41 protein-coding genes (2 of these 41 running past the window's edge) are annotated in these 57671 nt (G+C 53.6%); 23 read left to right on the top strand and 18 right to left on the bottom strand.

Annotated features, from left to right (window positions below; translation table 11 throughout):
* From Abin_RS02035 to Abin_RS02025, 3 genes are all read right to left on the bottom strand, one after another.
* A protein-coding gene (locus Abin_RS02035) for a TonB-dependent receptor (protein ID WP_048844675.1) crosses the window boundary here: on the bottom strand, positions 1-347 show its start. The gene continues 2089 nt to the left of window position 1, outside the view; only the first 347 of its 2436 coding nucleotides appear in the window; its start codon is at positions 345-347; its stop codon lies off the left edge, out of view.
* Positions 348-634: 287 nt separating this feature from the next.
* A complete protein-coding gene (locus Abin_RS02030; RefSeq protein WP_048844674.1) occupies positions 635-5131 on the bottom strand; it encodes a Hint domain-containing protein in 4497 nt (1498 codons plus the stop codon).
* 250 nt (positions 5132-5381) lie between these two features.
* On the bottom strand, positions 5382-6200 hold the full coding sequence (locus Abin_RS02025; RefSeq protein WP_048844673.1) for a universal stress protein: 819 nt from the start codon (positions 6198-6200) through the stop codon (positions 5382-5384).
* A 283-nt stretch (positions 6201-6483) separates the two neighbouring features.
* On the opposite strand from Abin_RS02025, the gene Abin_RS02020 reads away from it, so the two are divergent.
* Complete coding sequence (locus tag Abin_RS02020; RefSeq protein WP_048844672.1) at positions 6484-7269, top strand: alpha/beta fold hydrolase; 786 nt, start codon at positions 6484-6486, stop codon at positions 7267-7269.
* A 12-nt stretch (positions 7270-7281) separates the two neighbouring features.
* Here Abin_RS02020 and Abin_RS02015 read toward each other — a convergent pair whose 3' ends face one another.
* Positions 7282-8946 (bottom strand): NAD(P)/FAD-dependent oxidoreductase, encoded by a 1665-nt coding sequence (locus Abin_RS02015; RefSeq protein ID WP_048844671.1) that lies wholly within the window; start codon positions 8944-8946, stop codon positions 7282-7284.
* 123 nt (positions 8947-9069) lie between these two features.
* Here Abin_RS02015 and Abin_RS02010 point away from each other — a divergent pair, with 123 nt between their 5' ends.
* The 3 genes from Abin_RS02010 to Abin_RS02000 all read left to right on the top strand — a co-directional run bounded on the left by Abin_RS02010 (position 9070) and on the right by Abin_RS02000 (position 12855).
* Positions 9070-10281 (top strand): cation diffusion facilitator family transporter, encoded by a 1212-nt coding sequence (locus Abin_RS02010; RefSeq protein WP_084593399.1) that lies wholly within the window; start codon positions 9070-9072, stop codon positions 10279-10281.
* 59 nt (positions 10282-10340) lie between these two features.
* Entirely contained in the window at positions 10341-11276 is a 936-nt protein-coding gene (locus tag Abin_RS02005; RefSeq protein WP_084593398.1) for a cation diffusion facilitator family transporter, read from the top strand.
* A 205-nt stretch (positions 11277-11481) separates the two neighbouring features.
* On the top strand, positions 11482-12855 hold the full coding sequence (locus tag Abin_RS02000) for a chloride channel protein (protein WP_048844670.1): 1374 nt from the start codon (positions 11482-11484) through the stop codon (positions 12853-12855).
* Positions 12856-12938: 83 nt separating this feature from the next.
* On the opposite strand, the gene Abin_RS01995 is transcribed toward Abin_RS02000, so the two are convergent.
* Positions 12939-14633 carry a Hint domain-containing protein gene (locus Abin_RS01995; protein ID WP_048844825.1) on the bottom strand — a complete coding sequence of 565 codons (1695 nt, stop codon included), beginning with the start codon at positions 14631-14633 and terminating at the stop codon, positions 12939-12941.
* Between the two features lie 313 nt (positions 14634-14946).
* On the opposite strand from Abin_RS01995, the gene Abin_RS01990 reads away from it, so the two are divergent.
* The 3 genes from Abin_RS01990 (at position 14947) to Abin_RS01980 (ending at position 18395) form a co-directional block, all read left to right on the top strand.
* The gene (locus Abin_RS01990) at positions 14947-15939 is read left to right on the top strand and encodes a CobW family GTP-binding protein (RefSeq protein ID WP_048844669.1); all 993 of its coding nucleotides are present in this window, start codon (positions 14947-14949) and stop codon (positions 15937-15939) included.
* Complete coding sequence (locus tag Abin_RS01985) at positions 15936-16988, top strand: WD40 repeat domain-containing protein (RefSeq protein WP_048844668.1); 1053 nt, start codon at positions 15936-15938, stop codon at positions 16986-16988. Before Abin_RS01990 ends, Abin_RS01985 begins: the two co-directional genes overlap by 4 nt.
* Before the next feature lie 120 nt (positions 16989-17108).
* On the top strand, positions 17109-18395 hold the full coding sequence (locus Abin_RS01980; protein ID WP_048844667.1) for an NAD(P)/FAD-dependent oxidoreductase: 1287 nt from the start codon (positions 17109-17111) through the stop codon (positions 18393-18395).
* Positions 18396-18477: 82 nt separating this feature from the next.
* Here Abin_RS01980 and Abin_RS01975 read toward each other — a convergent pair whose 3' ends face one another.
* The 4 genes from Abin_RS01975 to Abin_RS01960 all read right to left on the bottom strand — a co-directional run bounded on the left by Abin_RS01975 (position 18478) and on the right by Abin_RS01960 (position 22198).
* Positions 18478-18651, bottom strand: coding sequence for a hypothetical protein (locus Abin_RS01975; protein WP_170237841.1), 174 nt, complete (start codon positions 18649-18651; stop codon positions 18478-18480).
* A gap of 312 nt (positions 18652-18963) precedes the next feature.
* The gene (locus tag Abin_RS01970) at positions 18964-20097 is read right to left on the bottom strand and encodes an acetoin dehydrogenase dihydrolipoyllysine-residue acetyltransferase subunit (protein ID WP_048844666.1); all 1134 of its coding nucleotides are present in this window, start codon (positions 20095-20097) and stop codon (positions 18964-18966) included.
* A 3-nt stretch (positions 20098-20100) separates the two neighbouring features.
* Positions 20101-21129 (bottom strand): alpha-ketoacid dehydrogenase subunit beta, encoded by a 1029-nt coding sequence (locus Abin_RS01965; RefSeq protein WP_048844665.1) that lies wholly within the window; start codon positions 21127-21129, stop codon positions 20101-20103.
* A gap of 103 nt (positions 21130-21232) precedes the next feature.
* The gene (locus tag Abin_RS01960; RefSeq protein WP_048844664.1) at positions 21233-22198 is read right to left on the bottom strand and encodes a thiamine pyrophosphate-dependent dehydrogenase E1 component subunit alpha; all 966 of its coding nucleotides are present in this window, start codon (positions 22196-22198) and stop codon (positions 21233-21235) included.
* A gap of 280 nt (positions 22199-22478) precedes the next feature.
* Between Abin_RS01960 and Abin_RS01955 the strand changes: the two genes are divergently transcribed.
* A complete protein-coding gene (locus Abin_RS01955) occupies positions 22479-22859 on the top strand; it encodes a group III truncated hemoglobin (RefSeq protein ID WP_048844824.1) in 381 nt (126 codons plus the stop codon).
* Between the two features lie 182 nt (positions 22860-23041).
* Positions 23042-24232 carry an acyltransferase family protein gene (locus tag Abin_RS01950; protein ID WP_048844663.1) on the top strand — a complete coding sequence of 397 codons (1191 nt, stop codon included), beginning with the start codon at positions 23042-23044 and terminating at the stop codon, positions 24230-24232.
* A 71-nt stretch (positions 24233-24303) separates the two neighbouring features.
* Here the strand turns inward: Abin_RS01950 and Abin_RS01945 are convergent, their stop codons facing one another.
* From Abin_RS01945 to Abin_RS01935, 3 genes are all read right to left on the bottom strand, one after another.
* A complete protein-coding gene (locus Abin_RS01945; RefSeq protein WP_048844662.1) occupies positions 24304-25908 on the bottom strand; it encodes a hypothetical protein in 1605 nt (534 codons plus the stop codon).
* The gene (locus tag Abin_RS01940; protein ID WP_048844661.1) at positions 25905-26753 is read right to left on the bottom strand and encodes an ABC transporter ATP-binding protein; all 849 of its coding nucleotides are present in this window, start codon (positions 26751-26753) and stop codon (positions 25905-25907) included. Before Abin_RS01940 ends, Abin_RS01945 begins: the two co-directional genes overlap by 4 nt.
* A gap of 95 nt (positions 26754-26848) precedes the next feature.
* Positions 26849-28021, bottom strand: coding sequence for an MFS transporter (locus Abin_RS01935; RefSeq protein ID WP_048844660.1), 1173 nt, complete (start codon positions 28019-28021; stop codon positions 26849-26851).
* Positions 28022-28260: 239 nt separating this feature from the next.
* Between Abin_RS01935 and Abin_RS01930 the strand changes: the two genes are divergently transcribed.
* The gene (locus Abin_RS01930; protein ID WP_048844659.1) at positions 28261-30072 is read left to right on the top strand and encodes an amidohydrolase; all 1812 of its coding nucleotides are present in this window, start codon (positions 28261-28263) and stop codon (positions 30070-30072) included.
* A gap of 301 nt (positions 30073-30373) precedes the next feature.
* Positions 30374-31645, top strand: coding sequence for an MFS transporter (locus Abin_RS01925; protein WP_048844658.1), 1272 nt, complete (start codon positions 30374-30376; stop codon positions 31643-31645).
* Positions 31646-31713: 68 nt separating this feature from the next.
* Here the strand turns inward: Abin_RS01925 and Abin_RS01920 are convergent, their stop codons facing one another.
* Entirely contained in the window at positions 31714-33990 is a 2277-nt protein-coding gene (locus Abin_RS01920) for a TonB-dependent receptor (RefSeq protein WP_255319248.1), read from the bottom strand.
* A 339-nt stretch (positions 33991-34329) separates the two neighbouring features.
* A complete protein-coding gene (locus Abin_RS01915) occupies positions 34330-35277 on the bottom strand; it encodes a 2-hydroxyacid dehydrogenase (RefSeq protein ID WP_048844656.1) in 948 nt (315 codons plus the stop codon).
* A 342-nt stretch (positions 35278-35619) separates the two neighbouring features.
* On the opposite strand from Abin_RS01915, the gene Abin_RS01910 reads away from it, so the two are divergent.
* The 5 genes from Abin_RS01910 (at position 35620) to Abin_RS01890 (ending at position 43604) form a co-directional block, all read left to right on the top strand.
* Positions 35620-37716, top strand: coding sequence for a M13 family metallopeptidase (locus Abin_RS01910; protein WP_048844655.1), 2097 nt, complete (start codon positions 35620-35622; stop codon positions 37714-37716).
* 234 nt (positions 37717-37950) lie between these two features.
* Positions 37951-38796, top strand: coding sequence for a gluconate 2-dehydrogenase subunit 3 family protein (locus tag Abin_RS01905; RefSeq protein WP_255319236.1), 846 nt, complete (start codon positions 37951-37953; stop codon positions 38794-38796).
* A 3-nt stretch (positions 38797-38799) separates the two neighbouring features.
* The gene (locus tag Abin_RS01900) at positions 38800-40581 is read left to right on the top strand and encodes a GMC family oxidoreductase (RefSeq protein ID WP_048844654.1); all 1782 of its coding nucleotides are present in this window, start codon (positions 38800-38802) and stop codon (positions 40579-40581) included.
* Positions 40578-42350, top strand: a complete 1773-nt coding sequence (locus Abin_RS01895) for a c-type cytochrome (protein ID WP_084593395.1) — start codon at positions 40578-40580, stop codon at positions 42348-42350. The genes Abin_RS01900 and Abin_RS01895 overlap by 4 nt, the downstream gene beginning before the upstream one ends.
* A gap of 99 nt (positions 42351-42449) precedes the next feature.
* On the top strand, positions 42450-43604 hold the full coding sequence (locus Abin_RS01890) for an energy transducer TonB (RefSeq protein ID WP_048844653.1): 1155 nt from the start codon (positions 42450-42452) through the stop codon (positions 43602-43604).
* A 128-nt stretch (positions 43605-43732) separates the two neighbouring features.
* On the opposite strand, the gene Abin_RS01885 is transcribed toward Abin_RS01890, so the two are convergent.
* Together Abin_RS01885 and Abin_RS01880 are read right to left on the bottom strand one after the other, a co-directional pair.
* Entirely contained in the window at positions 43733-45244 is a 1512-nt protein-coding gene (locus Abin_RS01885) for a DUF2252 domain-containing protein (protein WP_084593394.1), read from the bottom strand.
* Positions 45245-45326: 82 nt separating this feature from the next.
* Positions 45327-46028, bottom strand: a complete 702-nt coding sequence (locus tag Abin_RS01880) for a GntR family transcriptional regulator (protein WP_048844652.1) — start codon at positions 46026-46028, stop codon at positions 45327-45329.
* Between the two features lie 345 nt (positions 46029-46373).
* Here Abin_RS01880 and Abin_RS01875 point away from each other — a divergent pair, with 345 nt between their 5' ends.
* Both Abin_RS01875 and Abin_RS01870 read left to right on the top strand, forming a co-directional pair.
* Entirely contained in the window at positions 46374-47714 is a 1341-nt protein-coding gene (locus Abin_RS01875; protein WP_048844651.1) for a cation:dicarboxylate symporter family transporter, read from the top strand.
* A 64-nt stretch (positions 47715-47778) separates the two neighbouring features.
* Positions 47779-50151, top strand: coding sequence for a TonB-dependent receptor (locus Abin_RS01870; RefSeq protein WP_048844650.1), 2373 nt, complete (start codon positions 47779-47781; stop codon positions 50149-50151).
* Positions 50152-50281: 130 nt separating this feature from the next.
* Here Abin_RS01870 and Abin_RS01865 read toward each other — a convergent pair whose 3' ends face one another.
* Positions 50282-51802 (bottom strand): UvrD-helicase domain-containing protein, encoded by a 1521-nt coding sequence (locus tag Abin_RS01865; RefSeq protein WP_048844649.1) that lies wholly within the window; start codon positions 51800-51802, stop codon positions 50282-50284.
* Positions 51803-51965: 163 nt separating this feature from the next.
* Here Abin_RS01865 and Abin_RS01860 point away from each other — a divergent pair, with 163 nt between their 5' ends.
* From Abin_RS01860 to Abin_RS01845, 4 genes are all read left to right on the top strand, one after another.
* Complete coding sequence (locus Abin_RS01860; protein WP_084593393.1) at positions 51966-53429, top strand: AMP nucleosidase; 1464 nt, start codon at positions 51966-51968, stop codon at positions 53427-53429.
* A 50-nt stretch (positions 53430-53479) separates the two neighbouring features.
* Positions 53480-53908 carry an acyl-CoA thioesterase gene (locus Abin_RS01855; protein ID WP_048844648.1) on the top strand — a complete coding sequence of 143 codons (429 nt, stop codon included), beginning with the start codon at positions 53480-53482 and terminating at the stop codon, positions 53906-53908.
* A 534-nt stretch (positions 53909-54442) separates the two neighbouring features.
* Entirely contained in the window at positions 54443-55267 is an 825-nt protein-coding gene (locus Abin_RS01850) for an acyl-ACP desaturase (protein ID WP_048844647.1), read from the top strand.
* A 160-nt stretch (positions 55268-55427) separates the two neighbouring features.
* Positions 55428-56453 carry an asparaginase gene (locus Abin_RS01845; protein ID WP_048844646.1) on the top strand — a complete coding sequence of 342 codons (1026 nt, stop codon included), beginning with the start codon at positions 55428-55430 and terminating at the stop codon, positions 56451-56453.
* Between the two features lie 167 nt (positions 56454-56620).
* Here Abin_RS01845 and Abin_RS01840 read toward each other — a convergent pair whose 3' ends face one another.
* Positions 56621-57274 (bottom strand): hypothetical protein, encoded by a 654-nt coding sequence (locus tag Abin_RS01840; RefSeq protein WP_048844645.1) that lies wholly within the window; start codon positions 57272-57274, stop codon positions 56621-56623.
* Positions 57275-57556: 282 nt separating this feature from the next.
* Here Abin_RS01840 and mtnA point away from each other — a divergent pair, with 282 nt between their 5' ends.
* Positions 57557-57671, top strand: partial view of an S-methyl-5-thioribose-1-phosphate isomerase gene (gene mtnA / locus Abin_RS01835; protein ID WP_048844644.1) — the 5' portion only. The gene runs 980 nt beyond the window's last position; the window shows 115 of its 1095 coding nt (coding positions 1-115); the start codon lies at positions 57557-57559; its stop codon lies beyond the right edge, outside the window.

Raw genomic sequence — 57671 nt, 5'->3', positions numbered from 1 at the left:
CTGATGCCAATAGGTGTCCGCAGCGTGTTCATGGGCGACGCCACAACGGTCCATTCTTCAGCTTGCGTACCATCTTTGGTACCAACCAGCGCAGGGCCGTGCCCTTTCGCATTGGCTAAGGTTGCATGGCCCGTTTCAGGCGGCACAGCAGGAGAAGAAACAGTGGGGGATGTTGGTTGAGCCGCTTTATGAGCTTTGCCGCCATGCTTCTTATGCGCATGCGCCCCGGTGGCAGTGGCCGCTGTCGCCTGTTCATCAAGCAGACCCGACGCGGCGGAACACCCTAACGCCAGACCAACAGCTAATGGCGCCGGACGCAAACGCCGACGAACACTTGAATTACGCATAAAGCACACCTGCACAACGGAGAGACACTATCCGTGCCTCTTATCCAGTAATGATAATTACTCGCAACCCTTATTGCAGATTAGTGCAAACGATTCTCCCTCTCATTAAACTATAAAATTTTTTTAAATATTATGGAAAAGTGCCTTATTTCCAGGACTTCTTGTCTTTTTTGACATTCCATGGCCCCCGGAAAAGACTAACAGACAAACATATTTTGCATGGCTATTTATAAAAAAAGAGGCACCTTTCGGTGCCTCTTTAACGATTACTGCGATTAAGGACGAACTTATCCAGCCCGCTTCTGCACCTGATACACCTTCATTTTCTGCTCAAGTGCTGACTGCAATGCGCTCTCGACAACTTTGGATGCATTGTGCTCACGCACGTAAGTCCATGCCGCCCGAGCCAAATGTTTCTGGTTTTCCGCATTGTTATGGATACGCACGATGCTGTCAGCCAGTTCCTGCGCATTTCGACCTACGAGCTGGGATAGATCATTGTTCAGCCCAAGGCCCTCTGCTGCAACCTCGGTCATGACACATGGTAAAGCCGCAGCGAACGAGTCAAGAACCTTGCCTTTTATCCCTGCACCAAACCGAAGCGGCGCAACACTTAACCGTGCGGTATCAAACACACTTGTCAGATCAGCTACGTGGCCACGGACAGTCACACCTTTGCGTGCCAGAGACGCTACCTCCTCCGTCATCCCGGCACCCACAAGCGTGCAGCCAATGCTGCTATCCTGCGCCCACACTAATGGCATGATTTCTTCTACCAACCAGCGGGCTGCATCCACATTGGGCGTGTGCGTATAATTACCTACAAACACAACCCCATGCCGCTTGGCAAAGCCCGGAACGCGTTTACGGGGCTCAACCGCCCATGGCACAACATGCACCTTCACACCCGCAGCATCCCGCCGCAGAAGTGCCGCTTCATCAATTGAATGGGTAATAACCGCATCTGCCTGTCGTGCTGCTGCACATTCGGCCTGCTGCACTGACTGAGCTTTAGCCAGTAACGCCGGTTCACTTAAAACCTGAGCCTGGCGCGCCAGTCGGACAAAATGCAGATCTGCAACACTATACACCACACGGGCCCGCCGCTGGTAGCGGCGTACCAGCGCGATATAACGCGACGCAATATCCTGCCTGTGCAGGTACACCACATCAAAGCTATCTGCCTGCTTCCGCAACAGATCTTCCAACGACACGTAGAATGGTGCGGCCATAACGGTAACGCCAGAAAGGACCGGTCCCCGGCCAGTATCCGCCATCTGGTCCGCAGCAACAAAGCTGACATCATATCCCAGCTTCTGAAATGCCTTCATATGAGAAACAATAGCACAGGACCCAGCATCATGGTCTGTCCGAGGACGCAACGCATCCACCACCAGCACCCGTTTTGTTACTTTAGAAGGTTCCACTTTCAGGCCACGCCGACGACGTGACGCTGCCAGTTCACGGTCAGCTTTACCGCTTTCCTTTTGTGCATGCGCCTGAGAGAGTTTTTCAACCTGCCCCATCAAGAAAGACAAGATATGTTCTTGCCCTTTCTGATCTGTTGCCGCGGCAACAGCACGACTTACCGCCTGTTCAAACGTATCATCAAAAACCGTAACAGGCTCAATCACAGTCGGAGCTGCCAGCAATGTGCCATCTGATTCACCACGCACTTCAATAACGTGGCGCGTGAACGGAGAAAGGCCTCCGGGAAGCAGAATATCAAATCCACACCGTACATTCCGTCCGGTTGCTTTCACATCCGGGCGCAAGCCGTTGGCAAGGACAGATGCAATAAGCTGACCATTATCCAGAATTTGCAACGCCACGGGTTCATCTGGTGTTTTAGGATTCCAAGCCCAGCCAGCCACACGGTCCCGTGTCACTTCATCCAGACAACCGTCTAGTGGCTTGCCCGCACCTGATACGACAACGGCTTGCACAGGTGCCTGTGGCAACTGGTCAAGCATCCACGGCACGTTACCTACAGAAGTGTGGTCTTCTACGCGCCGAACTTCCAGAACATGACGTTCCAAGGGCGAAAGACCAGCAGGCACATCGAACACGAACCCACATTCCGTACCAACATCTGGCCGGGGTTTATTGGCCACAACCTCACCAATTACGCGGCCACAATCCAGAATTTGCAAACGCACCGGCGCACTGTCTTTGGGGTTTCTGGCCCAACCAGACAAACGACTACGCGTAACAGTATCCAAAAAGCCTTCCAAAGGCGCATCTTTTATGGGCGCAGCAGCATACAAACCAGCAAGCGTTTTGCGGATATTCTCAAGTTGTGCACCTTCTTCTACACGAGGTGCACAATAAACAGCAGGTTGTTTCACTGCATTTGGATAAAGTGCTGCATATTCATCCGCATTATGGAACATACCGCGAGAATCATCATCAACAAATGTTTCTGAATACGCACCATTGGCAAAAACGATGTCATGACTTTCCAACTCGATATGGAAATAAGACACCTCGTCCATTTTTTCCGCCTGCACAATGCTGGTTCCGTTTACCAGCAAGACAGCGGGTATCAACACACCATCCAGATACATGGCATGTAACGGGGAAACCGAAAGGTCCTGTCTCGGCAAACCGTTTCCGAGTGATCCCCTACGGAAAACAACTGGCAGAACATCCCGGTTTCCGTTTGCAAACTGCCCGGAATAACTGCGCCGACCAATCCAGCGAACGGGCCGATAACCGTTGGTAGCGGTTGCAACCTGATCCCCAATACGTAGTGCTTCTACCGGGATGTCACCACGCGCTGTCGCAATCAGCGTACCACGACAATAACAGGGCGTCCCTTCTTCAAGGGTAAAGATACCATCCTCACCTGCTACAGGTTGCAGGAAAAATTCGTCTCCATTTCCGTTGATTGTGAGTGTCTGGGAACCGTTACTGCCCTGAATAATGAGCTTATTTCCGGCAAACATTGTGGTAACACCAACGTCCACCCCGACACCAACCTTTGCCCCGATATCAATCGTATCGTTGAGGAAGCTTGCTGGCGATTGAATGATTAGTTCTGTACCTGATGCAATTTCCGTATTTTTAAGAACTGCATTCTGTCCCACAATAATTAGGGAATCACCGCTCAGATGGGCAGTATCAACAGTGCCACCGCTAACAAGGTTAATCTCTGCACCATTGATCTGAATATCAGACGCGCTTCCCCCAACGTCAACACGTAGCGCTGCACTGCTTAGAAAAGTCTCGTGACTGACAGTGCCACCACTTTGCACCCATTCACCCTGCTGGCTGCTAGAGTAATCGACATCACTGCCAACAAAAATATTGTTACTCGCTAATCCACCTGGCCCAATCTCCAACTGGCCACCGGATAAAGAATTACCATCTGCAACACCGCCGTTTTTCGCAGCAAGAATGCCACCTTTCGAAACCGTGGCTCCTTCTATACGACTTCCTGAGTCCAGCGCCTTAACATTGGCACCATCCAAAACAGTTTCACCACGCGCAATCGAGGAAACAGTTAAATTTTCATAAGAGCCACTATTCAGTGTATTCCCGTAAGAAAATGATCCTGACTCAATCTGTAAACTTGCTCCAGAATACAAAATATTCCCTGAAAGAACACCCCCACTCCCTGCCCAGAGAATACCGCCAGATGCTATTGTGCCACTTACAAAAGCACCACTTCCACGCGCATCAATCTCTGCGCCAGCGTAAATAGTCTCGCCGACGGCAACACCGCCGCTCGAAACAATTTCAGATGTCCCAGAATCACGTAAAATATCCCCTGAAGCCTTTGCATTGGCAAAGACTTGCAACTGTGCGCCCGAAAGCAATGTTTCGTGGGCGACAGTTCCACCGCTATAGGCAAATTCCAGCGTATTTGAGCCAATAATTGTATCGTTTTCAGCATACCCACCGGCAGAAACCTGAAGCTGCCCGGTTGAAACAACCGTAGCCCCCACAGCAGATCCGCCAGAGAAAACCACTTCTATTGCCAAGCTGCCGCTTATAAAATTATCCGATGCAAAGCCGCCTGAAACAACCTGTAATTGACCACCCGGTCCGGCAGTATTGCCAGAAAGAGTGCCCCCGCTATTTGCAGTAATAATAGCGCTATCGGTCGCTGTGTTTGAAATAAGCAAGCCATTGGCTGAGGCGTGCATCTGGCCGCCCTGACTAACAGTCGTTGCCGACACGACACTTCCATCAGCGACAAAAACTCTACCTTCGCCAAGCACAGTATTTGAAATCGCATGCGCTTCATTTTGAAGGTAAACAAGGCCCCCGCTCACAAGAATCTGGCTTAAAACTGCCCCTGAGCCGCGAGCATCAAGCTCCCCTCCGCCACCAACTGTTTCGCCCCTGGCAGAACCACCAGCTGAAACAACTTCGCCTCCACCAAATGTGATATTATTTCCAGAAGCCAAAGACCCCGACAGAACAAGGCCACGGCCGCTGCCATTTATCGTATTACTAAGAGTGGTGCCTCCACTAACTGCTACAATAACCCCTCCAACAACAGTATTGTTGGTTGCAATCCCTGAACTGCCCGTCGCATCTATCTCGTTGGTGGGAGTAAGAATTGCATTTAATTGAGTACCAGAAGCAACCACACCACCAGAAACACCAAAGAGTTCTGATGACGCACTTCCTCCTGCAAGTATATTCTCAATGCTACCCGAACCAAAAATTGTGCCTTCGGCTGAAGCACCATTTTCAATAATCAGATGATCTCCGTCCGAAAGTCTAACATTGCTAACATGCTGGCCGGACGAAACAGTGTAATTTAAAGGCATGAAACAGCACCACTCTTCTCAGACTCAAAAAGAGAGTCTTTCCTTTGAATGGGTTATCATTAACGCCACTACACAATTCTGTTAAATTTTTTCTTTTTTGACACATTATTCGTGGCGTGAAAGCGACCAACCTCACAATGTAATCAATGCTTATTTTTATTATTTCATGACTAAATTCACGGAACACCAAATAAATACTTCATATTCATGCATAAATCTTTTATGTTTGTATTTTAAGAACTTTTTCGGCTTAATGTTGCAAAAGCACAGGCACCAACGGGTGCTGGAGGATATAGTCCGTCGCACTTCCCATAATGCGATTATACAGCATGCCGTGCTGATAGCCGCCCATAACAATCAGATCGGCCTCCTGTATCATGGCCGTATCCAGAATGGCTTGGCCGACTTCCGCAGGCGAGTGTTGCGCGGGTAGCGCTATTTTATGCAGAGTTACTTCGGGTAGAATATCCTGCGGCCAGTGCTCGCCTTTCTGCATAAGCACCTGCACCGTCTGGGCGGCGGGCAAAATATGTCGGGCAGACGCGAAAGCTCGCCGCGCGCACCCTGCATCTTTCCATGCCAGCAAGACAGACTCGCCTGTTCCTCTATCCCAATAACGGGGCACAAGCAGCACTGGACGATCTGTTTCAAAAATGGCCGCTTTCAGACCACGCTGTTTCTGTTGGCTATCCTGTTTGTCAGGAAACAAAGTGATAATCAGATCTGCATTACGTCCCATCATAGGGATAACACTGGCGGCATCACCTTCTGGGTCAAGCCAGTTAATTTCTGTGGTTTCCAGCATATCATGGGGCTGGATATATTCATTTTGTAACCAGTGACAGAATGCCTTGTGCAAAGACAGAGCCCATTCTTTCTGATCTTCTTCCAGAAGAAACACACCTTCAGCCGTCAGGCCAAATGGCTGGCCTGTGCCACTTGGTTCGCGCAAAGCCAGCACGTCTATGCGGCGCAGGTTGATCTTGCTGACAAGATGGGCTGCCATATCCAACAGCACCTTCACTTGATCTTCTCGGTTCAGAATAACCAGGCACCGTTGCATGCTCATTCCTTTTTCCTGCTAAGTCAGGCCTCACACAGCCATATGCTGTTGTTTTTTGACAGACGGCTTTTGAAATCTGCTGATAAAAACTCGCAAACAGCACAAGAGTTGCCTCGCAGGCAACAAGCTCGGTAATCCTGATTGAAAGCGGGCTTAAAACGTCTGCGTCTCTCCACAAGGTGAAGAAAAACAAGCGCTTGCCCCCTCGCCTTTCTGGGCCGGATAGGCAAAAGTCCCGCTTGCAGGTGCGTGGCTATTGCACCCACACCATGAAAGGATCGACAGAACCGTGCTGCTGAACGTGATTGAACGAGGACCGGATACACAGGATGCCAACCCGGACCTGCCGCCAGTCGTGCTGCTGCACGGAATGTTTGGCCGCGCCCGTAATCTTGGTTTCGTGCAAAGACGTCTGGCAACCACACGTCGCACGTTGGCTCTAGACCTTCGCAACCATGGTGAAAGCCCGCATGGCCCCGCCAGCTATCCGACCATGGCAGATGATGTGCGGGAAACGCTTGCTTATTATAATGCCTCCCCCGCCATGCTGCTTGGGCATTCAATGGGGGGCAAAACCGCCATGATGCTGGCTTTAACCCACCCCGAACTGGTGCATAGCCTGCTGGTCGCCGATATTGCCCCGGCTGAGGGCGGCTTCACCCGCATGGATATTCCAACCGGACTAGAAAATCTGGAATTTCCGGCAACGCTTGATCGCGCCGGGGCGGATGCCCTGCTTCACCCGCTTATTCCCAACGAAGCTGTGCGGCAGCTTATGATTCAGAATATGCGTCTGGGTGACAATCCGGGCTGGGAAATCGGGCTAAAGGAAATCATGGACGGACTGCCCGCCATTATGGGGTGGCCTGACTTCCCGGAAGGGACAGTCTATAACGGCCCCACCCTGTTTATTCGGGGCGAGATTTCACCGTATATCCAACCCAAGAACTACCCAGCCATGCGGGCACTCTTCCCACATTATACACTTGAGACCATTAGTGGTGCAGGGCATTGGGTGCATGTTGATGCCCCCAAACGCTTTGCCGAACTGGTTGAGGACTTTGCAAAACTGTAAGGCTTCGAAGCCTTACAGCCCCAACCCTTCAGCGGGACGCCCCGCCATATTCAATGCAACGGCTTCGGCAATGCGGATACCATCTATCCCGGCGGACAGAATCCCCCCAGCATATCCGGCCCCTTCCCCCGCAGGATAAAGACCCGGCGTGCCGATAGAATGCCCGTCTGCCGCGCGGGGCAGGCGCAAGGGAGAGGATGTGCGTGTTTCAACACCCGTCATCACCGCGTCTTCCATGGCAAAACCACGCAGTTTCCGGTCAAACCGTGGTAATGCTTCACGTAAGGCCTCGACAGCAAATGCGGGCAGGCATTTTGACAGGTCCGTGGGCGTTACACCCGGCTTGTAAGACGGAACAACCGCCCCAAGAGTGGTCGATGGACGACCAGCCAGAAAATCTCCGACCCTTTGGGCTGGTGCATTGTAATTGCTGCCACCAGCCAGAAAGGCCTGTCGCTCCCAATGCCGCTGGAACTCAATACCAGCCAGTGGCTCATCGGGGTAATCCTCACCGGGACGCAGATCAACCACCATACCTGAATTGGCGTTACGCTCGGCGCGCGAATACTGGCTCATGCCATTGGTCACGACCTGCCCAACTTCGGATGTTGCCGCGACCACAGTGCCCCCGGGGCACATGCAGAAGGAGTAAACACCCCGTCCGTTGCTGGCATGATGCACTAGACGATATTCAGCAGCACCCAGCAGGTCATTGCCCGCACTGGGGCCAAACTGCGCCGTATCAATAACGGATTGAGGATGTTCAATACGCACGCCTATTGAAAACGGCTTGGTCTGCATCTGCACACCGGCTGCATGCAGCATGGCAAACGTATCACGCGCGCTATGGCCAACAGCCATCACAACATGGTCTGCGGCAATGACCTCACCACTCGCCGTACGGACCCCCGTAATACGCCGCGTACCGGCTTCCATCTCCAGCCCGTCAACACGGGTGCCGAAGCGATACTCACCACCGGCCGCCTCAATTTCCGCCCGGATATGCTCAACCATGGAGACAAGGCGGAAGGTACCAATATGAGGGTGCGCCAGATACAGAATTTCCTCCGGCGCGCCTGCTTTCACAAACTCCTCCAGCACACGCCGCCCCAGAAAACGGGGGTCACGTACCTGACTATAAAGCTTGCCGTCAGAAAATGTGCCTGCTCCACCTTCACCAAATTGCACGTTACTTTCAGGCGTCAGCTCTGCCCGACGCCAGAGGGCAAACGTATCCACCGTCCGCTCGCGCACAACTTTACCGCGCTCAAGCAGCAATGGACGCAGCCCCATGCGCGCCAGCATTAACGCCGCCATGAAGCCACACGGCCCTGCCCCGATAACAACAGGCCGCCGATACTCTGGCTGGCTGGCCAGCCGTGCCCCTTCCGCTTGCGTTACTGGCGGCTGCCAGGACATATCGGGGGCTATTGTCACATGCGGGTTGTTTGGATGTTCTGCCCGGAAGCGTGCCAGAACCGCTGCTTCCTCTTTCACCACACAGTCAACCGTATAGACCAGCTTGATAGCGCTGCGTCGCCGCGCATCATGACCGCGGCGGAACACACTGAAACTTTCCAACGCATCCGGGGCCAGAGACAGGCGTTCGCGTACAGTCTCCTCAAGTGCCTGAGGGGGATGATCGAGAGGAAGCCGCAGTTCGGTCAGTCGGAGCATGGCGTGACCTTTGTCAGATGTGATAGACAGAAAATCAGTAAAGGGAGCTCGGGCTTCCTATGCCGGACAGCGCCGAAGCGCAACGGCATGGTGGCACTCCAGCCCGTAAGGATGCAGCGTTTTATGGCCGACACCACCCCACCGCACCCGCATGATCCCACAACGCAGGCAAATACCCAGCCTTCAACAAACGACCATGATCTCCATGACCATCATGCAGACCATGCCTCCCCGACGGCCATATCGTCGCAGCCCTCTGCCCATGACCATACGGGGTGTTCAGGGCATGATCATGCTGATACCGCCTATGCCCATCCGACCAGTGAAGCCCACCCCAGCCAATGCGACCATGATCATGACCATCACCATGACGCGCATGATCACAGCCATGATGGGCATGACCACCATCATCATGGATTCGGCCATCACCATGTCCATACCCCGGCATCATTCGGGTCAGCCTTCGCTATCGGGATTGCACTGAACACAGTTTATCTTGGCGCTGAAGCACTCTGGGGCGTTCTGTCACACTCCCTCGCTCTTCTGGCTGACGCCGGGCACAATCTGTCAGATGTGCTGGCACTGGCAGCTGCATGGCTTGCGGAAAAACTATCCAAACGTTCGCCCTCCGCCCGCTTCACCTATGGGTTGCGTCGGTCTTCAATTCTTGCGGCCCTTTCCAACGCTGTCATTCTTCTGGTTGTCACAGGTGGGGTTGCATGGGAGTCGATAACCCGGCTGTTTGAACCCGGCCCGGTCGCAGGCAAGACCGTCATGATTGTGGCGGCTATTGGTATCCTGGTGAATGGTGGCACCGCCATGCTGTTTGCCTCTGGCCAAAAGCACGATCTCAATATCCGTGGGGCTTTCATGCATATGATGGCTGATGCCGTTACCTCTCTAGCTGTTGTGATTGCAGGCGGGCTGGTACTGCTAACTGGCCTGACATGGATTGACCCTGCCATCAGTCTGGTAATCTCGGCGCTGGTCGTGCTGACCACATGGGGGCTGCTACGTGATTCGCTGGATATGGCACTTGATGCCGTGCCCCGCACCATTGACCACAGCGCGGTGGATGCTTTTCTACGCACCATCCCCGGTGTAGCCGACCTGCATGACCTGCACATCTGGCCAATCAGCACAACGGAAACCGCTTTGACCGTGCATCTGGTGCGGTCTTCAACCACGCCACTCCCCACACCAGAACAGACTCTTCTGCTTCAGAGCATTGTTGACGGGCTACGCACACGCTTCAACATTGCCCATCCGACGGTGCAGATAGAAGAAGCCTGTTACGCTCCGTCCTGCCATCTGATAGACCCACACACGGTCTAGGCCGCGATGCAGCCTTCAGACTGTATGATTCTTTCCTTCTACAAAGGGCACAGCCAGTTTTGACCGTGCGTCTTCCCCTTCCCGAAAGCAACAAAGGCATTGCCGCGTGCAGCCTTGTTATCAGTCTGGTGGCCCTGGGGCTGAAATATGCAGCATGGGCCGTAACCGGAAGTGTGGCCCTGTATTCTGATGCAGTCGAAACCATTATCAATGTGGTCGCAGCCCTTGGCGGCCTGTGGGCATTAACCATTGCCGAACGCCCTGCTGACCACAACCACACATATGGCCATTACAAAGCCGAATACCTCTCCGCCGTAGCGGAGGGCACGCTGGTTTTGGTGACGGCCTTCGTCATTGGGCAGGAAGCTGTTGAAGGGTGGTTACACCCGCACCCCTCCCTTGCGCCGTACCCCGGCATTGCGTTGAACGGGGTTGCAACGCTGATCAATCTGGTATGGGGGCTGACCATGCTTCAGGCGGGCCGTGCCCGTCGATCTCCCGCGCTGGTGGCGGGTGGTCAGCATGTGCTTTCGGATGTCTGGACGGGTGTCGGGCTGGTGATCGGTATGCTCCTGATCCCTCTGACCGGCTGGGTCAGGCTGGATTCCGTTCTGGCCGGCCTTATAGCCCTGAATGTGCTGCGGGTCGGATGGGGCGTCATGAAAGACTCCATCGCTGGATTGATGGATCAGGCGCCCTCACCTGAAACGCTTGACCAGATCCGTGATGTTATTGCCGATAATGGGCGGGGCGCGATTGAAGCGCATGATATCCGCACACGCATTGTCGGAGCGATGACGTTCCTTGATTTCCATCTGGTTGTACCCGGCAGCATGAGCGTGCATGACGCCCATGAAATCTGTGACCGGATTGAAGCTGGGCTGCGGGCGCAGATGGGCAACACGCTGGTCCATATTCATGTTGAACCGGATGATAAGGCGAAACATGAAGGCATTGTGTTCTGGCCTCGCCCCGACATGCCGACTGCTTCCTGACGCATTTCTGCACCTATTGTAGGAACATCGTCCTTCCTTAATTTTTTCGGGAGAGGCGCGGTTTTGCATCCCTCTGCAAGCATGGCACAGGGCTTGCTATGCATTTTCTTTATGAAAAGCCATTATAAGCAAAGAGTTTGCTTTCTTCATAAGAAGAGCGTGTTACAAGGCCGTAGCATTTTCTCAGAATATTCAGGATTTTCTCATGCCTGCCAGCGTGACCGCAGCTTCTGCTCAGCTTCGCCATATCCGGGAGCAAGCCAAAGCGGGAACCGTCAACTGGCGCCGTAAGATCATATACTGGTCGGGCGCCATTATGGTGGGCATTGTTGCGGTCTCCTTCGCTGCACTGGCGGATAAAGCCGCAGCCCTGCGGACACATATTCTGACCATCAGTCCGTGGCTGATGCTGGTTGTCACCCCCGGGGGGCTGGCCCTTTCCACCTGGCTGACACGCAAATGGTTCAAAGGCGCACAGGGTAGCGGTATTCCCCAGGCAATCGCCTGCATGCATTTGCATGATTTCCGGGTAGTTGATCGCGTTCTTTCGTTAAAAATTGCTATTGCGAAAATTTTTCTGACCTCGCTTGGCCTGCTGTCCGGTGCATCCATTGGCCGTGAAGGCCCTACTGTGCAGGTTGGGGCGTCCATCATGCACACGGTTGGCCGCTTTATGGGAATTAATGACCCCACGCGGCAGCATGCGCTGATCAAAGCCGGTGGGGCCGCTGGGGTGGCTGCGGCTTTCAATACGCCTTTGGCCGGAATTGTCTTTGGCATTGAAGAACTGGCCCATTCCTACGAGCAACGCACCAGCGGGACCATGTTGACCTGTGTTGTGCTGGCGGGGGTCACAGCCATCGCGCTGGTCGGAAACTATACCTATTTTGGCCATACCGATTCCGTCGTCCCCGTAGGCGTTAGCTGGTTGGCGGTTCTGGCCTGCGGTATTCTGGGCGGCCTGAGTGGCGGTATGTTTTCGGCTCTCCTCATCCGTATTTCACGCGGCATTCCGGGGAAGATGGGCGCTTTTATTGCCAATCATCCTATTTCATTTGCCGCATTGTGTGGGCTGGTCCTGGCTATTATCGGTCTGATTTCAGGCGGCATGACCTATGGCACCGGCTATGTGCAGGCCCGTGACATCATCATGGGGTCAGAGCACTATCCGGTATCTTATTTTGTGCTGAAATGTCTTGCGACCATTGTGTCCTACTGTTCAGGGATCCCCGGCGGCCTGTTTGCCCCCTCCCTTTCTGTTGGCGCGGGAATGGGGGGCTGGGTGGCACAGTTTCTGCCGCACACAACCCCCGGCGCTGTCGTGCTTCTGGGCACTGTCGCCTATTTTGCCGCTGTAACGCAGGCGCCGCTAACGGCTACCGTCATTGTTATGGAAATGTGCGACAACCAGCAGGTTACGCTCGCCCTGCTGGCCAGCGCGTTTCTGGCTTTTGGTGTTTCCCGCGCTTTGTGTAGCCACGCCCTGTATGGCGCATTGGCCGTCAAGTTCCTGCGGTCGGCCAATCCTCGACCCGGGATGTCTACACGGCCGTCAACAGCGACAGACACAGCCCGGTAATCGGGGTTGTTCTCATAAAAAAAGCTGGTGCCAAAACACCAGCTTTTTCATGGTTATGCTTTGAAATAGTACGATGCCTTAAATCAGGCGCTCACCGCCATGTCCTGTTGGGTCACAGGCTTGATCAGATATGGTCCGCCCGCAAGTACTTCCACGCAAAGCAAAGCCATTTTACCTGCCAGACGGTCACCTAGCGGTATTTCAGCGTGCCCGGTGGTCCAGCGCATTGTCGCGCCTGCTTCGACATTATGCCAGCCAGATAATCCCGTAGCTTCGTGTGTGGCTGGATGAATTTTCTGCACAGACCCACTTCCCTGTTGCAGGGTAATGTCTCCTACCAGCACACCTAATGTGCGCCGGTCATCAACAAAGGGGCCGATGCTATCAAAAAGACGTCCGGCACGCGAGGTCAGCCACACGCGGTCAATACCACTCGGCAGCATGAAAAAGAGTTTGTTTTTATGTTGACGCGCTTTACGTATAATCGTGCCGTTTGCGGTAACAAGATGAATGTCAGCATCATCTGTCACAAGCGGTTTGGTTGCATCCGAGCATGTCTTGTCTGCGCGTGCATCTAACGCACAATACAAAGGTTCTACATCCTCACGCGCTACAGAAAGCGGTGCGGCAGCATCTTCGGCCCATGTGCGCACAGATATTGAGGGCGGGCTGACTCTTACCACTGTGCCCTCCTGTTGAAAGGAGGCCCTGTTACCAGTGTCAAGATAGCTTTCAGTCATCATACCGTCGGCCATAATGATGGAATGCTGCTCTGTCTCAACATGATAATAATCGTATGTTGTAATCGTACGATCATAAATAATTGTCCGCCCATTTACCAGCATACGGGCAGGAATAAACTTCCCATCAAAGAACAGGCAATGCTCGGGCGTAATCAGCATATCCTTAAAGGGTACGCCGTCTGCAATTGCATCCTTGAGAATACGGACAGGATAGCCTGCCTCATCATCCGGCAGAGCGGGATTAACCGTTGCCGTGGCCTTACCTGCCCATGTGACAGAACGGCTGATTTCTTTCCCGTTTTCGTAAGCAATAATTGTATCGCCAATGCGCAAATCCTGAACAGGCACGTCCCCGTTTTCCGTACGGATCATGGAGTTTTTCAGGAAGCAGATCAGGATGCCTCCTGTACCATCAGGATTAGAGGTGCTGGTCCATTCTTTTACTCCCAACCCCAGACCAAAGGGGTTTCCACTAATGACTATGCTTGGGCCAAGACCAACATTAATGAGCCCTAAAATATTCAGATCTAACCCAATGGTTGTCTGATTGGTAAGTAAGTCATAATACCCATAAATTGTCGTTGACTGTGGGAAGTCGACCGCAAAATTTTTCGGAACAGTTGTGGTTGACTTACCACTAGAATCAATAAAAGACACAGGAAAAGACAAGACACCAGCACTAATCCCTGTGGCATTCACCTTAATCATACCGCCATCGGGGCCAACTGTTATGCTATTCAAAGCATTGATATTGGCAATTGATGTACTCAACTGCAAAATACCGCCGTTGAGCGTGACCCCTGAAAGCGCCTTGATGGAGGCCAGGCCACCGCTCATGATAGCAGTGGCACCATTTTCGACCACAATCGTGCTTAAGGCCTGCACATCCGCCAACTGACTTAGGTTGACCACAACCGGATCACCTGTTGGCGTATTCGCATCCCGCGTTATGAGGATATTGCCGCCAACATTCAGATTGAGGGGCTGATCGACAGAATAATCAATTACCTGATTATAGAGGAGATTAAGGGCCATGATGCTGGTCAACCTTCATCAAGATATTAAAAGTGTCTCGAATCCTCCTTGTTATGTAATTTCAAAATCTTAATTTAAGGTTATCGAAATCCTAAGAATATCTTGATGAATTAACGGTTTTTTAGATCTTAAATACCAAGGCTCTCTTTGCTGAAACATTTGGGTTTTTATTAGGCAGGAAATTCTGGCATCTCCTTCAGCTGCCGAGCATCAGTCTGTCCCGTATAAAGTCCCTGAACCTGTCTCTGGCATGATACGCGCCCGCCCCCTATATGAAAGGCACCTGTCTTTCTTTAACGGAGGCTTTTGCTTCATGTCTGATGCGCCCCTTCCTGCTGACCAGCAGAATGCGCTGGTTCCTGTCACCGTGCTCACCGGTTTTCTGGGTGCTGGCAAAACCACGCTGCTGAACCATATTCTAACAGCAGAACACGGCCGCAAATACGCGGTTGTGATTAATGAATATGGCGAACTCGGCGTCGATAATGATCTTGTCGTCGATGCAGATGAAGAAGTGTTCGAAATGAACAACGGCTGCATCTGCTGTACGGTACGGGGCGACCTGATCCGTATTCTGGGTGGGTTAATGAAACGCCGTGGCAAGTTTGACGGCATTATTATTGAAACCACAGGTCTGGCCGACCCGGCCCCTGTTGCCCAGACTTTCTTCGCCGATGAAGATGTGCGCGCCAAAACACGGCTTGATGCCGTTGTTACGGTGGTAGATGCGCTGAACATTCAGCAGACCCTGAAGGAAAGCCCGGAAGCACATCAGCAGATTGCCTTTGCTGACGTCATGATCCTGAACAAGACGGATCTGGTTGATGAGGCAAAGCTGAAAGAGGTTGAAGACACACTTCGCACCATTAACGCCTTTGCCCCGATTCATCGCGCCCGCAAAAGCGATGTAAAACTAACGGATGTGCTCGACCGCGGCGGTTTCGACCTTCAGCGCGTTCTGGAGCATATGCCAGATTTCCTTGAAAATCCGGCCCACCACCATGAAGAAGACCTCAGCAGCGTATCCCTGACGGTCAAGACCCCGCTGGATGCGGGCAAATTCCAGATGTGGATCAGCGCCCTGCTGCAGGAAAAAGGGGCCGATATTCTGCGCACAAAAGGCATTCTGAATTTTGAAGGCCAGCCTGACCGCTTCGCATTTCAGGCCGTGCACATGATGGCAGATGGCAACAACATCGGTCCATGGAAAGACGATGAGCCCCGTGAGTCTCGCTTGGTGTTTATTGGCCGTAACCTCAATCGTCCGCAGCTTCGCCGTGGGCTTGAAAGCTGTGCTGTAGCATGAGCCAGACCCTGAATCTGCGTGGCCTGATCGAAAAGCGTGGTGCGTCGCGTGTGATTGACGGCCATATTACGGGCTGCGCCGCATCGCGCGATAACCAGCGCTTTGCCTTCACCACCGCCGAAGGTGATGTGATTGTTGCCCACCGGGGCGATCTGACAGACGCCGCCAGCTGGCCGACTTATGCGGTGCATGACGGGTCTGCCCTGACCATTGCGCCTGATACTGACCCCCACGGTTTTCTGACTGGGGGTGATGATGGTCGCCTCTGCCGTATTGATATGCATGGCGAGATTGAAGAACTCGGCAAAACTCGCCGGTGGGTTGAACACGTTATCAGCTATGTTGACCCCAAAAACGCCTATATTGCCGCATCATCCGGCAAGCAGGTTGAATTACGGGATGCGACAGGCCGCACAGTGCTAAAGACACTGGAGCATCCATCGTCCGTTACAGGCATCGTGTTCGATGGCAAAGGCAAACGGATTGCGGCATCGCACTATAACGGCACATCGATGTGGTACACGCAGTCAAAAAGCGACAGTGTGCGGTCTCTGGAGTGGAAAGGCAGCCATATTGGCATTGCCATTCATCCGCAGGGGGAAGCCCTGATCACGGCCATGCAGGATAATGACCTGCATGGCTGGCGGTTATCGGATGGCCATAATATCCGCATGAGTGGCTACCCCACCAAAGTGCGGTCCATGTCTTTTTCTAGCAACGGAAAGTGGCTGGCCACCAGTGGGGCGGACGTTGTGGTGATGTGGCCATTTTTTGGGGGCGGCCCGATGGGCAAACCCCCGACCGAACTTCCGGGGGCAGGTGGGGCTCTGTGCACCAGTGTCGCATTTCACCCCCAGCAAGAGGTTGTTGCCGCCGGTTTTGCCGATGGTACGGTGCTTCTGATTGAAACACCTACCCAGCGAGTGCTACCAGTCTCTCTGGGCGGTAACGGTCCCGTGAGTGCTCTGGCCTATAGCGCAGATGGCTGCATGCTTGGTTTCGGCACGGAAGAAGGGCTGATCGGTCTGGTTGATCTCGCCGCTGCGTGACGCAGGTCTGCCAGACCCTGTGCGTCTGGCAGACGACAATTGCGTGACCTCAACAAGCAGTGTGTTGCGTCTATCCGCGTCCCACCGAATAGGTGGGATGCAACGGAGGGTAATTTTGGTATGAGCGATCAGTTTCGGTTGGTGATTGTGGGTGGCGGTATTGCCGGCCTTGCACTGGCAACGCGTCTGGGCAACAGCCTTGGCCGTGCAGGCAAGCTGGATATTACGCTGGTGGACAAAGGCTTTGCCCATGTCTGGAAACCCATGCTCCATTGCTTTGCCGCAGGCACAGCCCGGAACGAAAACGACCGCATTACCTTTATTTCTCATGCAGCGGGGCACGGTTTCCGGTTCTGCTATGGCGAGATTTCAGGCCTTGACCGGACCAACCGCCGCATCACCCTTGCCCCGTTGGTGGAGCAGGATGAAGACGAGGTTATTCTGGAAGAACGGTATCTTGATTATGATGCCGTGATTTTTGCCATTGGCAGCCGTGCAAATGATTTCGGCACACCAGGTGTTGCAGAGCACTGCATTTTTCTGGACAACGTGGTCGAAGCCAATAACTTTAATGAACGCTTCCGCCACGCGTTGCTACAATCTTACGGACGTGGCACGCCGCTTGATATTGCCATTGTCGGCGGTGGGGCCACTGGCGTGCAGTTGGCGGCTGAACTGCACAAAGCGCTTGATATGGGGTCGCTCTATAACTTTACCCCACAGACACCCGAAATGCGTGTGACATTGCTTGAAGCTGGCCCTCGCATTTTACCATCTTTCCCTGAAGACGTTTCAGAAGGGGCACATAAGCAACTGGAAGCCCTGAATATTTCTGTCCGCACAGGGGCAATGGTCAGTGGGGTAGATGAAACCGGCTTTATTCTAAAAGACGGTACACGCGTTGATGCCCAGTTCCGTGTCTGGGCAGCCGGGGTAAAAGCACCGGATGTGACCCGCGCCATGGATGGTCTGGACTACGCCCGTGGCGGCCAACTGGTTGTGAAGCCCAATTTGCAAACCACACAGGATGACCGCATTTTTGCTGTTGGCGACTGCTCCTACATTCCTGATGGCCCGTTGCCACCCACAGCGCAGGTTGCACGGCAGGAAGCGCATCATCTGGCCAAATATCTGCCAGACTGGATTTTGCATCAAAAACCAATCCCGCCGTTCAAGTTCCACAACAAAGGTGCCATTGTTGCCCTTGGCAGCTATAATGGATGGGGCGCTTTTGCAGACGGCAAGACCTTTGGTGGGGGGGCGCTAAACGGTCTAAGCGCCCGTCTGGGTCACACGGCACTTTATCGTCAACATCAGATTGAGCTTTACGGCGTAACACGCGGGCTGATTGCCTGCTTTACGGACTGGCTGGATGGTTTTGTTCGCCCCTCGGTGCGGATGGACTGACTTTCGCGACCCAGTCAGGCTTACAGTTTAAGAAAAACCCTGCCTGTATCCGGCAGGGTTTTTCTTTTTTAACCAGAAGTACTTAGTCGATATATTTTGTGGTGCCTTTATTCAGGCCCTCAATAAAATCTTCACACAGCATATCAACTGCCTGCCCTTTGGCGTTTTTCAGGCGCACTTTACAATCACCATCATTCACGGTGCCCAACATTTCAAACTGATGCCCACTAATTTCAACTTTCCGGTGAGTCGTCATATCTTCTGCTCCTGTTCGCCTGACGGGCTGACTTATTTGGCCGTCCCATCTACAAAATTTTTGGTGAGGCAATCGTTTCCTGTTTCTGGCTTTCTGCCTTTGACCTGCATCAAGCAATGATAGAAAATGTAGAAAGACAAAAATAGAGTAAACGCATAATAAAAATCAGAATGCTTTTTCTTAACAAACAAAAACTTTGTGCGAACTACATAATAAAAGCGGCAAACCCTGTGGTCTGCCGCTTTGCCCTAAAACTATAACTAACCCAGTCCGATGATACAGCGCTTTTGCGCTAAAAACCTGTATCTTTCTTCACGCGTGTTTCTGTAAAAAAGCCTCTGTGGTTTTGTTAACCTCACTTGCCTTTTCCATTTGCGGCAGATGCCCAACACCCGGAAAGAGATGCTTTTCAACTGAATCAGGCACATTGTCTGCCCCAGCCACTGGCAAGACTTCGTCCGCTTCCCCCCAGAATAGCTGTACGGGAATGCTTGCAGCCTCCAGCACCGGCCGCAAATCATCCCCTTGTTCTCCATTCGGGAAGCAGGCTGCCGCGATAGTACGAAGCGCATCGCGTGCACCATCCAGACGACGGGCCCGCATTACGCTATCCACCATCTTGCGGCCAATCAGCCCTTTGTCATGCACCAGCTTTTCCAGTTCCTGCTGCATGGCACGGTTACGGTCTGCTTCGGTAAAGCCTGTGATGAACTCCATATTCACGGCTTTTTCAAACCCTGCCGGAGCCAGAAGTGACAGAGAAGCCACTTTATCCGCATGATTTTTCAAAAGAGTAATCGCAACACCACCACCCAAAGAATGACCCATGATGTGCGCTTTGGAAATTGAAAGCGCATCCAGCAGAGCATTCACAGCGCTTGCCAGCCCAGCCAGAGATCCGTCTTTAACTGTTTTTGACGATGCACCATGCCCGGGCAGATCAAAAGCAATCACTCGCCGACCAGAAGCCAACGCTTCCTGCGTCAGCATCCAGTTGCTGATATCGCCCCCAAACCCGTGAATAAGAAGGAGTGGTGTCCCATCCCCATCTCCTACTTCACGCACGTTCAGGCTGTATTCGCCAGCTTCAACCTGATGTGGTTCCGTATTGCGGGTTGACGCCGTATCCTCTGTTTCATCTGTGGTCTGTTCAGACTGAAATTTGGCAATAAACGCGTCTATATCAGCATCTGACACGCTGGCATCAGCAAGAACACCAATCAGAGCCCCTACCGCCAATGTTTCACCCGCCTGCGCGACTTGTTTGCGCAGGGTGCCAGCCGCAGGGCTTTCATAGCCACTGGTAATTTTACTGGTTTCAATATCAGCCAGTTCATCACCCTGTTTCACACTTTGGCCAGCCTGCACCGTCCAGGAGGCAAGTTTGCCTTCTGTCATGGCCAGACCAAATTTCGGCATTGTCAGCGGTATCACGTCTTGTGTCATGGTTCAGGCAACCTCACGCGCATGCTGTTTCATGACTGTTTTAACAGCAGCTTCAATTTTATCGGCACTGGGCATGTAAAGTTTTTCAAGCGGGGTAGAGAACGGTACCGGCGTATGCGGTGGCACAACGCGCAAAATAGGGGCTTTAAGCGCACCAAAGGCCCGTTCTGCCACTAACGCTGAAATGTCACATGCCATGTTACAGCGTGGACTTGATTCATCCACCACAATCAAACGACCTGTTTCTTCCACACATTCCAGAATAGTATCTTCATCAAACGGGGACGTTGTGCGTGGGTCAATCACGGTACAGGTAATGCCCTGTTTTTCTAACCTGTCAGCCGCTTCGTTTGCCATGCCAACCATGCGGCCAATCGCCACGATGGTCACATCTTCACCCTCGCGCGTCAGGTTCGCTTCGCCGAATGGGATGGTGTAGGATTCATCAGGAACATCTTCCTCATCATCATACATCACCTTGTTTTCAAGAAAGATCACCGGGTCATCATCACGGATTGCCTCAATCAGCAACCCTTTTGCTTCGTAAGGCGATGACGGAATAACAACCTTTAGCCCCGGAATGTGGGTAAACAACGGATAGAGTGATTGGCTATGCTGTGCAGCAGCATTGAACCCTGCTCCATACATAGCCCGAATAACCATTGGGGTGCGGGCCTTACCACCAAACATATAACGGAACTTGGCAGCCTGATTCAGCACCTGATCCAGACATGACCCAATAAAATCAACAAACATCAGTTCCGCCACTGGGCGCAGGCCTGTAGCCGCAGCACCTGCCGCAGCACCAATGTAGGAGGCTTCTGAAATAGGAGTATCCCACACACGCTCTTCACCAAATTCGGTCAAAAGTCCCTTGGTCACGCCGAGCACGCCACCCCACGCATCCTGCACGCCTGATGTACCACCACGGCCACCGGCTACGTCTTCACCCATCAGAATAACGCGGGGGTCACGGCGCATTTCCTGTCGCAGGGCTTCATTAATAGCCTGACGAAAACTCTTTTTGCTCATTGTCTTTTCGTCCTTTCACACCTGCTGTGCCTGCTCTGTGTCATCATGTGATGTGACAATAGATCAGACAGATCGGCAGGGTTTATCTGTTGTGTCGGGTGGCTCAGTATTTCACGTACACATCGGCCATCAGGGCTGCATCTTCGGGCCATGGAGCAGCCTTTGCTGCAATCACGGCACTTTCGATTTCGTCATTTACAGCGGAATCAATATCATCAAGGGCACTGGCATCCAGCAGACCGGCTGACGTTACGCGGTCACGGAAATGCTTCAGGCAGTCACGATTTTCTTTCTCCGCAGCGACTTCACCAGCCTTGCGGTATGTCATGGAATCACCCTCAAAGTGACCATACCAGCGGCTAAGGTGCACGTGCAGCATCACCGGACCTTTGCCAGAACGCGCATGGTCTATGGCTTCGCGTGCTGTTTCGTGCACGGCAAAAAAGTCCGTGCCGTCACATTCCATATAGGGCATGCCAAACCCGGCGGCGCGATCTTTCTGGGTGCCCGCGCAGGCGTAAGATGCGCCTGTTGCTTCGCCATAGCCGTTATCTTCAACGACAAATACGGCTGGCAACTGCCAGACACTGGCCAGATTGAGGCTTTCAAGCGTGAAGCCTTCGTTTGAGGCACCATCACCATAAAAAGCAATGGCAACGCCATTATCTTTCAAAACCTTGTGTGACAGTGCTGCACCGCAGATCAACGGCGGGCCACCGCCCACAATCCCGTTCGCCCCTAGCATCCCTTTTGACAGGTCCGCAATATGCATGGAGCCACCTTTACCCCGACACACACCTGTCTGACGGCCATAAATTTCGGCCATCATGCCACCCACATCCACGCCTTTGGCAATACAATGGCCGTGACCACGGTGGGTGCTGGCGATTGTGTCATTGTCGTTCAGATGCGCACACACGCCAACGGCTGATGCTTCCTCGCCGCAGTAAAGATGCACAAAACCCGGAATCTCGCCGGTAGCAAATTCAACATGCAGCCGTTCTTCAAACACGCGGATAGTACGCATAGCACGATAAGACTGAAGCAGTGTTTCTCTGGCAATCTGCATGGAAGCAATCCTTCCTGTTTTTTTGATTGTTGCGATTGAAAAGTAGAATGCCAACGCCGCAATCTTACCCATTGAAACGCATACGTCAGTTCACTTTATGCGATTCACGCATATGTGAATTTCTTATTTTTTAATTAACAGAAGAACTAAGCGGCTTGGGCCTCTTTGTTGACTGCCCGGTTTTCCCCCGTTTTTGCCCTACATCTGATACGTGTATAATGCGCCGCGCCAACCCATAGACCGATCTTTGGCCGACCTGCGCGCCTTTGGAGCCCACGCCATGCAGCAGCCCTTACCCCGCATCCCCGACGCCACGCTGAAAAACCTGATTGCTGTGTTCTATACCCGCGTACGGAAGGACCCTGTAATTGGTCCTGTTTTTAATGATGCGATTACTGACTGGGAGGCCCATCTGGAAACACTGTTTCTGTTCTGGACGTCCCTGCTCTATGGCAACACCGGGTATAATGGCCGCCCAGTCCCAGCCCATTTCAAGCATCGCGAGCATATGACACCCGCCGCCTTTACGCGCTGGCTGGAATTATGGGCGCAGACAACAGACGACCTTCTCCCGCCAGAAATTGCCGCCCTGTTACAAGACCGCGCTGCCTGTATTGGCACCAGTTTTCAACGGGCAATGGCGTTTCAGGGCGCACGATAGACCAGACATCTGTCTGCCTTCCCTCAACAGGTCAGCACCAAATCCGAATCTAACAGGTGTAACAGCGCAGAGAAACCACGCTTCCATGGTGCCTTCCGGCACACTTATCAGGCAGTATAGCCGTATTTCCACCATCAACGGGCTTTACGGCTGTTCGGCACATACTTCAGCCGGACACCTTCATGCATACACTCAATTCAGGCATCCCGACTGCCATAACGGGTCAACGTAACCGACGAATTGACCTTATGCGAGGCATTGCTGTTCTGCTGGTGTTGTTTCACCATTTCTGTATTGCCTATCCGCTGGGTCATTCATGGTTGGCAACCCTTCTCACCCCCGAAGGCGTCCGCGCCGTTGCCCGCAACGGAAATTATGGCGTCACGATATTTTTCGTTATTTCAGGCTTTTTAATAACCCGTAACGCTTTGGCACGATGGGGTGACCTTTCTAACCTTAACGTACGTGTTTTTTATGCCTATCGCTTTGCCCGTATCATCCCCTGTCTGCTGCTGCTGCTCGTGCTTGTAAACGGATTGGCGTTAACGGGGATTTCCATTTTTACCACACATGTCACCGGCCTTTCCCCTTTGGTGGCCATGATACGGGCCAATATTGCGGCCCTGACGTTCAGTATGAATGTGTTTATTGCCCATTATGGTTGGGTCAATTATGCCTTAGGCGTTCTGTGGTCCCTTTCAGTTGAGGAAGTTTTTTACCTTACCTTCCCCATGGTTGGTCTGCTCTTACGGCGGCAATCTCTTATTCTGATGTTCTGGAGCCTCATTGTTCTGATTGGCCCGTTTTATCGAATGGCGCATCAGGATGATGAATCCGGGTTTCTATTTGCTTATTTTGCCTCTTTTGACGGCATTGCCATTGGCTGCATGGCGGCTGTTCTGGCATCCCGCCTTAGCGTCAATAGTAGCATATTGCGGTACCTACAGCCTGTAACAATCGTCGGAATGGTGTCCTTATATCTCTACCGTTCCATAGGGGGCACCAACATATGGGGGGTCACCGCCATGGCGCTTGGAGCTGCAATTCTGCTTGTGGGTTCAGTCCATCATGCTAATGGACCCGTTATCTCCCGCTTTCGTCTTCTCCGTGGTGTGGAATGGACTGGCCGCCTCAGCTACGAACTTTATCTGTTTCACCTGATTATTCTTGGTCTTTTACGTACAGTTCTTCCAGCCAGCACAATCGCCGCCACTGGGGCAGAGCGCTTGGGGCTATTGGGGGTGTTTCTGGCAGGCTCTTTTCTTATTGCCAGTTTAATCGGGCGGTATTTTGCCGAACCGCTCAATAGAAAACTCCGCAAAGCCTTGGCCAAACCTTGCCCGCGCACACTCCCAAAACGGGCTGCCTTGTAGCAGCCCTACTTTTTCCAATCTTTTACAATTACATAAAATATTTCGGGAGTTATCCCAGTATTTTAGCTTTTTTAAGATGGCATCAAAGGTTCAATCGGCCAATCAACACGCGCCAGCGCTCTCGGGCCAAGCCAAGCCATGACCAGCGAAAATGGTACACTTGCCAACAAAATACCCCACAACCAGACTGGCACCGAGTGTTCACTTAACAGCAGGGTGAATCCCATCTGCACATAAACAAAACTCCCCAGCATATTTAAGACATGAATAATAGCAGGGCGCGTTTTACGGGGTGTCAGCAACAACCCTACGCTAGGAAGATAACTGCTACCCACAATCAGCACGAAAAGAGCCAGCATTGTGATTGGAAGGCGGCTCCATGCCAGACCGGCCATTTCAATACCTAATGGCGCACAGAGCAACGCAGCCAGGGCCGCACTTTGCACCGCCCGTTTTGCATGTGTTGCATAAAGTGCGTACGCAAAATCAGCCCGTGTGCCATAGCCAGCCAGATTAAGCAGAAATGGCCAGTCTGCCCGCATCAATATCCATGTTGTCAGACCATTGGCAGAGATCATGCAGATCATTTGCGCTACGGTGATCATGCTTTTTCTGATCGCGGCCCATTCTGGCCAATGACCAGCATGCACAGTTTCAACCACAAAATTAATGCAGAAAAACACACCCACCAATGCAATGCTGGTTACCAGAAACCCCGCCGGGCCGGGGGTAATCATTGTATTCGGCACAGGTGGTTTCCGCAGCCATGGAAACTGCCGCATCATAATGCGCGTAAATTGCCCACTGCCACGTGTGTTTTGAGAAGGAAAGGAGGCTCCCCTGTTTTCGACGTCAGATAGGGTTTGGTCTTTAACCGTCACCGACACCGTATGGGGTTCAACCGCAGGTAAATGAAACCCTGCGTTTATTGGAGGCGATGCACGTTTATTTTGCCCAGGCCCTTTCATGGCCTGCATCATCTGGCCTATTTCACGGGCACCCAGCCTGACCTTAATTTTGCCTGACTGTCCCTCCTGCGCAGCACCGGGAACACGTCCCTGCACCGGTGCAGGAATATGCTGCAATTCTATCAGGGTAAGCGTGACCCCAATCAGCAATAATGCAGCCCCGACATACCAAGGTGCCGATAAAACGCGCTCCTGCGCCTGCGGAAACAGGAAAACAAAAAACATGCCCACCATCAGCACCATACGCAACCATCTGATCGGGCCGCTGCGCAGGGCTTTTGGTGTGGTCATGTCAGAATTTACGACCATGCACAGGGAAAGTGCTTCCAATGCCAGAATATTCAGTAATGGTGCGCCCAGATGCCATATCGGTATCGCCATGACCACGGTAACAAACACCAGAACACAATGTACCGCCCTGTATTCTGCCGTAATCATCCCCGGCGTCATTCTGGCTAAGGGGCTACGCACCTGACGCCAATAGTGTACGGAAACAGACGTGATAAGCCCCTGCAGGCCAAGCCACCACCATGTTGACAAGGAAGACGGCAGCTTAAAAAGGCCATCCTGCCAGTGTGTTGCCTCATGGTCGGTAAAGGCTATGAAATACGCGACACACAACCATACTATACCGGTAAGAAGCGAGTAGTTTTCACGCACAAACACGGGCGAGACGTACAGCCTTAAAGCATGAAGCATATTTTTCATCGGGACAGATCCAGAAACAGGTTTTCTACATCTGGCATTTGCACAGACAAACTGCTCTGGCACGCTGCATTATCAAGTTCGGGCAACCAGCCAGACACCCACACGCCACCATCTTCCGCCGGAGCAAGCGTCTGCACGCCCCAGCTTTCTGGTGGAGGCGCAGAAAGATGCCTTACCTGTCCCTGCAACACCAACTTGGTCACGTCTAAAACGACCTGACCACGCCGCATAATTACGAAACGATCACAGATATTTTCAAGATCCGAGATAATATGAGATGAAATTAGAACCGTTGCACCATGATGATGCGCGTAATCTGGCAACAGCCGCATGAAGTCACGGCGTGCCTGCGGATCAAGGCTGGCAACGGGTTCATCAAGCACAATCAGATCTGGCCGAAAACGCAATGCCAGCACAATGGCCAGACGCTGCCTTTCCCCCCCCGATAGCGACTTGATACGCGCTCGGGGGTCAAGCCCTGCCCAGTCAAGCCACCGGTTATCTTGTGGGGCATTGGCTGGTCGATACTCCGCAAGATAGGATAATAGCTCACCCACCCGGAACCAGGTAAACCCTGTCATGGTCTGGGGCACAAAGCCGATCCGGTTTCGGGTATGTGGTGTCAGCTTGTTTACGTCTTCCCCAAAAAGACGGATGCTACCTTCATCAGTTGAAAGAAAGCCCAGCAGACAGCCTATTAACGTGGTTTTACCCGCCCCATTAGGCCCTAGCAGAGCAGCGATTTCGCCCTGTGCCAACGTCAGATTAAAATCATCCAGTGCGCGTTTGGTGGTAAAGTCTTTAACAAGCTGGGTAATCTGTAGCGGGAAAACAGGCTCTGACACGCTTCTGGCTCCGTTGCGGAATGGATACTCCATCGTGACGGTAAGAGCCAAAAAGCGTCAAGGAAATAAACCCCCGCGTATTTTACAAAATAACTTTAGCCCTCAACCCCATTTACAAGAACACGCGGCAGAAGCAGACCGACCCCAGCGATGCAGCACAGCAACCCGCCAACCATGGCTAACGCAACAGACAGTGTCAGGCTGCCAGCAATAAAGCCCAGAACCGCAGGGCCAAGCAAAATGCCCGCATAGCCCAGTGTGGTGACCGCAGAAACAGCCAGATGTTCCGGCATACGGTGTTGGCGACCTATAGCTGAATAAAGAACTGGCACAATATTGGCGCACCCTGTGCCCACTATGGCATAGCCTGCCAGCGTCACGGGCCAGAACGGTATAAAAGCAACCAACCCCATGCCGCCCGCAGCCAGAAGACTACCGCCAACAACTAAAACCCGCCCCGCAATACGGTTTACAAGCCAGTCTCCTGCCAGCCTGCCGATGGTCATGGTACAGGCGAAGGCAGCGTATCCTAGTCCGGTATAGCGCACATCCATATGTCGTGTGGCTGCCAGAAAAACGGCACTCCAATCTATGGCCGCCCCTTCTGCCAAAAACACAACAAAACACATAAGACCAATGGCAAGAACCACCCCATGCGGCAGCGCAAAGGATGCCCCTTCCGCAGAACTGGTACGACCGGTTAGCAAGCCCGGTATCGCAGCAATAGCCGCTACAGCAATCAAGCCGATACCAACCCCGACAGCCTGTAAGGGTGAAAACCCAATACCAAGAAGCGCGCTAACGCCCGTTGCGCCAAGCAGTCCACCAACGCTGAACAACCCATGAAAACCAGACATCATGGCTTTGCCACAGGCACGTTCAACAATCACAGCCTGTACATTCACAAGGCAGTCAATTGACCCGACCCCGGCACCGAACAGAATAAGCGCCGGAGCCAGCAGGAAAAGGATGCTGGATGACGCAAGCACAGGAAGAGTGCAGCACGCCAGAACAACTGCGATTGTAATAATCCACCGGCACCCGAAACGCCCCGCTAAGGCCCCTGCTACCGGCATGGCAACTATGGATCCCATACCCAGACACAGCAGCAACAGGCCCAGATGCGCATCATTTAAGCCGCATCTGAGTTTCACATAGGGGATAATCGGTGCCCATGCAGCCCCCGCAAAACCCGCAATAAGAAAAGCAAGACGCGTTGATCTTTGTGCCTGAGCAGATGCCGGGGGCGGGTTGCCCAGTAAAAGCATTAGAAAAAACCTGTGCCTATGATTGTTTTGACCAGAGGGTCCTAGTCGCTTGATTTGACAGGATGAGGGCGCATCAATCAACCCGTTGGTTTGACGTCAACCAGACAAAAACCATTATCTAAATGCTTTTCTAAAGTATGCTTTGGCATTTAGTTAACGAAAACACCCTTCTTTTTATTGCCTAATTGCAACAATATAAATTGCTTGATCTCCATTCTTATCAGTGCGGGAATATACAGATGCGCCATCTCTCTTTTATTGTTGGGTTGGGCGCTATGGTGTGTGCCAGCACAGCCCATGCTGCGGCCCCAGACGTGAGCACTGCTGCAGATACGGTTTTTACCAACGGCTTTATTTATACGGTAGATGCCAAAAATTCCATCGCGCAGGCCGTCGCCATAAAAAACGGTAAAATCCTGTATGTGGGATCAAGTGCGGGGGCAAAGCGTTATGCGGGCACCCAGACGCAAAAAATCGACCTGCATGGCACTATGCTTATGCCCGGAGTGGTTGATGGGCATATGCACCCCATGAGCGGGGGTGAACGTCTTCTGTCATGCTCGCTCAAATATATGCCTCTCACAAAGCAGGAATTTTCCGATCGTATTAAAGCCTGTCAGGCTGACCCTGCCGTCCCCAAAAGAAAAAATTGGCTCCTTGTGACCTCCTGGTTTCAGGAGGCCATGCGCCCCAAAGGGACAATTCTAGATAAAACTATCCTTGATGAAATTGATAATAAAAACCCCATTGTCGTGTATTCTTCGTTTGGTCATTCTGCTTTGCTGAATACACCGGCACTTGAAGCCGCGCATATTACAGCCAGCACGAAATCAGAACCGGGTGGTGAGATTATTCATGATGCCAACGGCCAGCCCACGGGCCTGCTGGAAGACACAGCCTTAAACCTGATTTTTGCCGCACAACCTGCCGCAAGTGATGAACAGAAAGTTGCCGCAGCCAGAGCCGCACTGGCTGCGCTACGGGCACAGGGTGTTACCTCGTTTCTTGATGCCCTCGCCCCGGAAGTCGATATCAAAGCCTTTAGCACCCTTCAACAGAACGGAGAACTGACTGCCCGCGCACATTTCGCGCCGCTTATCACTCCGGAGATGGGGCCGGATGTTAAAAAATCTGTTGATTATGTCAAAGGATTAGCAACCAGATATGATCAGGGTCGCATCACACAACAGCCAACCCTTACCGTGCGCCATGCCAAGATGTTTATGGATGGTGTCATCTCTGCCCCAGCCCTGACGGGTATTCTCACCCTTCCGTATCGTGTCAACAAAGGCACGACTGACCATCCTGACTGGCAGCCGGGCTCTTCTACCGGGCCTGCGCCCTATTTCCCTGTGCCTGTGCTTTCAAAACTTCTGCAAGGCCTGGTGCAGGCTGGTATTGACCCGCATATGCACGCTGACGGCGATGGAGCCGTGCGCATAGCGCTTGATGCCGTTGAGGCAACGCGCAAAGCCCTGCCTCAGTCAGACTTCCGACCGGGACTGGAACATGATGAACTTGTGGCACCGGCAGATCTACCCCGTTTCAAACAACTGGGGGCTATCCCGGTCATGTCTTTCCAATGGGGGAAACGAGCACCCGACACAACCGGCCAGACTGCCGATGCGTTGGGCGAAGATCGTTCAAACGCGATGGAACCAGCCTACCAACTTGAAAAAGCCGGAACACGGATTGCTTACGGGTCTGATTGGCCAGTTGACCCGCTAAATGAGTGGTTTGCGCTACAGGTTGGCATTACACGCCAGAATACACCTGACGCTGAACCCCAATATCGCGACAGACTGGGTAACATGCCCGGCCTCTCCCGCGCATCTGTCTTACGCGCCATTACCATGAATTCAGCTTATGAACTACGTCAGGACACCGTAACCGGATCAGTCGAGCAGGGGAAAATAGCCGACCTTATTGTTCTTGATAGAAACATCACCACTGTTCCGGTTAATGAAATTGGACAAACAAAAGTTCTCTTGACCATGGTTGGTGGAAAGGTTGTTTACAGTCGAGGAGATTTTCTGCCGGAAACACCATAAATACGAAATAATTAAAGTGGGGATTACTATACGAAAACGCAGTACTCTCCATTTTTTATGAACTACCCGCTGTTTCGAGATTTAACAGACAGAAAACCGTTTCTAAACAAATAAAAAACATATATTTAAATAGTATTTTATTATTTATTGAATTCTTATTTAATTTATTAGAAAATCACATTTTATTGACTTAAAAATACTCAATAATTACACCTCTATCTTATTCGTGATCTCTCCACCCGATAGAATATGCCTTTCGTTCGTGACACACAGATTTGTGCAAGAAACGGATTGTAAGCTCATGACCCATCCCGCGTCTTCAACAGAGACATCCTCCCTCCCCTCTGACCAATTGACCGCACAGGAAAAAGCGACAGCCCGGCATGTTGTTGCGGCGTCTTTTCTGGCGTGGATGCTTGATGCATGTGATTTTTTTCTTGTTCTCTTTACGCTCGACAATGTTGCCAAGAGCTTCAATACATCGCTTGAAAGCGTTCTGCTTGCCCCCACGCTAACACTAATAACCCGCCCCATAGGCGCGTATCTGTGCGGCCGTGCGGCCGACAGATATGGTCGCAAGCCCGTCATGATTATTACCATTCTGGTTTATTCCGTCATTGAAGTCCTATCCGCATTTTCGCCAACACTCTGGATGTTTCTTGTGCTGCGAACCCTGTTTGGCATTGCCTTGGGCGGCGAATGGGGCGTTGGTACCTCTCTTATTATGGAAAGTGTTCCGGCGTCATGGAAAGGCACCGCATCCGGGATTTTACAGGCAGGATATCCGGCAGGATATCTGCTGGCCTCTATCGTGTTTTTAACACTGCCGATTGTGGGGTGGCGCGGGTTGTTCATACTGGGCGGAAGTGCTGTATTTTCCGCCCTGTATATCTGGCTACGCGTGCCTGAAAGCCCCGACTGGCTGGCCCGGCAGAAAGCGCCGAAAAACCCTACCCAGCCCCAGCAAGGGCTATGGAGTGTGGTGCGCCAGAATATCGCCTTGTGTGTGTTTACCGTCACCCTAATGGCGGCTTTCAATTTCATGAGTCACGGGTCACAGGATTTATACCCGAAAGTGTTTCTTGCACTTGAGCGCCATATCCCGGCCCCCTCTATTACCTTGATTGTCGTGTTGTATAATGTGGCGGCCATTGCGGGTGGATTGTTTTTTGGCGTGCTGTCTCAACGGATTGGAAGGCAATATGCCATTGCTGTGGCAGCACTTTTAACCATTCCCCTTCTACCCTTATGGACCCTTCCACAATCAGCTATCTGGCTGACCGTTGGCGCTGTGTGCATCCAGTTCTGTATTCAGGGTGCATGGGGTGTTGTCCCGGCCTATTTAAGCGAATTATCTCCTGCATCCGTCAGGGCCACGTTTCCGGGCTTGGCGTACCAATGCGGTAATCTGCTGGCAGCCAGCAACGCACTTTTGCAAACGGAAATTGGGCGTGTTCTAGGCCGTGGTCTTGCTCCAGCCCTTATGCTGACAGTAGGGCTTGCTGCTGTAACTGTGCTGGTGCTGGCCTTGCTTAATGCCAGACTTCACCCACAAACACGCGGGGAAATGTGAGATCGACCGTCATGGTACCGAGCCACAAAACGGTCCGCACCACACCATGTGGGCAGCCTTATCCTGTTTTAAAAGCCGCAGGAAATCCGGCCACCAATAAAGCGTGGCTCGCCGGGAATGTAGAAATAGGTCGTCGTGGCCTGCCCTCCACTTTCTGCATACCGGCGGTCAAGGATATTGCGGGCATAGAGCGTTGCTTCCCATTTTCCTGATGCTGGCCGGAATGTCACATGCGCCCCTAGCAGGAAGTAGGGTGGCAAGCGATAAAACCCTGTTCCACCCGGCGTAATGGCCTGACTTCCCCGATACAGCCAGTCCGGCCCAAAATCGAGCGAGTAAGCATGAGCAATCGGCTGCCGCCAGTCTGCTGACCCATTCAATGTCAGTTTGGGTTGCCCATTATCTACCCCGGCAAAGTTATCATTAATGGCTTTCCATACACCATGCTGCGCATAATATGCGTTGGTCTTTGCGCGGTTAACGGTAGGAAAGTTCTGAAAATTACCGCGCTGCCAGCCAATATTTTGCGTCAAGAACAAATGGCTGAACGGATGCGCCTCTATGGTGCCTTCAAACCCCCAGCTTTCAGACTTCGGCGCGTTGGTAATCTCACTCAGTGGCCCGTAATTGGGGATAAGTACAGTGCCAAGGATCTGCTGGTTATGGAAATCATTGTAAAATGCTGCACCGTTGAGACGCAAGCGGTTTGGAAAAGGATCAGCCTTAAAACCGGCTTCATATGTCAACACAGTTTCCGGTTTAAACGGATCAAGCTGGGCCTGAATCTGCGTATTGTTGGCTGTAAAGCCGCCGGGTTTAAACCCTTTGCTCATTTTGTAATACACCAACGCATGCTGCGTCATTTGCCATGACACACCGACCTGCCCGGCAAACTGGTTTGATGCTGTGCTTTCCGCATGGAAATTCTGTGTCGCACCACCAAATATCTGTGATTGCAACCCGGTTATGGAACGGTCATCCAGTTCATGCAGCAGCCCGGCCCAGATGGTCACGCCATGCGGCAGGCGATAGCTTAAATGCCCAAATTCAGAAACGCTTTCCTGATTCATGCCAAAGCTGGTAGCCATCATGTAGCGGCGGGCTGAATAGTCCGTATAATCAAAAAAGAACCGCTGGTTCATGCGGGTACGTTGGTAATAGGCCCCCACAACCCATTGCAGCCTGTCATCCGGATGAGAATTGCTTAGCCGCACTTCCTGCGTAAAACTGTTAGCATCAATGGTGCGATAGGTATCCGCCTGAGACTGCGCCGTACCGTCCTGATCCGTATATTCGCCTTCACGTTCGGTCTCAAAGGCACTGATGGCTGTAAAGGTCACAGGCCCGAAATCATGAACAATGTGAAGATCAGCCCCCCAGAACTGATTATGCTCACTGGGTTTAATCCCTGCTTTACGGCCAATCAGTTTTGCAAATGCTGGACGGGAAGACCATTCAGCCTCTTTCCACGATTGCATATGTGGCAGAGGTTGTGTGCCGATCAGCCTGTGCACTGGCACACTGGTAACAACCTGACTGTTATCCTGCGTGAAATGACCACCCAGCAGAATGGTTGTGTGACTATCCGGCTTCCATTGCAGCTTGCCGCGCAATGCCCAGAGATCAGCATCACCCAGATGATCCCCGTTCAGCGGATTGGTCTGCCAGCCGCCGCCATGACGGGTCTGCCCCGCCAGCCGGAAACTCAGACCTTTGGCTAATGGGCCAGAAACATAGGCTTCGCTGCGACTGCGGGCGTAAGACGCAATATCCTGCGATGCCCCATAGTGCCAGACATCCGTCGGGTTGTTGGTGTGCAGATGCACTTCCCCGCCTGTATCAGACTGGCCATGTTCTGTACCCACTGGGCCGGGAGTGACGGTTGCCCCGGCCAGATCAAACATCTGCCCGTCAGACATGGTGGAATAGGGGTAAGCCACATCATCAATATAGGTCAGAACTGGCCCCATATTGTTCTGGGTAAAGTCATTGAATCCGGCCCCACGCAGATAAAAATTGCTGGATGCCGTGCCGTTAATGCTTTGCATGGTCAGGTTGGGGGCCACCCGTTCCAACCCACGGAGCGTGACAATATCCCGCTCTTTCAAACGCTCGGCCGTAATGCGCGTTGTGGCATCAGGCAGATGCTGTGCGTCAGGGTAGGCAAAATCATGCCGACGGGCACTGACATCCACATCTGTTGCGTGCCGAGACACGACTGGGCCACCCTTACCATGCACACGCTGGGCGGGATGTGCTGCTACGACAGACGAAGAATGACGCGCAGGCAAAACAGTTGTGGCAGAGCCTTTTGCGGGCAAACTTTCTTTGGCGGGGGCCGCCATCAAGCCAGAAGGAACAAATGCCGCTATAGTCAACGCCGTACTAACCACCCACGCGCTACGGAATGATCGTACGCCAACTTTGCCTTTCAGCTTCTGAACCCGGTAAAAAATCTGCCTGCTCCCCCAAGACCTGCCAAGCCGGGAAGCAGATGCCCCGCGCTATGCTTCATCCGCCATCACGATTGGCTGAATAGGCCCCCTATGAAGGGGAACAGACAGACGTTGCAACCCTGAACGGCAGGGTTAAGGCATTTTTCTGCATGAACGTGCGGCACATCACACACTTTCTGCATAAACAGCGTCGAAGGCACTCTCAGACAGGCAGAATGGCTCTGTCTATCAGTATCCGCGCTCTGGATCATACCGGAGTGCTACCGCCTTCCCACTCTCCAAGGCAGTAATAGTCTCGACAACGTAGCGGGCACGCGCCCTGCGGGACGCTTCAGATGCAATGTGGGGGGTTATCAGCAGCCCGGCCTGATCCCACAGCGGCGAAGACGCAGGCAGAGGCTCTGTTGGGAAAACATCCAGCACAGCGCCATGGAGTGTTTCATCCTGCAACGCGCGAAGCAGATCGGCCTCGACAACCAGAGAACCGCGCCCAACATTGATAAAGCCGGAGGGCTTTTTAAGCTGGCTTAAGACCTCATACGTCACAATACCGCGCGTTTGCGGTGTTTCGGGTAAGAGGCAGACCACCATATTACATTCCTGCAAAAAAGCCGGAAGCGCCTCAACTCCGGCATGGCATTCCACTCCAATGCAGTGTTTTGGGGTTCGCGCCCATCCGGAAACCTGAAAGCCTGCGCGGGCAAGACATTGGGCCACAGCCGCGCCAAGATGCCCCAGCCCCATAATCCCGACCCGTGTTTCGGATGCAAGCCGCACAGGCGGCATACCGCGCCTGACCCATTGTCTGTCTTTTTGCGCAACATGCCAGCGGGGGGCTTCTCGCAACAGGGAAAAAACCGCCCACTGGACATAATCCGCCATCTGGGCCGCGGTTTCTTCTCCCCCCATGCGAATAATCGGCACATGGCGTGGCCATGTTGGGTCTGACGTAATGTGGTCGACCCCGGCTGCCGCACTTAAAATCGCTTTTAAATTAGGCATTTGCGCCAAGCGTCCGGCATCTGGTTCCCATACCAGAACATAGTTGACGGCGGGCAGATCAAGGGCTGGGTCATACCAATCCCGCACATCCAGATCCGGCATCAGGGTGGCAAAAAGAGACTTCCACTCCCCAAACGCAGAACGACCGCCAGATTTAACCGCCAGACAGACCATAACGCCCCCGTTTTAATAATGTGAGAAAGCCACAACACTCTTGCATACGGTGCACCCCGAAGACTTATGCCGCACCGCAAATCACACTCATAACTGAAAGGTATCTTGAAAAAGGATGCGCCGCAGGGACACTCACATTCCCGTATTTTGTCCCCCGTTCTGTCTGGCACCCCGAACAGGAAGTGACGGCGTGAACACGCCCTCACCATCGGCAGGGGTAGGCATACGCGCCCGTCCATGCTTTAGCTTATGCACCTAAATACAGGCAGTTGGACGGCACGGGGGTGGTCGTTCTGTGTGTTTTACACCCCCACCATAAAGATTACGGAGAGACATCGACTGATGTTGAAACGGTCTACAAAACTTTCGCGCAGGCTGGCCCTGTTGCTGTCAGCCGGAATTGGTCTGGGCAGCGTTGCTGTCACTGCCCATGCAGAAGATGCTGCACAAACCACCACGCCAGCCGTCCAGCCGGCCTCTTTCGGGGCATGGGGCGTTGACCTTGCTGGGCGCGACACCGCTGAAAAGCCCGGTAACAACTTCTTCAAATACGCTAACGGCACGTATCTGGATCATCTGACCATCCCGTCAGACATGACAAGCTATGGCCCGTTCAATGCTCTGGCTGAACTCTCTCGCCAGCGCGTGCAGACCATTCTGAATGAACTGTCTGCCCACCCGGTCAAGCACCCTGCCAGCATCGAAGAAAAGCTGGGCACGTTCTATGCGTCTTTCATGGATGAAAAATCCGTTGAGAAGCAGGGCACCAAGCCAATGCAGGCTGATCTGGATGCCATTCTGAAAATGAAGGATGCGGCTGCGTTTGCTACGCTGGCTGGGAGTGCCACAACCGGCTTTGCAACATCGCCGTTCTCTCTGGCCATCAACCCCGATGCCAAAGACCCCACCCATTACGCCCTGAATGTTGATCAGGACGGATTGGGGCTGCCAGACCGTGACTATTACCTGAAGCCGGAATTCGCAGCCAAAAAGACTGCATATCAGACCTACATCACTAAGGTTCTGACGCTGATCAAATGGCCCGAACCGGCACAGGCAGCAGCAGCCATTGTCGCGTTTGAAACCAAACTGGCTGAAACGCACTGGGCGCGTGCAGACCTGCGCAACCCGGAAAAAACCTACAACCCCATGACGGTAGCAGACCTTGCCAAGGCAGCACCGGGCTTTGACTGGGTTGGCTGGCTGACGGCTGCGGGCCTGCCCAAGGAAGGGCTTGAAAACCGCACTGTGATTGTGGGCGAACCCTCCGCCATTACAGGCGGCGCTGCCGAACTGGCAAAGGCCGATATTGGCCTGCTTCAGGCATGGGAAGCCTTCCACACGGTAGAAAACGCCACAAGCTATCTGCCTGACGCATTTGTTCAGGCCCGCTTTGAATTCTCCAAGGCTCTGACGGGCCAGCCTGCTCTGCCAGCACGCTGGAAACGCGGCGTTCAGGCGACAAGCTCGGCCATGGGTATGGCGCTGGGCAAGGTTTATGTGGAACGCTACTTTCCCGCAGAAAACCGCACAGCCATGCAGAAGCTGACAAATGATCTGAAAGATGCCTTCCGCATCCGGCTGCAGCACAACACATGGATGAGCAAACCCACACGCGAAGCCGCCCTGCGCAAGCTGGAAAACTTTGAAGTGCAGGTTGGTTACCCCAACGAATGGCGCGACTATTCAGACCTGGCCGTGAAGAAGGGTGATGTCTATGGCAACGCCAAAAACGGCATTGCCTTTGAATGGCATTACTGGGTTGCCCGTCTGGACAAGCCGGTAAACCGCAACGAATGGGATATGACACCCCAGACGGTAAACGCCTACAACAACCCGCTGTTTGATCAGGTTGTGTTCCCGGCCGCCATTCTGCAGCCGCCGTTCTTCAATGCCAAAGCAGATGCCGCCGTCAATTACGGAGCCATTGGCGGTGTTATCGGCCATGAAATGACCCATTCATTTGATGACGAAGGCCGCAAATTTGACGAACATGGCCGCCTGCGTGACTGGTGGACCAAAGCCGATGCCGACCGCTTCCAGAAGCTGGCCGACCGTCTGGGCGCGCAGTACGATGCTTTTGAAGTACTGCCCGGCGTGCATGTAAACGGCAAACTGACCATGGGCGAAAACATTGCCGACCTTGGCGGTCTGACACTGGCGCTTGATGCCTACCATGCGTCCCTGAAGGGTCAGCCCGCCCCGGTCATTGATGGCCTGACGGGTGACCAGCGCGTGTTCCTCGGATGGGCACAGGTCTGGCGCGAAAAGCTGCGTGACGACACCGTCAAGCAGTTGGTGGTGACAGACCCGCATTCCCCACCGCAGGCACGCGTCAATATCCCCATGCATAATATCGATGCATGGTACAAGGCATGGGACGTCAGGGCTGGCGACAAGCTGTACCTGACACCCAAGGAACGGGTTAAAATCTGGTAATAAAACCGGTTTTACAGTCCGGTTCTGCCGGGGCTTCAACGTAAGGGAAGCCCCCACTTCTGGTCCGGAACACGCGCTTTACAGCGCCTTTCATGGCTCGCCTTCGGGCGGGCCATGCTTGCTTTGGCCCTCCTTCGTCGGTTAACCAAGGCAGCCATGCCCCGGCCCCAGTGCAACTAAGGCCGGGTCCGGACCGCTATGTGGTCGCCCCTCAGCCCACGGAAACGAGCCCTGATGACCACCGCGCCACGCCCCCCTCGACACAGCCCCCCGTCAAAAGCTGCCTCGGTCCCTCCAGAAGACCAGAGCTATGCTGCGCAGAGCGTGTCCTCTCAGAATGAAACATCCGCGCCTCTACTGACTGCGGTTTCCACGCCTCGGCGGAAGGTCATGCAGGGAATTGGGGCTGGGGCTGCCGCTTTGTCATGGGGCACGTTGCATCCTCATTCCGCTCGGGCCGAACAGGCGTCCGCCACAGCACAAAATCAGGCACCGCAGACGCCTCGGCCCCCGACACGCTTTTTCACAGCAGCCGAACTGGCGTTTCTGACAGCCGCCTGTGAACGGTTATTTCCGGAAGATGATATGGGGCCGGGAGCAACCGCACTGGGTGTGCCAAATTTTATTGACGGCCAGATGAATACCCCTTGGGGGCGAGGAGAAAAATGGTTCATGGCAGCCCCTCATCGCAGCGGGCCAGCTAATCTGGGCTACCAGCTTCCCTACAGCCCGCAGCAGATTTACCGTAAAGGGATCACGGCTGTGCAGGCATGGGTCATGCAAAACCATCACGCCGCGTTTGAAAACCTGCCTGCCGCCACGCAAGATGCTATCCTGAGTGCGCTGGAACACAACGTCACACAGTTTGACGACCTACCAGCCAGTGCATTTTTTGAACAACTCCGTTCAGACACGATTGAAGGCGCATTTTCTGACCCCATTCATCTGGGCAACCGACACATGGGGGGCTGGAAAATGATGGGCTTCCCCGGCGCACGGGCCGACTACATGGATTGGGTTGACCGTTACGAAACGCCTTATCCATACGGCCCGGTTTCCATTAACGGCGAGACGGCCTGACCCATGGCTGAAAAAACACTTCCTCCGGTTGATGCTGTTGTTGTGGGCGCGGGCTGGGCTGGCAGCATCATGGCCAAAGAACTGTGTGAAGCTGGCCTGTCAGTGGTCATGCTTGAACGCGGCGGCCGACGCTCTACCGCAAAAGACGGCGCTTATCCGTCTTCCATTGATGAACTGGAAGGGGCCACCCGGTACAAGCTGTTCCAGAACCCGGCGCAGACAACAGTAACCGTGCGAAACAGGCTTGATCAGGAAGCCCTGCCCTACCGTCGTTTAGCGGCTTTTCTCCCCGGTGAAGGCGTTGGTGGCGCAGGCCTGCACTGGACGGGTGTGCACTTCCGCGCCATGCCGCAAGACCTCCGCCTACGCAGCCATGTGATAGAGCGCTACGGGCGCAACTTTATACCGGAAGGCATGAACCTTCAGGATTATGGCGTCACCTATGAAGAACTTGAACCCTTCTTTGACCGGGCCGAAAAAGTCTTCGGCACATCCGGGCAGGCCTATACGGTAGGTGGCAAAGTTGTCGGAAAGGGTAACCCGTTCGCGCCTGATCGTTCAGACGATTTTCCGCTACCCCCCTTGCGTGATGTCTATACCGCGCACCTTTTCCGCAAAGCGGCGACAGAGGCCGGGTTTCACCCGTACGCCATGCCCGCGGCCAATGCGTCCCACCCCTATACCAACCCGTATGGGGCGCAGATGGGGCCATGCAATTTCTGCGGCTATTGCTCGGACTATGCCTGCTACATGTATGCCAAGGCATCGCCCAATGTGAATATTCTGCCAGCCTTGAAGCGCCATGCTTCCTTTACGCTACGCAGCAACGCCCACGTGCTAAAAGTTCTGCTTGATTCTACAGGCAAGAAAGCCACTGGCGTGGTCTATCAGGATGCTGAGGGCAATCATATAACTCAGCCTGCCGGGCTGGTTATTCTGGCGGCCTTCCAGTTTCATAATGTGCATCTGATGCTGCTTTCAGGTATTGGCAAAGCCTATGATCCGCACAGCAACACCGGGACGGTCGGGCGCAACTTTACGTATCAGAACATTACCAACACCACAGTGCTGATGCCCCCAACCCGCAGCACGGACCAGTTCATTGGGTCCGCAGGGGGCGTTGCGATAGATGATTTTAATTGCGACAATTTTGACCACGGGCCGCTTGGTTTTATCGGTGGTTCTCCCTTGTGGGTCAATCAGGCGGGTGTCAAACCTATTGCCGGGGCGAAGGGCGCTTTTCCCGGTGGCCCACGCTGGGGCAGCGCTTGGAAAAAGCAGGCGGTTGATACCTATCGCCACAGCTTTACCATCAATGCGCAAGGCTCCAACATGGCCTATCGGGACGTGTATCTGGACCTAGACCCGACATGGACAAATGTGTACGGGCAGCCCCTGCTGCGCATGACGTTTGACTGGAAAGATAACGACATTCGCATGAACCGTTATGTTGTCAGCAAACTTGACGGCGTGGTGAAGGCGCTGGGCGCGCGTGACGTGCATTACGGAATGCGAGACCCGAACACCCCGTTTGATGTGCGTGATTACCAGACAACCCATCTGTGCGGTGGCGCTGTTATGGGGGATGCCCCCAAAACATCTGCCCTGAACCGCTATCTGCAAAGCTGGGATGTACCCAACGTGTTTGTTGTCGGAGCCAATGCCTTTCCGCAAGGGATGGGCTATAACCCGACCGGGTTGGTCGCCGCACTCGCCTACTGGTCCGCACACCATATCCGCACACAGTGGTTAAGGGGCAATGGCGGCCCGTTGGTGACACCATGACACATCGTCAGCCACCTATTCCAAAGAGCGTTAATTCACACAGGAAAAGCGGAATACATTCTTCGCTGGGCGTAATTCATAATCCGCTGAAAACGGTTACGCATGTTCTACTGCCGGCTGTTGCCTTAAGCTTTGCTGCGGGGGGCATTTCTCCTTCATGGGCTCAGAGATTACCTTCACACTCTGACGGCCTATCGGCTTCCGGCACCGCACAGCCTGAAGACCAGTTGACGCCATCCGATGCGGCACCCCCTCCCCTAACACAAGACCATACACCACAAGGGGCCGTCCATATATCGCCGGAAGCCGGTGCAACAAATTCGCTGGGTACATCAGGCAAAGACGCAGGGGGAAATGCTGCGCCACAAACGCAGCAGAAGTGGATCAAACGCGGGCAATATGTTGCTGCGGCCGCAGATTGCGCAGCGTGCCATACCGTCAAAGAAAGTGCTCCTTATGCGGGTGGCTACGCTTTTGAACTGCCGATAGGCACACTTTACGCATCGAATATCACGCCAGACAAAACACATGGAATTGGCGCATGGACCGAAGCCCAGTTCATACGGGCAATACGTGAAGGTATCCGCCCTGATGGAGCCAGCCTTTACCCGGCCATGCCCTATCCATCTTACGCACGCATGACGGAGACAGACCTGCACGCGCTGTATGTATATTTCATGCAGGCTGTAAAACCTGTCGCGCAGCCGGTGCAGGCCAATGATATTCCGTGGCCACTGTCCATGCGGTTTCCGCTGACGGTATGGCGATGGATGTTTGCTCCCTCACCACAGAACGCACGTCAGGCAACGCAACGACCATTTGCAGACGCACAACTGGCACGCGGCGCTTATCTGGTTGAAGGGCCGGGACATTGTGGAGCCTGCCACACTGAACGCGGCATCGCCATGCAGGAAAAAGCCCTGACGGCAGAAAATGGCGCGGCCTATCTGGCTGGCGGCAAAGCGGTCGATGGCTGGACGCCACCTTCCCTCCGCGCTGAACCGTTGACCGGGCTGGGCGCATGGAGTGTGGCTGACATTACCACTTTCCTGAAAACGGGCCGTAACCAGCGGGGAAGTGCTTTTGGTAATATGGATAGCGCCGTACATCACGGCACACAGTATCTGACCGAAGCGGACCTGACCGCCATGGCCCGCTATCTGAAAAGCCTGCCTGCGGCACAGCCGCACCAAGCCACCTGGCAGCCCGATGCAGCGGCAACCAAAGCCCTTCGTTCTGGCGGGCCGCTGACACAGGGGCAACGTCTTTATCTGGATAATTGTGCCGCCTGCCATCGGTCTAACGGCGCAGGTTATCCCAGTGTCTTTCCACCGTTGGCCAATAACCCGGTTGTTGTGAACCCGGCTACGGATTCGGTCATTCACATCATTCTGGAAGGTTCAACCGTGCATGGGACGCAGGATGCCCCGTCTGCCTTCACCATGCCCGGCTTTGCCGGCCGCCTGACTGATGAACAGATTGCCAGCGTTGCAAGCTTTATCCGCCATGCGTGGGGCAATCAGGCTTCGGTTGTCACGGATGTGGACGTACGGCATATGCGGGCACGTCTTAGCCCTGCCAAAACCCAGACGGCCCCGCCCTCGCCAGCGTTACCACCGGAAAAACAAGCTCCTCTGCCTACACCTCATGTCAGGCCGGAAAGCGAAAACGGGGCTGAACCACCGGCGGCGCAGAGCCCTCAACAGGCTCCGTCCCCGCATGTGGGCACGTCAGAAACGACACATTCCGGCCCAACCGGACCGGAATAGAAAGTTCAGACTGGAATCAATGCGCAAGCAATGGCACACTCAGCCAAATAACTGGCCCAAGCGTTGCCCGATAGGGGCGGAGGAGAGAACGGGCACTTCATGAAGGCTATGCTCAGTCGCTCTTCACGCAGACCGGACGCGCAGGAACCACGGCTGGTTCCGCCTGCCCCCATAGGGACGTCCGCTGCGCTATCAGCACACTCTTCTTCATTGTCGTCTGATGAGCGGGAGAGCCTGAAACCCTCAGCCACGCCCGTTGGTCGTCCTGCCAATTATAAACGGGTCAAAGGCACAGCGACCCCCCTTATCCGCAAGGAAGTTTATGCAGAGCCGACGCTGGGGCCTGTTCTCACCGGGTCGCTCTTCGCGCATTTTGCGCTGTTGACGGCCCTGTTGTGGCAGGCAGCCCACCATCAGCAACATGGCACGCCTGATGGCGCACAGCCATCACCTGTTGAAATGGTCTTTGCACAGCCACAAGCCACCAGCGGGATGGTTGGCCCTCAGTCACCTGATTCCGGTGCAGGCAATTCAGGCAAAAACCCCAGCACAGCCGGACAAGCGGAGCCTACCCCGGCAGATGCAGCCCCCGGCCCAGCTGTTCCGTCTGAAGACACGCCAACCGCACCTGAACTGCCAAAATCAGATGACGGGCTCCCCAAGCCGACGCCTGAAGAACATAAGACCGTCAAACCGGCCCATCCGCCTTCTGGCCATAAGCCGCAGGCCGCCGCCAAACCGCGCCCTGTGCCTCGCCCCAAATCGCCCACCAACGCCAACCGGCACGCGGCGTCACCGTTTGATAATCCGATGGACCTGTCATTCAACGAAGCCCCGGCCCCCCGCCGACACAGGCACGGCAGACCGGGTGGTTCTGGTGGCCCGATTGATCTGTCCGTTGGGCCGGTTGTCGAAAACGGGGCTATCAACGCGCATTATACTTCCCGCGCGTCCGTACGTGGCGTGAGTGATGATTACGGGCAGGAAATCAACGCCTGGATCATGCGCCATATGTACTACCCTGAAGAAGCCGCCCGAAATGGTGAAGAAGGCGCATCATCAGTGCATGTGGTGCTGGACCGCACGGGGCGGGTGAAATCCGTTTACCAGACAGGGTCTGCCGGGTCGTATTATCTGGATGCCGCAACATCCGGGATGTTCCACGGTGCGCAACTGCCGCCTGTGCCGCCCGATATGAAGGGCAACCACTTCGATATTGACCTGACAATCAATTATATCCTGATCCGCCACTAAATCTGGCGGATCAGGTCTTTCGTTCGCGTCTATTTAAAAGGCTTACTTTGATTTACCGCGATAACGTAACGCGTATGCCCAACAGAGAAGCGGTGGGCAAAAAGCTGACCAACGAAACGCCATACCTTTCAAGCAGAGACTGCCCCCAAACCACCTTTTTTCAGAGCAGTGGTAAACGTGCTCCAATCTTTATGAGTTTGGGCCGCATAAGCGGTTGAAAAATCCGCTATCCCATCAGCAAACGCGCTTCCTTTGCCGATATATCCTGCAATAGCCGCAACATCGCCTGACCGCGCATGAGCACGCGCCAACACCCGACCACATAGCCGGGCATAATCTGCAAGCCCTTCCTGCGCGAAGTCAGCCCCGATGGCCGCGAGCCGTTGATCTTTCACGCGCCGCACATAGAACTGCCGATCTGTGCCACTTAAATCAGCCACACTTACTTTGGGCGTAGAAGATGCCTCATGCGAAAGGGACGCTTGGGCCGTAGTTGCCGCAGATGCCCCAACATCAGGCGATACACCGGATGCCGCAGTGCCATCGCTATGCGTCCAGCCCAGAAAAGCATCTGAAACAGCCTGCATCATACGTTGGCCAGTCACCACGCGTTCACCCTGATTGATGTAATGCGGCGCAGCAGGCACAAAAGGAGCCAGAACAGATGTCTGGGCTTCCTTAATCTGCAACAGCAGAACGTCCCCATCGGGCGTGGCAAACAGCCCAATGGCACAGAAAGTCCCGACGCTGCCCACCCCCACAACTTTGAAAATTACATCCCGCAGACGATACCGGTTCAGCAACGCCAGCCGTTCAGCCGGTTGGGTCTCACAATATCGGGCAAAAGCATGCCGAATGGCGTCTTCCTGTGCGGGCAAACGGACAACCAGAGGGGGGTGTTCGCGCAGGCTGGGGGCTTCGATATCATCCGCCACCAGACCAAAATGTTTACTGGCACTATCCAGTCTTTTGGCTAAGGCGGCCTCAATCCGCGCCCGCACTTTCTTGTCCCCAAAATGGGCAATCGCGTCCATCAGATCGACCCGGTCAAGCCACACCTGCAACGGTGTCAGGGCGGCAAGCCGCGTCATCTGGCTGCCATATGTCAGGGCCATTTCTTCAGCCAGAGCACGGGTCGCCTTGGCAGAAAGCCCTGTTTCTTCCCCCGCCAGCACCAGTGACGTCCCCAGACGTTTGACGTCCCATTCAAATGGGGCGCGGTACGTTTCATCAAAATCATTAATATCAAAAACAGGCAGCCCTTCCGGCGAGGCATAACTGCCAAAGTTCGCCAGATGACAATCACCACAGGCCTGCACAGTCAGCCCTGTTGTTGGTGTGTGCGCCAGATCGGCAGCCATGACAGCGGCTGCACCGCGTAAAAACGCAAAAGGCGAAGCCTTCATGCGTTCGTAGCGCACTGGCAACAGACTGGCGATGCGATGCTGCCCCTGCTCCACCAAAATGGAAACCGGATCAACCCGATTGGTGGGCACCGTCCAATCCGCCTGCATCGCCCGACGCACACTGCGCCGTAGATCTGCACCTTTGGCGTAGCGTTCGGCCCTAGTCAGAAAGTGCGGGTCACGTGTGGGTGCGGGGGTAGCCCCTACGGGCTGCACGGTAGGATGCGTTGTCATAAGCGCCAGTATGCGCGTGAATGCCGCATTTGTCAGTCATGACACTGCGCACACGCCATGCATCTGGTGCGTTACTCCCCGATTAAAGAGCAGGCCCTGTTCTCAGCGCCGCTTTCAGATTTTCCATCCGGCTTGCCCCTTCACGGTAGTTCAGGGCTTTTTCAACATGACGCAGATGCTCATCCATCAGACGGGCGGCCTCGGTTGCATCATTCGCTTCAAGGGCATCAATAATCTGGCTGTGTTCGGCACAGGATTCATGCGCATCATGTGTGGACTGATAAAGCGCAGCAATCAGCACGGTACGGGTTGTCAGATCCTGAAGGATGGAGCCCAGAACAGGGTTGCCAATCGTCTCGGCCAGACACACATGAAAATGCCCTAACAGATAACTCCGCCTTGCCCTGTCATCTTCTGCAAGCGCCTGTTCTTCCGCCTGAACATGCTGACGTAAAATCGCGATTTTCTCGGGCGTCACTTTGTCCAAGGTCGCGATCATACCGACCTCAAGCGCACGGCGCGCGTTGATGGTATCACGCGCTTCTTCAACGGTCGGTTCGATCACAAACCAGCCCCGGCGCGACATGACTTCTACAATGCCGCGCGCCTGTAGCCTGATCATCGCCTCACGCACCAAAGTGCGTGACACATTGAAAATCTCTGACAGTTCCTTTTCACCCAGCCGTTCACCGGGGGCAATATAGCCAGACAGAGCCGCATAGATGATGCGGTCTTCAATCACATTCGGCTGATGCTGTGAAACGGGTTCTAACGACTTGGTCATGCCGATTTATGGACCGCTTTCTTCATGCAAGACAAGCCTGATACCGTGCTTTTATAAGAGCATCCCCTAAAAAATTATAGCAGCATACCGTACGGCTATCGTTAATTTTTCCTGTGTTATGAACCAGTTAGAAATCGTGGACTGACTGGAAGGATACAGAAGGGCTGTCACGTATTACCTTGTTGCGGAAACAGATCATTTTTTCCTTGTATGCAAGAAATAATTTCAGTTATGTTACGTTTTATAAGGTTCTTGTATGCAAGGCGTTCCCATGACCAAGACTGACATACTCCCCATGTTGCGCCACACCGTCAGTGGTCGTCGTCTGCCAGTTGTCCGCCCGCAATGAGATCTGTCCTGTCACCACGTTCTCTGTTCATGCAGATTGTGCTCATGACGCTTCTGGGCATTATGGCAGGCGTTTTCGTGCCTCACGCGTCTGAACACTTCAAGATTCTAAGCGATATTTTTCTTAAACTGATTTCCATGATTGTCGCACCTTTGGTGTTTTGCGTCATTGTGCAGGGCATGCAGGGGGCAGGCAACATCCGCACAGTGGGGCGGCTGGGGGCCAAAGCACTTCTGTATTTTGAAATCATGACATCGGTTGCGCTGGGGTTCGGGTTGCTGGCTGCCGTTATAGTGCATCCCGGCACCGGCCTTGCCCTGCCCCCGCAGGAAAGTGCGCAGGCAACACAGGTTTTTCACCAACAAGCCTCCTCCCTCAAAACTGGAGGGGTAGAGGCCTTTATCCTGCACCTCATCCCCAAAAACCCAATGGATGCGTTTGCCCATAATGACGTAATGCAGGTTCTGGTCTTTGCCCTTATTTTCGGGTGTGCCTTGCTGCTGGCTGGCGAGCAGGCTGCCCCGGTTTCTCGCCTGATAGATGGATTAAGCACTGTATTTTTCCGTGTCATGGGCATTATTGTACGGTTTGCACCGTTGGGCGTATTTGGCGGCATCAGCTACACCATTAGCCATTACGGCATTGGGTCTATTGAACCGCTGCTGCGCTTCCTGTTCGTCTATTTTCTGGCTGTCATTCTGTTTGTTTTTGTTATTCTAGGTGGCCTGTTACGCTGGTACTGCAAAATCAACATCATCACGCTGCTGCTTTATCTGCGTGAAGAAATGAGCATTGTGCTGGCCACAACATCATCCGACGCCGTGCTTCCCCAGATTATGCAAAAACTGATTGATATGGGGGTCGGGCGCAAAACCGTGGGGATTGTGATCCCGGCAGGTTACTCCTTCAATCTGGATGCGCTTTCCATTTATCTTGGTCTGTCCATCGTGTTTTTAGCGCAGGTCGCGCATGTCAGCCTAAGCTGGCCGCAACTGCTGCTGGTTATCGGCATGGCTCTTCTGACGTCTAAGGGGGCACATGGGGTACCCGGGGTCGCCATTGTTATTCTTGCGGCAACCCTGTCTCTTGTTCCCGATATTCCGACTGTGGGGCTTGTGCTTCTTGTTTCTGTTGACTGGTTTGTCGGCATTGCCCGCGCTTTTGGCAATATTGTCGGAAACTGTGCCGCGGCAGTCGTGGTGGCAACATGGGAAAAAGACATCAACCAGACACAGGTTCTCGCAACGCTTTCAAACGTCACAACAAAAACTGCCCGCACAAATAACGCACCTGAAATCCTGACTAGACCAATCCAAGACGAAACCGCGGGTGAATAACATGTAGCCCCGCCGTTTAACCCACACTCTCCTCCATACCTTCCCTTTCTCCCCGAGGTTTACGATGTCCTTTCGTGCGCCAACGCCCAAGCTATGCCTGAAACTTGTCCTATCCTGTTCCTGCCTGATCAGCGCACCTGTGTTTGACAGTCTGGCCGCAACGGCCCCGGCGCACTCCTCTGCATCACATCATGCGCCTTCGCATTCTAAAAAGGCTGCTGTTCAAGGTGTGAAAAAAACAAGCCGTTCGCGGCGCAGCACCGGGCCACTGACATCCTCTCAGGGGGAGGATGTGCAGGTTAGCATCCGGCGTGATCCCTTTCGCAACCAGCAACATATGCCAGATTCCGCAACGCGCCTGACCGGTAAGGATCTTCAGGAAAAAAATGTGCGGCAGATGACAGATCTGATCCGTGTTGCACCCAGCCTGACGGTGCAGCCATCCAATGGCTCCGCCGGGTTAAACTTCGCGCTGCGTGGGGTGGGCATGGCCGACCTGACGCAAAACAACCTCCCCTCCGTCATGCCGTATGTTGATGACGTTGCAATGCCTGTCAGCATCATGACAACCGGCATCCTGTTTGACATGGATAGTGTCACTGTCAGCCCCGGCCAGTCCGGGTTGAGCCATGGACAGGTGACCACAGGTGGCGAAATCAACTTCCGCACAGCCGACCCCACACGCACATTCCATGCCGGGCTGACGGAAGATATTGCCAGCTATGGCCGCAACCGTGTTGAAGGCTATATTTCCGGCCCCATTGGCAAATCCTTATCCTACCGTCTTTCCGGGCAATCCCTGACAGGCGGGGGTTTTCAGCACAACAGTCAGGGCAAAGGTTTTGGCAACGCGGATCTGGGCGCTTTACGCGGCAAACTGCGTTGGCAGATTGACGACACAACCCGGCTGGATATTGGTGGCCACTGGACAACAGATCAATCTGACGCACCTGCCGGTGCGATCATGACAAACAGCTACGGTATTGCGAACAACAGAAACGATATCATGGCAACCAACTGGGGCCTAAGCCAACAGTTTGCCGATGCGATTGGTCTTAACGCCAAAAACCAGAAACCACGGGAAGACAACCTGTTCTGGGGCGCGAATGTGCGTTTCACAAAAGATTTTTCATGGGCCAGACTGACCAGCGTCAGCGCCTATGAAATGATTGACGAACATGAACTGTCGAACCAGACCAACACCGTTGGTGCGTATGGCAATATGTATCGTAACAATCAGACAAACTTCTTTTCTCAGGAAGTCAAACTCGGCTCCAATAATGCTTCTGACCGTTTGCAATGGACTGTGGGCCTTTATTACAATCGGGGGCGCACCAACTCCAATTTCTGGTACGACATGTCAGACCGCTATGCCGCTACCGACAAAGGCAAATATTTCTACGAAACAGCTTATGGGCAGAATCAGCAAACCTTTAACCAGTATGCGCATCTTTCTTACCGCCTGATTAAGGGATTGCGGATTATCGGGGCCATAAGCCACGAATCAGATGACCGGCAACTGATCAATCTGGTGGGGACAACCTATAGCGGTGCCCAGCCCACAACCTCCAAATTTTTTGGCTCCAGCGGTGCTCTTGGTAATCAGTTTTCTGGTCGTGTCGGGCTTGAATATCAGGTTACCCCCAACATCCTGACCTATGTTGACTTCCGCCGGGGATTCAAACCGGGCGGTTTCTCGGCCAACATGACCAGCGTGTCAGACCAGTTGAAGCCCTTCAAACCAGAACAGGTTCTGACATATGAAGGCGGCTTCAAAACATCTTTCCTGCACGATAAAATCCGCTTTAATGCCGCCGGTTATTATTATGACTATCGTGACCAGCAATTACTGGGCAGCATTGTTGTGCCGCTTTACGGTGTGCAGGGAGCCTACGTCAACGCGCCACGCTCCTCCATTTATGGAGCAGAATTCAACGCTCTTATCCGGCCGTTTCGTGGTCTGACACTCAGCCAGAATTTCGGCTACCAGCATGGTGTTTACAACCAGTTTCAGGGAGTTGACCGTTCAGCCACCACGGCCAATTACAACCGCACCGGGCAATGGACGGCCTTTTACACAAACTATAACGGCGTTGATATGGGGCTGGCGAACCTGACACTCAGCGGTTCTGCCATGTATACATGGAGCGTGTTCCGCAACTATCAGATGACCTTTGATGTTGATTACAGCTATCGCGGTGCACAAACGCAACCCCAGTATATTGGGCTGGGCGGCTATTATCGCGCGCCGGCCTATTTTCTGGTCAACAGCTTCCTGACCTTTGCGGCACCCAAACAATATTGGTCTGTTACCGTCTATGGGCAAAATCTGGCAGACCGTCGTTACTGGTTGTCGGGTGGCACCCAATCGACCTTCTATTCCGTCATTCCGGGCAACCCACGCTTTGTCGGAGCAAAAATCAATTTCACATACTGATTGAGCTGAAAATTGGTAAAAAACCTATACTAGACCGTTCTTTTATGGGACGGCCTAGTATAGAAAAAATGCCTTGTTCCAAAGAAATTGCCTCACCTTCGCGTCTTTAATATCAAGACAGCACAGGAGCTTACACACTTTCCTGCCAGAATTTGTAAACCGCTTCTGGCAGATAAAGCTGACCACTGGCCCGTGTGCAGGCGACGTATAACAGATTGATTTCCTGATCACATTCCTCCATCCGCCGCGTAAATTTTTCTTTCTGACGGGCGAGCGTTTTTTCGGGCTGGCCGTCCTGCTCATTCAGCTTCAGAAGTCTGGCCAAGGCCCGTTCCCGTCTTACCGCCCATTCAGCCGGGGATTGAAAATCATCCAGCATAATCACAGTTTCGAATTCGCGCCCTTTGGCCTTGTGGGCCGTTGAACAGACAAGGCTAACGTCTTCCGGGTTTTCCCGATGCAGGGCCTGAATGGCCTTTATTTTTCCGTCCAGATCATGGCTGTGCTTATCAACAATCGTGAATAACCGCTTGGCCGTTGGGTCAGCATTTTCACCATCTTTGGCGGCCAGCAGTTCTTTCCATGACCCAAAGGGCAAAGCTCCCTCAACCCCTTTGGCTACGGGGTTGGTATGTCGCCTGAACAGTGTCAGTGCCGCCCGGATTTCGTGCATCATATCCTGCACGCCCCCCAAAACATGGAAAGGTGTCTGAATATTGACCAGACTTTCAAACAGTCGTGCATTGGTGCGGGCTAGAACCAGTGTATTGCTGGTGGGTCGTATTTTCCCATTATAAAGCCGAATGAGACTGTTTCTGGCAGGGTTACCATGCAGCCTATGCCGTGCCGGTTTGGAGTGTTGCGCCAACGTGGCGTTTGAAAGACGGGCTATGTCCTCACCAAATCGCCAGCTTTGCGTTAGCGGCAATTCCTGCACTTTCAGGGCCGCCATGGCATCCATTGCCCCCCGGAACGCATAAATGGACTGGTGCGGGTCCCCCACGGCAACGACAGGCAGCCCCGATTTTTCCAGAATGGAAAATAGCACAGGGTTAAGATCCTGTGCTTCATCCACCATGATGTAATCATACCCCGCAATTTTACGGTCCAATTCAAACCGTTTCAGGTAAACATCATGCGTTATGGGAAAACTGTTTTTTTCAAAGCGAATAATGTATTTAAACGCCGCAGCGACAAAGGTGCGAATAGCCCTGTTACGCTTGGCATCTTTTTCCGGGCAATGGGCCTGTGTCAGCTTTGACCCTGCGCTAATCAGAAACGCCGTCAGTGTTTTTAACGCGACCTCTGCACAGCCCGATGGCACTGACACGCCCAGTTCTTTTTCCAGCTCCCTGATATGCCGCAGAGTGTAACGGGGGATTAACCGCTCGCGCTCCAATGCGCGGATATTCAGATCTTGATACGCGTAACTATGGGCAGTTCGTGCTTCTATCTGGCGTGGAAAACGACCACGTGCCTCGCGGGCAATGGCCGTGTTAAAGGCCAGATACAGGCCTTTATGTCGGCTCCACGTTTCACTGAACAGTACAAGCGTTGTTGTTTTACCGCACCCTGCACCTGCCACAACCTTGAAACTGTCGGTTGGTTTTTTACCCAGAATTGCCAACTGCTCAGGCGTACAGGCGCTCATTCATCCTACTCATCTCTGTTGCAAACTCGGGCGCGTTGTAACCCAGATTGCAGCAAACAGATACGGTCGCAGGCCCAAACATGCGCACAGGGCTTGCGCGGACTTCTCTCGTAGGTCTTACTGGTCTGTAATAGAGAAAGCCAACAGCACCATAAGGAGCAGAATGGTTCACACAGACATGACCGCCCTGCGTGATGCCGCAGGCACCAATTTCAAAGCTTTTACCGTCGCTGAAGAGGCTGTTGCGCATCTGTGCACACTTTATAAAAACAGCACCCACCGTCTGCACACCGCCTTCGCGGCACGGCAGGGCTGCCCCCCGCATGAAGCCACCTATCCGTGCCTGGCGCTTGAACTTCCGCCCGGCACCCCCATACAGGGGAGGCCGCCCTTTGATGTCATGCTGGAACCCGGTTTCTACTGTTCCACCATTACACGGCCCGCGTTGTTTCGTGACTACCTGCGGGAACAGATTGCCCTGCTGCTGCACCATTATGGCCAGCCAGTGCTGGTGGGGTGCTCCCATCGCCCTATTCCGTTGCCCTACGTTATGGAAGAAGCCGTCACAGGGCTGACAGAAGCTGACTTGCGGCTGTTGCAGGAACAGTTTGTACTGCCTGATCTTCATTCAACGGATGACAGTATCGCCAACTGCGAGACCCTGCCTGACCCTAACCGCTCACGCCCTTTGGCCCTGTTTACGGCCGAGCGAACGGATTACTCTCTGGCGCGCCTGCACCATTACACAGGCACAAAACCCCGCCACTTTCAGCGCTTTATTCTGCTGACCAACTACCAGCGGTATGTTGACACCTTCCGCGATTATGCCCGCGCGCAGGTTGATAACCCTGAAAGCCCCTACACCGCTTACGTAGAACCCGGCGAACAGATTTATACCGGCCCAGAAAGTGCCGAGGCCTTTTCTCCCCTGACCAGCTTGCCGCAGATGCCCGCCTACCATCTGTGCCGCCCGGATGGAGACGGTATTACACTCGTCAATATCGGGGTTGGACCATCAAACGCCAAAACCATTACCGACCATCTGGCCGTGCTGCGTCCCCATTGCTGGATTATGGTGGGGCATTGCGCGGGTCTTCGCCGATCGCAGATTTTGGGCGACTATGTTCTGGCACATGGGTATGTGCGTGATGATCATGTTCTGGATGACGACCTGCCCCCCTGGGTGCCCGTCCCCCCGATTGCGGAAGTGCAGGTCGCCATGCAGGAAGCAACGGCGCGGATTACCGGACTACACGAATCGGAAATCAAGACACGCCTGCGCACCGGCACTGTCATGACAACGGATAACCGCAACTGGGAACTACGACTGCGCCAGTTGTTTACTCAGATTAACATGAGCCGAGCCATAGCGGTTGATATGGAATCTGCCACAATTGCGGCCAATGGCTTCCGTTTCCGTGTGCCTTACGGCACGTTGCTGTGTGTCTCTGACAAACCACTTCACGGAGAACTGAAGCTACGCGGCATGGCAAATGCCTTTTATCGTGAGAGAGTAAGCCAGCACCTGATGGTAGGGATTGAAACCATGCATATGCTGCGCGAAGAAGGGGTGGGCCGCCTGCATTCCCGCAAGTTGCGTGGGTTTGATGAACCTCCCTTCCGGTAACGGACCATACCAACAAACTGCCTAACGAGCCTGGAAAGGGCCAGATCAGTATGCCGAAATCAGATACCGCCACCATTCCTGAAGGCGTGCCCACCATCCGTGTTGTCGCCATGCCAACCGACACCAACCCGGCAGGGGACGTCTTTGGCGGCTGGATTATCTCCCAGATGGATCTTGCAGCTGGCACCACGGCAGCCTTCCGCGCCAATGGCCGCGCCGCCACAGTAGCCATCAACGGACTGGTGTTTCTGGAGCCGGTTGCCGTGGGGGATGAAGTCAGCATTTACACGGAAATTACCCGTGAAGGCCGTACGTCCATGACCATTCATGTGCAGACCTGGCGGCGTGCCCGCCATACGCACCTGACCTCTAAAGTGACTGAAGGCGACTTCACCTTCGTGGCTCTGGACGCAAACCGTCGCCCACGCGCCCTGCCAGAAATCAAACCGGGCGATGCTCCGGTTAATCCACAAATCTGATCAGCGCCCCTGCCTGTGCCATACTCTGCGCTGCAATGATGTCACAGGCAGTCTTCTATGGGGAGCCAGCAGCACCGGCACCAATTCTGGTTCCCAAAAATACGCATCAGTGGCGTTATAACGGATACCTCTGATAGAGTAAGACTGGCGTCATTGGCTTTTATTTCCGTTTTATTTCCAAACCTTAACGCACTCCGCCTTGTTTCCACCCGACTGCGTGTGTTTCTTTTTTGTTTCACGGCATTCCGTCTGGAGGGCATTTGGGCTAGAGGCATAAGCGTTCTAACAGGCCAATAGTGGCTTGTTCGTGCCATCAGGCACGCATCTTCCTGCTTCTCCTTGCGTTAAGGGAAGGCTTCTGCCGCAAGGCAGACCCGTAACGGACCCAGCCGTTATCGGGGTGGGAAGCGCAGAGCGACGAGGAAATAGTAGCCTTGCAAGCAGGCCTTGCAGGGCGGTTTGGTGTGGCCAGCTTTCCAGGTATGGCAGCACAAACCGGAAATGTAGGCAGTCAGGACGGGAGACCCGGCGCATATGAAACATTGGCAGATTGACCAGTTACCGTGGGACAGCTTTGACCCATCAAAAGTCGATCCGGAACTGGTAAAAGCGGTCAAGGCGGCATCTGTCGTTGAGCGTAACAGCGTGGATTACGCTGTCTATCTTAATAACGTGTTTCATGATGACCCGGATTTTCAGCAGGCCGCAGACCATTGGGCTGTGGAAGAAATTCAGCATGGGGATGCACTGGGCCGCTGGGCCATGCTGGCAGACCCGCAGTGGGATTATCAGGACGCATTTCAGCGTTATCGTGATTTCTACAAAATTCAGCTTGATGTCGATCAGTCCATCCGTGGCTCCCGCACGGGTGAACTGATTGCGCGCTGCATGGTCGAAACTGGCACGTCTTCGTTCTACACCGCTCTGGCCGACGCCACGGATGAACCCGTGCTCAAGGCGTTGTGCAAACAGATTGCAGCCGACGAGTTTCGTCATTTCAAGCTGTTTTATGACCACATGCACCGCTATCTGAAGCGCGAGAAAATCAGCACGCTGCAACGCGCCCGCATTGCCCTAGGCCGTGTGACAGAAAGCGAGGACGATGAGCTGGCATCGGCCTATCACACCACCAATGAACCGGCAGATATGCCGTATGACCATAATCGCTGCATTGCCAACTATATGGCGCGCGCCATGAAAACCTATCAGCCCAAACACCTGAAACGGGTTACAGGGATGATCTTCAAGACCATTGGTCTGACACCCCATAGCAAATTGCAGGATCTGGCATTCTATATTGCTGAAAAACTGTTTTTCAGCCGCCAGAAGAAATTTGCCCGCATGGTGGGTCTGGGCTGAGCCCTACCCTCCCCTGATTTTTGCCGCGAGCGGTCTTTTTGAGTATAGCCAGCAGCCAGACTGTATTCGGCCCACTGTGCTGACGTAACAGCGCAGAACTGGCCGGTGCTCAAAACGCTATACCATTCCTGACAAGGCAACAGGGTAAGGAGAACCAGCCGTGACTCATGATGTACTTCTGGCCGAAGCCACGCGCGGCAACCGGGTTGAATCCCGCCATTATGGTGCAGCCATTGTTGTAGACGGGCAGGGTAAAACTGTTTTTTCTGCGGGAGATGTCGAAACCGCCATCTTTCCGCGCTCGACAGTCAAAGCGCTGCAAGCCCTGCCGCTCCTGACTACAGGTGCGGCAGATAAATACAGTCTGGAGCAAGACGCACTGGCTCTGGCTTGTGCATCCCATCAGGGTGAACCTGCTCATATTGCTGTTGCAACCTCCATGCTGGCGCGCACAGGACATGATGCGACCGTTCTGGAATGTGGTACCCACTGGCCCTTAGATAGCCGTGCAACCCGTGCGTTAGCCGCAAGCGGCGAGCAAGCCTGCGCCCTGCATAACTGCTGCTCTGGCAAGCACGCAGGCTTTGTCTGTCTGTCGTGTGCTACAAACACCAACCCGGAACATTACAGCCGCCCAGATCATCCCGTCATGCAGCAGGTCAGACAAGCGCTTGAGGCCGTAACGGGGGTTGCACATACGGACGATAACCGTGGGACAGACGGGTGCGCTATCCCGACATGGGCCATTCCGCTTCAGGCTCTGGGCTTGGCTTATGCCCGCTTTGCCAGTGGTGAGGGATTAAGCGGCGATCATCAGGATGCTGCTACACGTCTGCGCGCAGCCATCGCAGCACATCCGTTCATGATAGCTGGCACCAGTCAGTTTGACACAGTGGTGATGCAGGATCTTGCACCCCGGGTCTTAACCAAAATGGGCGCAGAAGGGGTCATGATTGCCATGCTGCCGGAAAAAGGGCTTGGCATTGCCGTAAAATGTCGGGACGGCGGCGTACGGGCTGCCGAGGCCGCGGCAGCGGCCCTCATTGCACGGTTTGGGCAGGAAAGCAGTCCTTCGCTGAACCATTTCATGCGCCGCACCCTTAAAAACTGGAATGGACAAGTTGTTGGGGAATTCCGCGCTTCTGCGGATCTGGCAGCCGAACATCTGCCAGCATCAACAAGTTGATACGGACTTTTTGCGTCTGAGACACATCCGATAAACCTGAAAAGCTGACGATTTTTAAAATAGTGTCGGCTTTTGTGTCTAAATAGAAAAAAAGGCAGCACCCTGTTGTAGGTGCTGCCTTTTTACTATTGCCCCTTTAGATAGAGAGCAAAAGCTATTCTCAAGCCTTAGGCTTTAGAAGCACGACGTCCACCAGCCTTGCGGCCACGGGTGCTTTTGGTTGCTGCCTGTTCGGCTTCTTCTGCCAGGCGGTCATAACGCTTCTGACGGCGTGTTTCCTGCACGATACGCAGTTTTTCAACAGCAGACAGACGCACTTTAGCTTCTGCCGGAGCAGCCTTTGCCCGTGTCTTTACCGGAGCAGGAGCAGGAGCGGCAGCGGCAGCTTTTGTGCTCTTACGAGCAGGCTTTGCTGGCACCACAATCTCTTCAACCGCCTTGGTGCGACGACCGCGACGAGCAGGTGCTTCTACAACCGGAGCTGGTGCAGCCTTGCGACGTGTCGTTTTTGCAACCGGAGCAGCCTCTACAACTTCAGCCGTTTTACGTGTGGCACGGGTTGTTTTGGGTTTTGCTTCAGCCGTCTTTGTTGCTTTTTTAGCAACTGTTTCTGCTTTAGCAGCCTTTGGGGCACGCACCGGTTTTTCCGGGGCTGCTACCTTGGCTGCACTACGGCGTGTTTTACGGGGGGCAGCAACTTCTTCCTCTACCACTTCTTTTTTAACAGCAGCAGCGCGGGGACGGCGCGTTGTCGGTGCTGCGGCGCGGGGGGAAGCTGCTTTTGCTCGGGTTGCGGCACCGCGTTTTTTCGTATCGCTCATAAAAACTCCTGAAACCTAAACTTACAAAAAACAAGAACAGAAAAGCATCTTTCTGGAAATAGCGTCTGCGGTTTCAGCCCAAACAACTTTACAGAACTGGCTTCTGTGCTTGAAATGTAATCCCTTCATAACAAAAACTGTGGAAAATGCAAAAAATACTTTCAGGTTTCAAGAATAGGTGCTTCCGCCCCAGAAGAACAAAACACGTCCAACAGTAGCGTGGACACCAAAAATCCGCTATTATCCTTCAACCTTCACTGACCCAGCCAGAGGCTTCTCCGCATGAAAATTAACGGCACCCCGTATCGCAGCGTCTGGATAAATGAAAAAGATGGGTGGTCTGTCCATATTTTTGACCAGACGCGCTTACCTTTTTCTCTGGATATTTTGCAACTTA

This window comes from Acetobacter indonesiensis (assembly GCF_000963945.1).
GTDB classification, from domain to species: domain Bacteria; phylum Pseudomonadota; class Alphaproteobacteria; order Acetobacterales; family Acetobacteraceae; genus Acetobacter; species Acetobacter indonesiensis.
Note: the sequence above shows the minus strand (reverse complement) of the source record. Positions and strands in the feature narration are given on the sequence as shown.

What these genes read in the sequence shown, in the direction of transcription:
- Abin_RS01890 (WP_048844653.1), top strand. Translation starts at nt 42,450, where the DNA reads ATGAAGGCTATGCTCAGTCGCTCTTCACGCAGACCGGACGCGCAGGAA.
- Abin_RS01920 (WP_255319248.1), bottom strand. Translation starts at nt 33,990, where the DNA reads ATGGCGGCCCCCGCCAAAGAAAGTTTGCCCGCAAAAGGCTCTGCCACA.
- Abin_RS02030 (WP_048844674.1), bottom strand. Translation starts at nt 5,131, where the DNA reads ATGCCTTTAAATTACACTGTTTCGTCCGGCCAGCATGTTAGCAATGTT.
- Abin_RS01860 (WP_084593393.1), top strand. Translation starts at nt 51,966, where the DNA reads ATGGTTCACACAGACATGACCGCCCTGCGTGATGCCGCAGGCACCAAT.
- Abin_RS01960 (WP_048844664.1), bottom strand. Translation starts at nt 22,198, where the DNA reads ATGCAGATTGCCAGAGAAACACTGCTTCAGTCTTATCGTGCTATGCGT.
- Abin_RS01875 (WP_048844651.1), top strand. Translation starts at nt 46,374, where the DNA reads ATGAGATCTGTCCTGTCACCACGTTCTCTGTTCATGCAGATTGTGCTC.
- Abin_RS01995 (WP_048844825.1), bottom strand. Translation starts at nt 14,633, where the DNA reads ATGGCCCTTAATCTCCTCTATAATCAGGTAATTGATTATTCTGTCGAT.
- Abin_RS01895 (WP_084593395.1), top strand. Translation starts at nt 40,578, where the DNA reads ATGACACATCGTCAGCCACCTATTCCAAAGAGCGTTAATTCACACAGG.
- Abin_RS01885 (WP_084593394.1), bottom strand. Translation starts at nt 45,244, where the DNA reads ATGACAACGCATCCTACCGTGCAGCCCGTAGGGGCTACCCCCGCACCC.
- Abin_RS01955 (WP_048844824.1), top strand. Translation starts at nt 22,479, where the DNA reads ATGCAGCAGCCCTTACCCCGCATCCCCGACGCCACGCTGAAAAACCTG.
- Abin_RS01965 (WP_048844665.1), bottom strand. Translation starts at nt 21,129, where the DNA reads ATGAGCAAAAAGAGTTTTCGTCAGGCTATTAATGAAGCCCTGCGACAG.
- Abin_RS01850 (WP_048844647.1), top strand. Translation starts at nt 54,443, where the DNA reads ATGAAACATTGGCAGATTGACCAGTTACCGTGGGACAGCTTTGACCCA.
- Abin_RS01910 (WP_048844655.1), top strand. Translation starts at nt 35,620, where the DNA reads ATGTTGAAACGGTCTACAAAACTTTCGCGCAGGCTGGCCCTGTTGCTG.
- Abin_RS01975 (WP_170237841.1), bottom strand. Translation starts at nt 18,651, where the DNA reads ATGACGACTCACCGGAAAGTTGAAATTAGTGGGCATCAGTTTGAAATG.
- Abin_RS01935 (WP_048844660.1), bottom strand. Translation starts at nt 28,021, where the DNA reads ATGCTTTTACTGGGCAACCCGCCCCCGGCATCTGCTCAGGCACAAAGA.
- Abin_RS01855 (WP_048844648.1), top strand. Translation starts at nt 53,480, where the DNA reads ATGCCGAAATCAGATACCGCCACCATTCCTGAAGGCGTGCCCACCATC.
- Abin_RS01880 (WP_048844652.1), bottom strand. Translation starts at nt 46,028, where the DNA reads ATGACCAAGTCGTTAGAACCCGTTTCACAGCATCAGCCGAATGTGATT.
- Abin_RS01905 (WP_255319236.1), top strand. Translation starts at nt 37,951, where the DNA reads ATGACCACCGCGCCACGCCCCCCTCGACACAGCCCCCCGTCAAAAGCT.
- Abin_RS01925 (WP_048844658.1), top strand. Translation starts at nt 30,374, where the DNA reads ATGACCCATCCCGCGTCTTCAACAGAGACATCCTCCCTCCCCTCTGAC.
- Abin_RS01980 (WP_048844667.1), top strand. Translation starts at nt 17,109, where the DNA reads ATGAGCGATCAGTTTCGGTTGGTGATTGTGGGTGGCGGTATTGCCGGC.
- Abin_RS01950 (WP_048844663.1), top strand. Translation starts at nt 23,042, where the DNA reads ATGCATACACTCAATTCAGGCATCCCGACTGCCATAACGGGTCAACGT.
- Abin_RS01930 (WP_048844659.1), top strand. Translation starts at nt 28,261, where the DNA reads ATGCGCCATCTCTCTTTTATTGTTGGGTTGGGCGCTATGGTGTGTGCC.
- Abin_RS01945 (WP_048844662.1), bottom strand. Translation starts at nt 25,908, where the DNA reads ATGAAAAATATGCTTCATGCTTTAAGGCTGTACGTCTCGCCCGTGTTT.
- Abin_RS01985 (WP_048844668.1), top strand. Translation starts at nt 15,936, where the DNA reads ATGAGCCAGACCCTGAATCTGCGTGGCCTGATCGAAAAGCGTGGTGCG.
- Abin_RS01840 (WP_048844645.1), bottom strand. Translation starts at nt 57,274, where the DNA reads ATGAGCGATACGAAAAAACGCGGTGCCGCAACCCGAGCAAAAGCAGCT.
- Abin_RS02025 (WP_048844673.1), bottom strand. Translation starts at nt 6,200, where the DNA reads ATGAGCATGCAACGGTGCCTGGTTATTCTGAACCGAGAAGATCAAGTG.
- Abin_RS02015 (WP_048844671.1), bottom strand. Translation starts at nt 8,946, where the DNA reads ATGCTCCGACTGACCGAACTGCGGCTTCCTCTCGATCATCCCCCTCAG.
- Abin_RS01970 (WP_048844666.1), bottom strand. Translation starts at nt 20,097, where the DNA reads ATGACACAAGACGTGATACCGCTGACAATGCCGAAATTTGGTCTGGCC.
- Abin_RS01865 (WP_048844649.1), bottom strand. Translation starts at nt 51,802, where the DNA reads ATGAGCGCCTGTACGCCTGAGCAGTTGGCAATTCTGGGTAAAAAACCA.
- Abin_RS02000 (WP_048844670.1), top strand. Translation starts at nt 11,482, where the DNA reads ATGCCTGCCAGCGTGACCGCAGCTTCTGCTCAGCTTCGCCATATCCGG.
- Abin_RS01900 (WP_048844654.1), top strand. Translation starts at nt 38,800, where the DNA reads ATGGCTGAAAAAACACTTCCTCCGGTTGATGCTGTTGTTGTGGGCGCG.
- Abin_RS01870 (WP_048844650.1), top strand. Translation starts at nt 47,779, where the DNA reads ATGTCCTTTCGTGCGCCAACGCCCAAGCTATGCCTGAAACTTGTCCTA.
- Abin_RS01990 (WP_048844669.1), top strand. Translation starts at nt 14,947, where the DNA reads ATGTCTGATGCGCCCCTTCCTGCTGACCAGCAGAATGCGCTGGTTCCT.
- Abin_RS02010 (WP_084593399.1), top strand. Translation starts at nt 9,070, where the DNA reads ATGGCCGACACCACCCCACCGCACCCGCATGATCCCACAACGCAGGCA.
- Abin_RS01915 (WP_048844656.1), bottom strand. Translation starts at nt 35,277, where the DNA reads ATGGTCTGTCTGGCGGTTAAATCTGGCGGTCGTTCTGCGTTTGGGGAG.